General features: G+C 63.5%; 55 protein-coding genes (1 of these 55 only partly in view). 28 read left to right on the top strand and 27 right to left on the bottom strand.

Annotated features, from left to right (window positions below):
* The 4 genes in view from CQ040_RS16980 to CQ040_RS16965 are tightly spaced (each overlapping or abutting the next) and all read left to right on the top strand, a layout consistent with a single transcriptional unit that may run on beyond the window.
* Positions 1-160 carry the end of an iron ABC transporter permease gene (locus tag CQ040_RS16980; RefSeq protein ID WP_181157018.1) on the top strand. The gene continues 881 nt to the left of window position 1, outside the view, so 160 of the gene's 1,041 nt are visible here — the last part of the coding sequence; its start codon lies off the left edge, out of view; it ends in the stop codon at positions 158-160.
* On the top strand, positions 157-1,179 hold the full coding sequence (locus tag CQ040_RS16975) for an iron chelate uptake ABC transporter family permease subunit (RefSeq protein ID WP_105527978.1): 1,023 nt from the start codon (positions 157-159) through the stop codon (positions 1,177-1,179). Before CQ040_RS16980 ends, CQ040_RS16975 begins: the two co-directional genes overlap by 4 nt.
* Positions 1,179-2,000, top strand: coding sequence for a siderophore-interacting protein (locus CQ040_RS16970; protein WP_105527979.1), 822 nt, complete (start codon positions 1,179-1,181; stop codon positions 1,998-2,000). Before CQ040_RS16975 ends, CQ040_RS16970 begins: the two co-directional genes overlap by 1 nt.
* Entirely contained in the window at positions 1,997-2,785 is a 789-nt protein-coding gene (locus tag CQ040_RS16965) for an ABC transporter ATP-binding protein (protein ID WP_105527980.1), read from the top strand. Before CQ040_RS16970 ends, CQ040_RS16965 begins: the two co-directional genes overlap by 4 nt.
* A gap of 26 nt (positions 2,786-2,811) precedes the next feature.
* On the opposite strand, the gene CQ040_RS16960 is transcribed toward CQ040_RS16965, so the two are convergent.
* The 9 genes from CQ040_RS16960 to CQ040_RS16920 form a co-directional block, all read right to left on the bottom strand.
* On the bottom strand, positions 2,812-3,900 hold the full coding sequence (locus CQ040_RS16960; RefSeq protein WP_105527981.1) for an N-formylglutamate amidohydrolase: 1,089 nt from the start codon (positions 3,898-3,900) through the stop codon (positions 2,812-2,814).
* A gap of 31 nt (positions 3,901-3,931) precedes the next feature.
* Complete coding sequence (locus tag CQ040_RS16955; RefSeq protein ID WP_105527982.1) at positions 3,932-4,654, bottom strand: DUF6882 domain-containing protein; 723 nt, start codon at positions 4,652-4,654, stop codon at positions 3,932-3,934.
* A 38-nt stretch (positions 4,655-4,692) separates the two neighbouring features.
* Entirely contained in the window at positions 4,693-5,922 is a 1,230-nt protein-coding gene (locus CQ040_RS16950) for an MFS transporter (RefSeq protein ID WP_105527983.1), read from the bottom strand.
* Between the two features lie 114 nt (positions 5,923-6,036).
* Positions 6,037-6,837, bottom strand: coding sequence for an HpcH/HpaI aldolase/citrate lyase family protein (locus CQ040_RS16945; protein WP_105527984.1), 801 nt, complete (start codon positions 6,835-6,837; stop codon positions 6,037-6,039).
* Complete coding sequence (locus CQ040_RS16940; RefSeq protein WP_105527985.1) at positions 6,822-7,607, bottom strand: 2-keto-4-pentenoate hydratase; 786 nt, start codon at positions 7,605-7,607, stop codon at positions 6,822-6,824. The genes CQ040_RS16945 and CQ040_RS16940 overlap by 16 nt, the downstream gene beginning before the upstream one ends.
* Positions 7,608-7,633: 26 nt before the next feature.
* Positions 7,634-8,797 (bottom strand): 3,4-dihydroxyphenylacetate 2,3-dioxygenase, encoded by a 1,164-nt coding sequence (gene hpaD, locus CQ040_RS16935; protein ID WP_105527986.1) that lies wholly within the window; start codon positions 8,795-8,797, stop codon positions 7,634-7,636.
* A 93-nt stretch (positions 8,798-8,890) separates the two neighbouring features.
* Entirely contained in the window at positions 8,891-10,390 is a 1,500-nt protein-coding gene (gene hpaE / locus CQ040_RS16930; RefSeq protein ID WP_105527987.1) for a 5-carboxymethyl-2-hydroxymuconate semialdehyde dehydrogenase, read from the bottom strand.
* Positions 10,387-11,085: a GntR family transcriptional regulator gene (locus CQ040_RS16925; protein ID WP_105527988.1), complete on the bottom strand. Its 699-nt coding sequence runs from the start codon at positions 11,083-11,085 to the stop codon at positions 10,387-10,389. The genes hpaE and CQ040_RS16925 overlap by 4 nt, the downstream gene beginning before the upstream one ends.
* On the bottom strand, positions 11,082-12,551 hold the full coding sequence (locus CQ040_RS16920; RefSeq protein ID WP_105527989.1) for a fumarylacetoacetate hydrolase family protein: 1,470 nt from the start codon (positions 12,549-12,551) through the stop codon (positions 11,082-11,084). The genes CQ040_RS16925 and CQ040_RS16920 overlap by 4 nt, the downstream gene beginning before the upstream one ends.
* Positions 12,552-12,704: 153 nt before the next feature.
* On the opposite strand from CQ040_RS16920, the gene CQ040_RS16915 reads away from it, so the two are divergent.
* Positions 12,705-14,084: an MFS transporter gene (locus CQ040_RS16915; RefSeq protein WP_105527990.1), complete on the top strand. Its 1,380-nt coding sequence runs from the start codon at positions 12,705-12,707 to the stop codon at positions 14,082-14,084.
* Positions 14,085-14,190: 106 nt separating this feature from the next.
* Here the strand turns inward: CQ040_RS16915 and CQ040_RS16910 are convergent, their stop codons facing one another.
* On the bottom strand, positions 14,191-14,901 hold the full coding sequence (locus CQ040_RS16910) for an IclR family transcriptional regulator (RefSeq protein ID WP_105527991.1): 711 nt from the start codon (positions 14,899-14,901) through the stop codon (positions 14,191-14,193).
* A gap of 161 nt (positions 14,902-15,062) precedes the next feature.
* Between CQ040_RS16910 and CQ040_RS16905 the strand changes: the two genes are divergently transcribed.
* The 6 genes from CQ040_RS16905 (at position 15,063) to CQ040_RS16880 (ending at position 21,239) form a co-directional block, all read left to right on the top strand.
* Positions 15,063-16,934, top strand: coding sequence for an FAD-dependent monooxygenase (locus CQ040_RS16905; RefSeq protein ID WP_105527992.1), 1,872 nt, complete (start codon positions 15,063-15,065; stop codon positions 16,932-16,934).
* A 176-nt stretch (positions 16,935-17,110) separates the two neighbouring features.
* Positions 17,111-18,085 carry an ABC transporter ATP-binding protein gene (locus CQ040_RS16900; protein WP_028503980.1) on the top strand — a complete coding sequence of 325 codons (975 nt, stop codon included), beginning with the start codon at positions 17,111-17,113 and terminating at the stop codon, positions 18,083-18,085.
* A gap of 1 nt (position 18,086) precedes the next feature.
* The gene (locus tag CQ040_RS16895; protein ID WP_105527993.1) at positions 18,087-18,842 is read left to right on the top strand and encodes an ABC transporter permease; all 756 of its coding nucleotides are present in this window, start codon (positions 18,087-18,089) and stop codon (positions 18,840-18,842) included.
* Between the two features lie 44 nt (positions 18,843-18,886).
* Positions 18,887-20,089 carry a sensor histidine kinase gene (locus CQ040_RS16890; RefSeq protein ID WP_105527994.1) on the top strand — a complete coding sequence of 401 codons (1,203 nt, stop codon included), beginning with the start codon at positions 18,887-18,889 and terminating at the stop codon, positions 20,087-20,089.
* Positions 20,086-20,715: a response regulator transcription factor gene (locus CQ040_RS16885; protein ID WP_105527995.1), complete on the top strand. Its 630-nt coding sequence runs from the start codon at positions 20,086-20,088 to the stop codon at positions 20,713-20,715. The genes CQ040_RS16890 and CQ040_RS16885 overlap by 4 nt, the downstream gene beginning before the upstream one ends.
* Positions 20,716-20,864: 149 nt before the next feature.
* On the top strand, positions 20,865-21,239 hold the full coding sequence (locus CQ040_RS16880) for a VOC family protein (RefSeq protein WP_105527996.1): 375 nt from the start codon (positions 20,865-20,867) through the stop codon (positions 21,237-21,239).
* Here CQ040_RS16880 and CQ040_RS16875 read toward each other — a convergent pair.
* Positions 21,227-21,673, bottom strand: a complete 447-nt coding sequence (locus CQ040_RS16875; RefSeq protein WP_105527997.1) for a VOC family protein — start codon at positions 21,671-21,673, stop codon at positions 21,227-21,229. The two genes, CQ040_RS16880 and CQ040_RS16875, sit on opposite strands and share 13 nt — an antisense overlap.
* Positions 21,674-21,946: 273 nt before the next feature.
* On the opposite strand from CQ040_RS16875, the gene CQ040_RS16870 reads away from it, so the two are divergent.
* Positions 21,947-23,347 (top strand): recombinase family protein, encoded by a 1,401-nt coding sequence (locus CQ040_RS16870; protein WP_105527998.1) that lies wholly within the window; start codon positions 21,947-21,949, stop codon positions 23,345-23,347.
* Positions 23,348-23,362: 15 nt separating this feature from the next.
* On the opposite strand, the gene CQ040_RS20545 is transcribed toward CQ040_RS16870, so the two are convergent.
* The 5 genes from CQ040_RS20545 to CQ040_RS16835 form a co-directional block, all read right to left on the bottom strand.
* On the bottom strand, positions 23,363-24,862 hold the full coding sequence (locus CQ040_RS20545) for a hypothetical protein (RefSeq protein ID WP_146113939.1): 1,500 nt from the start codon (positions 24,860-24,862) through the stop codon (positions 23,363-23,365).
* Positions 24,863-24,931: 69 nt separating this feature from the next.
* The gene (locus CQ040_RS16850; RefSeq protein WP_105528002.1) at positions 24,932-25,120 is read right to left on the bottom strand and encodes a hypothetical protein; all 189 of its coding nucleotides are present in this window, start codon (positions 25,118-25,120) and stop codon (positions 24,932-24,934) included.
* Entirely contained in the window at positions 25,117-26,538 is a 1,422-nt protein-coding gene (locus CQ040_RS16845; RefSeq protein ID WP_105528003.1) for a replication initiator, read from the bottom strand. Before CQ040_RS16845 ends, CQ040_RS16850 begins: the two co-directional genes overlap by 4 nt.
* A gap of 35 nt (positions 26,539-26,573) precedes the next feature.
* A complete protein-coding gene (locus CQ040_RS16840) occupies positions 26,574-28,169 on the bottom strand; it encodes an FtsK/SpoIIIE domain-containing protein (RefSeq protein WP_219844744.1) in 1,596 nt (531 codons plus the stop codon).
* A complete protein-coding gene (locus CQ040_RS16835; protein WP_105528028.1) occupies positions 28,129-28,470 on the bottom strand; it encodes a hypothetical protein in 342 nt (113 codons plus the stop codon). The genes CQ040_RS16840 and CQ040_RS16835 overlap by 41 nt, the downstream gene beginning before the upstream one ends.
* Positions 28,471-28,758: 288 nt before the next feature.
* Between CQ040_RS16835 and CQ040_RS16830 the strand changes: the two genes are divergently transcribed.
* Complete coding sequence (locus CQ040_RS16830) at positions 28,759-29,826, top strand: hypothetical protein (protein WP_105720496.1); 1,068 nt, start codon at positions 28,759-28,761, stop codon at positions 29,824-29,826.
* Here CQ040_RS16830 and CQ040_RS16825 read toward each other — a convergent pair.
* Positions 29,773-30,384 (bottom strand): NUDIX hydrolase, encoded by a 612-nt coding sequence (locus tag CQ040_RS16825; protein ID WP_258131620.1) that lies wholly within the window; start codon positions 30,382-30,384, stop codon positions 29,773-29,775. The two genes, CQ040_RS16830 and CQ040_RS16825, sit on opposite strands and share 54 nt — an antisense overlap.
* A 258-nt stretch (positions 30,385-30,642) precedes the next feature.
* On the opposite strand from CQ040_RS16825, the gene CQ040_RS16820 reads away from it, so the two are divergent.
* Together CQ040_RS16820 and CQ040_RS16815 are read left to right on the top strand one after the other, a co-directional pair.
* The gene (locus CQ040_RS16820) at positions 30,643-31,128 is read left to right on the top strand and encodes a TIR domain-containing protein (RefSeq protein ID WP_105528006.1); all 486 of its coding nucleotides are present in this window, start codon (positions 30,643-30,645) and stop codon (positions 31,126-31,128) included.
* On the top strand, positions 31,125-31,610 hold the full coding sequence (locus tag CQ040_RS16815; RefSeq protein WP_105528007.1) for an HIT family protein: 486 nt from the start codon (positions 31,125-31,127) through the stop codon (positions 31,608-31,610). The genes CQ040_RS16820 and CQ040_RS16815 overlap by 4 nt, the downstream gene beginning before the upstream one ends.
* Here CQ040_RS16815 and CQ040_RS20540 read toward each other — a convergent pair.
* Positions 31,561-32,007: a hypothetical protein gene (locus CQ040_RS20540; RefSeq protein WP_146113940.1), complete on the bottom strand. Its 447-nt coding sequence runs from the start codon at positions 32,005-32,007 to the stop codon at positions 31,561-31,563. The genes CQ040_RS16815 and CQ040_RS20540 overlap by 50 nt on opposite strands.
* Positions 32,008-32,718: 711 nt before the next feature.
* Between CQ040_RS20540 and CQ040_RS16805 the strand changes: the two genes are divergently transcribed.
* From CQ040_RS16805 to CQ040_RS16795, 3 genes are read left to right on the top strand one after another with little or no spacing between them, the layout of a single operon-like run.
* Entirely contained in the window at positions 32,719-33,909 is a 1,191-nt protein-coding gene (locus CQ040_RS16805; protein ID WP_105528009.1) for an ABC-three component system protein, read from the top strand.
* Positions 33,906-34,427: a three component ABC system middle component gene (locus CQ040_RS16800; protein ID WP_105528010.1), complete on the top strand. Its 522-nt coding sequence runs from the start codon at positions 33,906-33,908 to the stop codon at positions 34,425-34,427. The genes CQ040_RS16805 and CQ040_RS16800 overlap by 4 nt, the downstream gene beginning before the upstream one ends.
* Before the next feature lie 55 nt (positions 34,428-34,482).
* A complete protein-coding gene (locus CQ040_RS16795) occupies positions 34,483-36,396 on the top strand; it encodes a DUF3732 domain-containing protein (protein ID WP_181157017.1) in 1,914 nt (637 codons plus the stop codon).
* A 286-nt stretch (positions 36,397-36,682) separates the two neighbouring features.
* Here the strand turns inward: CQ040_RS16795 and CQ040_RS20535 are convergent, their stop codons facing one another.
* Together CQ040_RS20535 and CQ040_RS16790 are read right to left on the bottom strand one after the other, a co-directional pair.
* Entirely contained in the window at positions 36,683-37,639 is a 957-nt protein-coding gene (locus CQ040_RS20535; RefSeq protein WP_146113941.1) for a hypothetical protein, read from the bottom strand.
* Positions 37,640-37,664: 25 nt separating this feature from the next.
* A complete protein-coding gene (locus CQ040_RS16790; protein WP_105528012.1) occupies positions 37,665-38,900 on the bottom strand; it encodes an MFS transporter in 1,236 nt (411 codons plus the stop codon).
* Positions 38,901-40,202: 1,302 nt separating this feature from the next.
* On the opposite strand from CQ040_RS16790, the gene CQ040_RS20530 reads away from it, so the two are divergent.
* From CQ040_RS20530 to CQ040_RS16780, 4 genes are all read left to right on the top strand, one after another.
* Positions 40,203-41,141: a hypothetical protein gene (locus CQ040_RS20530; RefSeq protein WP_146113942.1), complete on the top strand. Its 939-nt coding sequence runs from the start codon at positions 40,203-40,205 to the stop codon at positions 41,139-41,141.
* Positions 41,134-42,570 (top strand): AMP-binding protein, encoded by a 1,437-nt coding sequence (locus CQ040_RS16785; protein ID WP_181157016.1) that lies wholly within the window; start codon positions 41,134-41,136, stop codon positions 42,568-42,570. Before CQ040_RS20530 ends, CQ040_RS16785 begins: the two co-directional genes overlap by 8 nt.
* Positions 42,462-43,475 (top strand): fused MFS/spermidine synthase, encoded by a 1,014-nt coding sequence (locus CQ040_RS20525; RefSeq protein WP_308736994.1) that lies wholly within the window; start codon positions 42,462-42,464, stop codon positions 43,473-43,475. The genes CQ040_RS16785 and CQ040_RS20525 overlap by 109 nt, the downstream gene beginning before the upstream one ends.
* 295 nt (positions 43,476-43,770) lie before the next feature.
* Positions 43,771-44,430, top strand: coding sequence for an HAD family hydrolase (locus CQ040_RS16780; protein WP_181157217.1), 660 nt, complete (start codon positions 43,771-43,773; stop codon positions 44,428-44,430).
* Between the two features lie 347 nt (positions 44,431-44,777).
* Here the strand turns inward: CQ040_RS16780 and CQ040_RS21300 are convergent, their stop codons facing one another.
* From CQ040_RS21300 to CQ040_RS16755, 5 genes are read right to left on the bottom strand one after another with little or no spacing between them, the layout of a single operon-like run.
* On the bottom strand, positions 44,778-45,818 hold the full coding sequence (locus CQ040_RS21300; RefSeq protein WP_105528015.1) for a MupA/Atu3671 family FMN-dependent luciferase-like monooxygenase: 1,041 nt from the start codon (positions 45,816-45,818) through the stop codon (positions 44,778-44,780).
* A 15-nt stretch (positions 45,819-45,833) separates the two neighbouring features.
* The gene (locus CQ040_RS16770; RefSeq protein ID WP_105528016.1) at positions 45,834-46,061 is read right to left on the bottom strand and encodes a phosphopantetheine-binding protein; all 228 of its coding nucleotides are present in this window, start codon (positions 46,059-46,061) and stop codon (positions 45,834-45,836) included.
* 54 nt (positions 46,062-46,115) lie between these two features.
* Positions 46,116-46,769: a 4'-phosphopantetheinyl transferase superfamily protein gene (locus CQ040_RS16765; RefSeq protein WP_105528017.1), complete on the bottom strand. Its 654-nt coding sequence runs from the start codon at positions 46,767-46,769 to the stop codon at positions 46,116-46,118.
* A 51-nt stretch (positions 46,770-46,820) separates the two neighbouring features.
* Positions 46,821-47,501: a hypothetical protein gene (locus tag CQ040_RS20520; RefSeq protein WP_146113944.1), complete on the bottom strand. Its 681-nt coding sequence runs from the start codon at positions 47,499-47,501 to the stop codon at positions 46,821-46,823.
* Positions 47,498-48,727: an alpha/beta fold hydrolase gene (locus CQ040_RS16755; RefSeq protein ID WP_105528019.1), complete on the bottom strand. Its 1,230-nt coding sequence runs from the start codon at positions 48,725-48,727 to the stop codon at positions 47,498-47,500. The genes CQ040_RS20520 and CQ040_RS16755 overlap by 4 nt, the downstream gene beginning before the upstream one ends.
* A gap of 46 nt (positions 48,728-48,773) precedes the next feature.
* On the opposite strand from CQ040_RS16755, the gene CQ040_RS16750 reads away from it, so the two are divergent.
* Positions 48,774-49,238, top strand: coding sequence for an HIT family protein (locus CQ040_RS16750; RefSeq protein ID WP_105528020.1), 465 nt, complete (start codon positions 48,774-48,776; stop codon positions 49,236-49,238).
* On the top strand, positions 49,232-49,735 hold the full coding sequence (locus tag CQ040_RS16745; RefSeq protein ID WP_105528021.1) for a bifunctional adenosylcobinamide kinase/adenosylcobinamide-phosphate guanylyltransferase: 504 nt from the start codon (positions 49,232-49,234) through the stop codon (positions 49,733-49,735). Before CQ040_RS16750 ends, CQ040_RS16745 begins: the two co-directional genes overlap by 7 nt.
* On the opposite strand, the gene CQ040_RS16740 is transcribed toward CQ040_RS16745, so the two are convergent.
* Positions 49,698-50,279, bottom strand: a complete 582-nt coding sequence (locus CQ040_RS16740; RefSeq protein ID WP_105528022.1) for a hypothetical protein — start codon at positions 50,277-50,279, stop codon at positions 49,698-49,700. The genes CQ040_RS16745 and CQ040_RS16740 overlap by 38 nt on opposite strands.
* Before the next feature lie 276 nt (positions 50,280-50,555).
* On the opposite strand from CQ040_RS16740, the gene CQ040_RS16735 reads away from it, so the two are divergent.
* From CQ040_RS16735 to CQ040_RS16720, 4 genes are read left to right on the top strand one after another with little or no spacing between them, the layout of a single operon-like run.
* The gene (locus CQ040_RS16735; protein ID WP_105528023.1) at positions 50,556-51,485 is read left to right on the top strand and encodes a hypothetical protein; all 930 of its coding nucleotides are present in this window, start codon (positions 50,556-50,558) and stop codon (positions 51,483-51,485) included.
* A complete protein-coding gene (locus CQ040_RS16730) occupies positions 51,482-52,720 on the top strand; it encodes an iron-containing alcohol dehydrogenase (protein WP_105528024.1) in 1,239 nt (412 codons plus the stop codon). Before CQ040_RS16735 ends, CQ040_RS16730 begins: the two co-directional genes overlap by 4 nt.
* Positions 52,721-52,739: 19 nt before the next feature.
* Positions 52,740-53,282 (top strand): flavoprotein, encoded by a 543-nt coding sequence (locus CQ040_RS21295; protein ID WP_105528025.1) that lies wholly within the window; start codon positions 52,740-52,742, stop codon positions 53,280-53,282.
* Positions 53,279-54,598, top strand: a complete 1,320-nt coding sequence (locus CQ040_RS16720) for a condensation domain-containing protein (protein WP_105528026.1) — start codon at positions 53,279-53,281, stop codon at positions 54,596-54,598. Before CQ040_RS21295 ends, CQ040_RS16720 begins: the two co-directional genes overlap by 4 nt.
* 1,214 nt (positions 54,599-55,812) lie before the next feature.
* On the opposite strand, the gene CQ040_RS16710 is transcribed toward CQ040_RS16720, so the two are convergent.
* A partial coding sequence (locus CQ040_RS16710; RefSeq protein WP_146113945.1) for an HNH endonuclease signature motif containing protein occupies positions 55,813-56,952 on the bottom strand: 1,140 nt, incomplete at its 5' end.

Below are 56,952 nucleotides of genomic sequence, written 5' to 3'. Positions count from 1 at the left end.
CGCCGGTCCCATCCTGCTGCTGTTCGCCGATGTGCTCGGCGGGGTCCTGATCGCCCCGCGCTCGATCCCGGTGGGCGTGGTGACCGCGTTCCTCGGGGCGCCGGTGCTCGTCGCGCTCGTGCTGTCACGGCGTGTGCAGGCTGACGGAGCACCGTCGTGATCGCGGATTCGGTCGTCGCCGCACCCGCTGCCACGCGTCGGCGTCGCGTCGTGATCTGGGTCTGCTCCGCCGTCGTCCTCGTGGTCCTGGGCATTGCGGGTCTCACTCTCGGTGAAGCCGCGGTGTCGGTGCCCGACGTGGTCTCGGTACTGTTCGGTGGTGGCGAGAGCGGAACACGGCTGGTCGTCCTCGGCTGGCGACTTCCTCGGGTCGTGCTGGGGGCCGCCATCGGGGCGATGCTCGCGCTGTCCGGCGCCCTGTTCCAAGTCGTCACCCGCAACCCGCTGGGGAGCCCCGACATCCTGGGCTTCTCCGCCGGTGCGTACACCGGGGCCTTGATCGTGATCGTCGGCGGATCGGCGAGCACTCTCGCCCTCACCGCCGGTTCGATCGGCGGCGGCATCCTGTCGGCGGCTCTGGTGTTCGCGCTCGTGGCCTGGCGCGGTGCCACCGGAACCCGCCTCATCATCGTGGGCATCGCTCTCACGGCCATGCTGGGAGCCGCGAACACCATGATCGAGCTCGCCGCCGACGATGTGGTGTCGCGGAGCGCCGCGATCTGGGGTGCCGGCTCCCTCAACGGCATCGACGGCCGATGGATGCCGGTGATCCTCGTCGCGCTCGCGCTCGGCGCCCTCGCCATCGCCGCGCTGCGGCCCGCACTGACCCTGTACGAGCTGGGGGAGGACCGCGCCGCCTCCCTGGGGGTGCGGCCGGTGCGCCTGCGTCTGTCGGCCATGCTCGTCGGCGTCGTGCTCCTCGCCCTCACGATCGCGGCGGCCGGACCGATCGCGTTCGTCGCGCTCGCCGCGCCGCAGATCGCGCGACGGCTGTGGCGCAGCGGACCGATGCCGTTCGCGGCATCTGCCATGACGGGCGCCGTGCTCCTCGTGTTCAGCGATCTGCTCGCCATGCGGCTGTTCGCCCCCACCATGCTTCCCACCGGACTCGTCACGATCGGGATCGGCGGACTGTACCTCGCCTGGATGCTCTCCGGCGCGAACCGAAGGAGGCGCTGATGCGCACCGATGCCCCCGTCTACACCGCCGAAGTGGTGGCCCGCACGGTCGTCACCCCGAACATGCTGCGGATCACTCTCCGCGATGCCCACACGGACAGCGGCGGGCGGTTCGTGTCGAGCGGGCGGCCGGATGAGTTCTTCGGCCTGTGGCTCTCGACGGTCGACGGGGAAGAGGCGAAGCGCTACTACTCGGTGCGCGACTGGCGGCCCGAGTCCGACGAGCTCGACATCGACTTCGTCGTGCACGCGCACGGTCCGGCTACCCGCTGGGCGCGCGAGGCTCGCCACGGGGATCGCGTGGCGTTCGATGCTCCACGCGGACACTTCCATCCGCCTGAGGGGACGGATCGCGTGCTTCTCGTCGGCGATGCAACGGCCCTTCCTGCCATCGGGCGCATCCTCGATGAGCGCACCGTGACAGACCCGCCGGCGTGCGTGATCGTGTCGGTCGACGACGCCCGAGACCGTCAGGATCTGCCGATCCGGCAGGATGACACGCTGCGCTGGGTTCGCAGCGACGAGATGCTCGATCACGTCGTCGCCGAGACCGCGGTCGCCCCGGACACGACCTACCTCTGGTTCTCCGGTGAGGCGACGGTCATGCGCGACGTGCGCCGGCATGTGCGCCACACGCTCGGCTGGCCGACTGCGCGGTACATGACCATGGGCTACTGGCGGCGCGACGAGGAGCGCTGGGCCGCCGAGTTCACCCGCCGCCCTGAGCTCGAGGAGCGGATCACCGCGATCTGGGAGAACGGGGAAGACGACGAGACCCAGCGGGACCTGGTCGACGAGCTGCTGACGAGGAACGGACTGTGACCGAGGCGACGTTCGAGATCCGCGGTCTCTCCGCCGGATACCCGCACGGACGGCCGATCTCGGTCGACCTCGACCTGACGATCGAGCGGGGCTCCTTCGTCGCGATCATCGGGCCGAACGCCTGCGGGAAGTCGACGCTGCTGCGCACGATCGCGCGGCTGCTCCCGGCGCTGGCCGGGTCGGTGCTCCTCGACGGACACGACATCCGCACACGAGGTGCGAAGGAGCTGGCGCGGGAGCTCGGCCTGCTCGGCCAGTCGGCCGAGGCGCCGGACGGCATGCGGGTGGCGGATCTCATCGCCCGAGGCCGTTACCCGCACCGCCGCGCCTTCTCGGGCTGGAGCCCGTCCGACGAGCAGGCCGTGCGCCGCGCGATGGAGCGCACCGCCGTGCAGGACCTGGTGGATCGACCCGTGGACGAACTCTCCGGCGGACAGCGTCAGCGGGTCTGGCTGGCCATGGCGCTCGCGCAGGAGACGGATGTGCTGCTCCTGGACGAGCCGACGACCTTCCTCGACATCACGCACCAGTTGGACATGCTCGACCTGTTCCGGGCGATCAACCGTGAGCAGGGGACGACCGTCGTCGCCGTGCTGCACGACCTCAACCAGGCAGCTCGGTACGCGGATCGGATCGTCGCGATGCGCGATGGTGCGATCCTCAGCACGGGCGCTCCGGACGAGGTGCTCACGCCCGAGGTGATGGCTCGGGTGTTCGACCTCGACTGCACCGTCATCCCCGACCCGGAAACCGGGACGCCGATGGTCGTGCCCCGCCGACGCTGAGGGTCTGAGGCGGTCGACGACGTCGCTCAGAGCGCCCGGTACAGGTCCCACGCACGCTGACACGCCTCGGCGACATCGTGCACGTGGGCGGGGTCTTCTCGGATCCAGTCCGTCCCCGGCCGATGCAGCTCTTCGACAGCAGCCGGCCCGAGCAGATACTCGCGCAGGAACTCGGCCTGCACCGCGTCGAGTGTGAGCGCGGCCCCTGCGGCCTGCGGGGCGAGCTCTCGGAACCGGGCCCCTGCTGCACGGATCTCCTGGCTGCCGAGGTACGGAGTGTTCAGAGCCACGGCGTCCGGCCGATCGACGCGGAACCCGGCACGATGGGCATCGGCGAGCGCACGAAGACGCTCAGGATCCATCGTCGGCGGGTCTGCGGGGTCGCGCTCGTCGCCGCGGGTGTCGCCGCGGTTGGAGAGGGCGACGACAGCGGGGAGCCGGTCTTCCGGGGCCCTGGCGACGTTGACCGCACCGTCGCTCGTGGTCGTGGTGTTCATGGTGTCGTGGAAAGACAATCGCGTGAACCGCCCGCCCGTGCGGAGCTTCTCGGCCACGAACCGCTCGGTCAGGTCATCCCTCGTGCGCTCGTAGACGCCCAGCCCGCGCTCGCCGACCTCGACGAACGTGTGCACGAGGCGGTCGCGCTCTGCATCGTCGGTCGGCACCTCGAGGATCGGGAAGAACGAGAAGGTCACCGGGCGGATCGCATCCACTCCTGACAGGTCGACCTTCTGCCAGGGCCCGGCGGCGCGGGTGCGCTCGATGGCCGTCGTCAGGTCGGCGGCGATGTCGGCCGGACGGGCACGGTTGGGATCGCGCACCAGGCGTGGATGCGGGTTGATGACCGCGACGATGCGGCGGTCGTTCCGAGCCCACTCCCGCACGATCGCGTCGGTGGCGACGTCGGTGAAGTCGTACTGCATCCGTCTCGTCAGCGCAGGGGAGAGGAACGGCACGAGTTCTTCAGGGATGCGCGCGCCGGCGTGCGGACAGCTCACCAGGACATCGGCCTCGGCGATCGCCTCGTCGAGCGTGCGATGCTCGCTGTCGGCGAAGACCGTGATCTCCTGCGCGGTGAAGGTGTGCCCTGCGGGAATGAGGTCGAGGTCGCTCATGCGCTCATGCTAGCCGCGGCCCTCGACGGGGTCAGCCCTGTGGGTGCAGCGTGCTCTCGATGCCGCTGATGCGGGCCTGCTCGTCGAAGCGGAACGTCGCCGTGCCGCTGGCGTCAGACACCGTGGCGCCGGAGAAAGCCTCGTCCGTCCAGGTGAGGGTCCAGCCCGCGAGCCGCGCCAGATCCCAGACCGCGGTGCGCGCGTCGGGGAGGTTCGCGCCGGAGAGCACCCGGGGCAGCGCGATGACGGCATCCGCCACCGTGAGAGGGGCGAGCGGCGCGTCGAGCAGGAACACGGCGCGGGTTCCGTTGCCGACCGGAGCAGAGTAGTACGGGGAGCGTCCGGTGAGTTCGACCGCGACGCCGCCGACCGTGTGCGCGGCCTGGGCGATCCATTCGTCGTCGCCTGCGACCTCGGCGGGGAACGGGACCTCGGCTGTGGTCAGCTCGGAGATGCCGTGCTCGCTACCGTAGGCGTGCAGCTGCGCCGCGACGCCCTGAGGATCTCCGCTCGGGTGCGCCCACGCCCACAGGACCGAGCGTGGGCCCGGCGCGATCGTCGCGATCAGGTGTGCGCGGGCCACGAGCTGGCGCGTCGGATCGGCGTCGGCCGTGAAGGTGAGGGTGCCCGCGGCCAGGTCCGCATCCCAGTGGTGCTCGCCGAGGGTGTCGGCGGCGGCGGAGAGAGCGTCCTGACGGAGTGCGACGAAGAGGGCGGCACGGTCGGCGAGGGGCTGGAGCGCGGCGAAGGTCATGCCGACAGTCTCGCGGTCGATGCTATGAATCCGCTAGTTCAGGCGCGGATCGCCGCGGGCTCGGGGCGCCCCATCCGCCATACGCTCGGCACCAGCAGGGTGATCAACGCGATCACCGCGTAGATGGCGCCGGAGGTCACGAGCACGGTCGCGGGATCCGCATACGTGATCAGCCACCCGTAGATCAGGGTGCCGATCGGCATCACGACGAAGCTGCCGAGCATGTCGTAGCTGGACACCCTGGACAGCTTCTCGCCCGGGATGTTCTCCATCATCGCGAGGTTCCAGCCGGTGCTGAAGACCTCGGCGCCCGCACCAGCGATGAACGCGGCCATGGCGAGCAGGACGATGGCGGGATGGAGGCCGAGGATCGTCACCGGGATCGCGAACGCCGCCATGCCGATCATGCCGTAGCGCAGCGGTCGTCGCAGCGGGAACCACATGAGCAGCAGCGTCATCAGCAGCACGCCCGCGCCCTCGGCGCTGACGACCCACCCCCAGCCGGTGATGCCGAGCAGGTCGTTGTTCTTGGCGATGTAGGGACCCACGACGCCCCACGCGCCGACGTGGATGGCGTTCATGACCATGAAGGCCAGCACGATCGTCCAGAGCCACGGTCGACTCCAGAACTCCCGCCAGCCGATGCGGAGGTCGTGGAACATCGTGGTGCCGCCCGCGTGCGACGGGGGAGGGAGCTTCACGAGAGCCAGCACCGGGATAGCGATCACCCAGCCGACAGCCTGCACCACCATCGCCCACGCGGGACCGGCCGTCGCCACCAGGATGCCCGCGATGATCGGACCGCCGATCGTCACAGCAGAGCGCACGAACGACAGCATCGCGTTCGCCTGCTGCAGATGCTCTGGCGTCGTCAGCTGCGGGATGATGCCCTGCATCGCGGGCAGCACGAACGCGGTCGAGGCCCCGTTCACGATCGAGAGCACCACGAGCAGCGGGATCGTGGCGTTGCCGGTGAACAGGAGCGCCGCGATCGTGCCGATCGAGAGGATGTCGACCACGTAGCAGGCCTGGATGATCAGCGCCCGCGGCAGGCGGTCGGCGATCACCCCGCCGAACAGCACGAAGACGATGTTGCTCACGGTGAAGGCTGCCAGCACGAAGGACAGCGACCGGGCGTCGTTGTCGATCTCCAGTACCGCGAACGCGAGGGCGATCGACGACATCGAACCCGCGATCATCGTGATCGCACGGGCCAGGAAGAACCAGCGGAAGTTGCGGTCCTGCATCGCGGCGAGCCCGCGGCTCACCTCACGACCTCACTCCAGTGCATCCGGCCATCCTGCCACGGGGCATGACCCTTCGAATCGCGCAGATGGTCGCTTCGGGGCCGGAAATACGACCAGTTGCGCGATTCGAAAGGGTCAGTAGCTGGCGCGGGACGTTCCGTCGGCGGAGATGAACCGGGCGGCGAGGGCTTCGGATGCTCGGGCGAGCAGGGCGACATCCGCGCCGACCGCCACGAAGTCGGCACCCGCTGCGAGGTAGGCGTCGGCTGCGGTCGGGTCGAACGCATTCACACCGACGGCCTTGCCCGCGGCCTTGACCGCGGCGAAGACCTTCTCGACCGCGGCAGTGACGTCGGGATGGGTCTGCTGACCGAGCAGACCCATCGACGCGGACAGGTCGGAGGGGCCGACGAACACCGCGTCGATGCCGTCGACCGCGGCGATGTCAGCTGCGGCTTCGACGCCGGCGGCCGTCTCGATCTGCACGGTGAGGGAGATGTGCTGCGCGGACTCCTGCAGGTAGCGATCGACGCGGTTCCAGCGGGCGCTGCGCGCCAGAGCGCTGCCCACTCCGCGCACGCCCTCCGGCGGGTAGCGGGTGGCGGCGACGGCGGCACGGGCCTCGTCGGCCGACGACACCATCGGCACGATCAGGTTCTGCGCCCCGAGGTCGAGGATCTGCTTGATCGCGACGGTGTCATTCGACGGCACCCGCACGAGCGGAGCGATCGGGTACGCGGCGACCGCCTGAAGCTGCACGAGCACGGATTCGAGCGTGTTGGCTGAATGCTCCATGTCGATCAGGAGCCAATCCAGGCCCGACCCCGCGGCGACCTCGGCGAGCAGCGGGCTGCCGGTGCACGCCCACATGCCGACGAACGGACGATCGGAGTCCGCGAGCTGCTCGCGGAACGAGGGGGCTAGACGAAGCGGCATGCAATTGTTCCCATCGGTCCGTAATCGCACAGCACTTCATCGCCGCGCGACACCCACATAGGGCGCGTGAACGATCCTGCCAGGATGATCTCCCCGGCCTCGAGACGCGCGCCGTGCTGGTGGAACTTGTTCGCGAGCCACGCGACCCCGGTGGCCGGATGACCGAGTACGCCGGCCGCGACACCGGTCTCCTCGATCTCGCCGTTGCGGGAGAGGACCCCCGGAACCCAGCGCAGATCGATCTCGTCCGGGCGCTTGTGCACCGAGCCGAGCACCATCGCCCCGTAGGCGGCGTTGTCGCTGATCGTGTCGACGATGGTGCGCCCCTCGAGCTCGATGTGCGAGTTCAGCACTTCGAGTGCCGGCACCGCGTAGTCGATCGCCGCGAGAGCATCCTCGAGGGTGCAGTCCGGGCCCTCCAGCGGGCTCTTCAACACGAACGCCAGTTCGACCTCGATGCGCACGTTCGAGAAGTGGTCGACGGGGATCGCGGCACCGGACTCGTAGACGGTGTCGTCGAACATCACGCCGTAGTCGGGCTCGGAGATGCCGGTCGCCTGCTGCATAGCCTTCGACGTCAGACCGATCTTGCGCCCGACGAGCCGGCGCCCTGCGGCGGTCTGCGAGTCTCGCCAGACGCCCTGGATCGCGTACGAGTCCTCGACCGTCGCCTCCGGATATCGTGCCGTGATGCGCGGGATCACCGCATGCGTGCGGTCGGCCTCCGCGAGCTCCGCCGCGATCTGCGTGATCGTCTCTGCTGACAGCATCCGTTCCTCCTATGTTTCACTACGACCTAGAGCTGGTGGCCGAGCTTGTACTCGCCCTGCTTGTACTCGGGCATGTCCTTGTCGTCGTCGGAACGCGTGTACGAGAAGCCGTCGGCGCCGATGGTCACCGCCATCTCGCTGGAATCGGTGCGGGCGACGACCGGCTGCGGGTTGCCGTCGAGGTCGAGCACCAGCGAGGCATCCGTGTACCAGGAGGGGACCACGGGGTTTCCCCACCAGTCACGGCGCTGGTTGTCGTGCACGTCCCACGTGATGACCGGGTTGTCGGGGTCGCCGGTGTAGTAGTCCTGCGTGTACACCTCGACGCGGTGTCCGTCGGGGTCGCGCAGGTAGAGGTAGAACGCGTTCGAGACGCCGTGACGGCCGGGCCCGCGCTCGATCGAGTCGGAGCGGCGGAGAGCACCGAGCTTGTCGCAGATCGCGAGGATGTTGTGCTTCTCGTGCGTCGCGAAGCACACGTGGTGCATGCGGGGGCCGTCGCCGCCGGTCATGGCGGTGTCGTGCACGGTGGGCTTGCGGCGCATCCAGGCGGCATAGACCGTGCCCTCCTCGTCCTGGATGTCTTCCGTGACGCGGAAGCCGAGATCCTGCATGAAACCCACGGCGCGGGGTACATCGGGGGTGACCTGGTTGAAGTGGTCGAGGCGCACCAGCTCGCCGGGGATGTGCAGGTCGTAGCGCCACGACATCCGCTCGACGTGCTCGGTCGCGTAGAAGAACTCGTAGGGGAAGCCGAGCGGGTCGACCACGCGCACCGAGTCGCCGATGCCCTTGACGAAGCCGTTCTCGTTACGACGCACGTCGCAGCCCAGCTCGGTGTAGAACTCCACGGCGCGGTCGAGGTCTTCCGGGGTGCGGACCCGGTAGGAGAAGGCGGCGACAGCGGCGATCGGCCCCTTGCGCAGCACGAGGTTGTGGTGGATGAACTCCTCGGTCGAACGCAGGTAGATCGCCTCGTCGTCCTCCGTGGTCACGTACAGGCCGAGGACATCGACATAGAACTGGCGGGAAGCCGCGAGGTCGGTGACCACGAGCTCCATGTACGCGCAGCGGAGGATGTCCGGGGGCGAGCTCTGCGGCGTCGCGACCGGGTTGTCCGAACGGATCGGTGCTTCCTGGGATACGTAGAAGCCCGAGGATGTCAGGGTCATGTCTTCGCGGTGTGTCATGTCAGCGTCCTTGCGTGAGGGTTCCGGTCGCACTTGCTGTCGTTTCTGCGCCGGCAGAGCGACAGCAAATGCGACCGGAATGAGACAGCGGGGTCAGTTCTTGCCGAAGGTCGGGTTGTGGGAGTGGGCCGCGAGCGTGATGTGCACGCTCTGCTGGTCGGTGTAGAAGTCGATCGAACGGTAGCCGCCCTCATGACCGAGGCCCGAAGCCTTCACTCCGCCGAAGGGGGTACGGAGGTCGCGCACGTTGTTGCTGTTCAGCCACACCATGCCCGCCTCGACCGACTGCGCGAAGTTGTGCGCGCGCTTGAGGTCGTTCGTCCAGATGTAGGCGGCGAGGCCGTACTTGGTGTTGTTCGCGAGCGACAGGGCCTCTTCATCGGAGTCGAACGGCGTGATCGCGACGACCGGGCCGAAGATCTCCTCCTGGAAGATGCGGGCGTCGGGGGAGACGTCGGCGAACACGGTCGGTTCGACGAAGTTGCCCTCCTCGAAGCCGTCGGGGCGACCGCCGCCGGCGACCAGGCGACCCTCGGTCTTGCCGATCTCGACGTAGCTCATGACCTTGGCGTAGTGCTCGGGGTGCACGAGCGCTCCGACCTCGGTGGCGGGGTCGTGCGGGTAGCCGACCTTGACCCGCTTCGCCTGGGCGGCATAGCGCTCGACGAACTCCTCGTAGATCGAGCGCTCGACCAGGATGCGGGAACCGGCGGTGCAGCGCTCGCCGTTGAGGGAGAAGACGCCGAAGATCGTGGCGTCGACGGCTGCTTCGAGGTCGGCGTCGGCGAACACCACGGCCGGGGACTTGCCGCCGAGCTCCATGGACAGGCCCTTGAGGAAGGGGGCGGCGTTGCCGAAGATCAGCTGCCCGGTCGAGCTCTCGCCCGTGAAGGAGATGAGCGGCACGTCGGGGTGCTTCACGAGAGCATCGCCCGCATCCTCGCCGAGGCCGTTCACGAGGTTGAAGACGCCCTGGGGGAGCCCTGCTTCTTCGAAGATGCCGGCCCAGAGCGAGGCCGACAGCGGCGTGAACTCGGCGGGCTTGAGCACGACCGTGTTGCCGGTGGCGAGCGCGGGACCGAGCTTCCAGGACTCGAGCATGAAGGGCGTGTTCCACGGCGTGATGAGGCCGGCGACGCCGATCGGCTTGCGGTTGACGTAGTTCATCTGGCGGCCGGGCACCTTGAAGGCGTCGTCGGACTGGGCCACGATCAGGTCGGCGAAGAAACGGAAGTTCTCGGCGGCGCGGCGGGCCTGGCCCAGCGCCTGGGTGATCGGGAGACCGGAGTCGTACGACTCGAGCTCGGCCAGACGCGCGTCGCGGGACTCGACGATGTCGGCGATCTTGTGCAGCACGCGCGAGCGCTCGCGAGGGAGCATCCGCGGCCAGGGGCCCTCGTCGAACGCGCGCTTGGCGGCTGCGACGGCGAGCTCGATGTCGGCCTTCTTGCCGGCGGCGGCGGTCGTGTAGGTCTGGTTCGTCACCGGGTCGAGCACATCGAAGGTGTCGCCGTCGACGGAATCGACGAAGGCGCCGTCGATGTAGTGCTGGATGTGGTCGGGGAGGTCGGCGGGGATGCGCGAATCGGTCATGAGAGGTCTCCGGTCGTCTGTGCGGAAGTCGTCTGGGCAGAACGGGTGTGCAGCGCGTCGAGGAACGCGTCCATCGTGCGCCAGCGGTGGTTGCGGGCGGCGAGTTCGATCTCGAGCGGGTCTGCGCCCGCGCGGATGAGTTCGAGGATCTCGGTGTGCTCTTCGACCGAGTGCTGGGCGCGTCCGGGGATCGAGGCGAACGTCGTGTCGCGGATTCCCGAGAGCCTCGACCAGCCGCGGTGCACGAGGTCGAGCAGATGAGGGTTGGGGCACGGCTCGAACAGCACCGAATGGAACTGGCGGTTGAGCTCGGTGAAGGCGTGGGCGTCGAGATGGTCGAGCATCTGCGCCATCCGCTCGTTGATGCGGGCGGCCTCGTCGAGGGCGTCATCGTCGAGCAGGGGAGCGGAGAGCGCGGTGGCGCAGCCTTCGACGAGGCCGAGCGTCTGCATGGTGTGCGCGTATTCACTCTCGTCGACGAGGGTCACCCGCGCTCCGACATTGCGCTCGAACGTCACGAGGCCTTCGGCTTCGAGGCGGCGGATCGCCTCACGCACAGGGACGACGCTCATCTTCAGGTCTTCCGCGATCGATCCCAGTACCAGCCGGTAGCCGGGACTGAACATGTGCCCGGTGATGCGCGAGCGGATCCACTCATACGCGACCTCGGACTTGCTGGCCGCAGTCGTGGTCATCGAGCGCTCCGGTCGGCAGTCGCTTCCTCGTAGCGGGCGCGCCACTCCGCGTTCAGGGGGAACACGCCGTCGACCGGATGGCCGGCGGCGACCTGCTCGGCGATCCAGGCGTCTTCGATCTCCTGTGCGACGGCATCAGCTGCCACCTCTTCCGCGAGGGCGGGAGGGATGACGATCACGCCATCGCTGTCGCCGACGATGATGTCGCCCGGCTGCACGGTCGCGCCGCCGCAGGAGATCGTGACGTCCACGTCCCACGGCACGTGCTTGCGGCCGAGCACCGAGGGGTGCGCGCCCTGCGAGAACACGGGCAGACCGATCTCGGCGACCGCGTCGAAGTCGCGGACCCCGCCGTCGGTGACGACGCCGGCCGCTCCGCGAACCTTCGCGCGCAGGGCGAGGATGTCGCCGAGGGTGCCGGTCGTGGCGTCGCCCCTGGCTTCGATGACGATGATCTCGCCGTCTTCCACCGCGTCGAATGCGCGCTTCTGCGCGTTGTACCCGCCGCCGTGGGTCTTGAAGAGGTCTTCGCGGAACGGCACGAAGCGCAGCGTCTTCGCAGTGCCGACGATCTTGCTGCCGGGGATGTTCACCGAAACTCCGTCGATGAAGCAGGAGTGGTGTCCGCGCTTGCGGAGCTGGGCCGAGAGCCCGGCCGTCGGAGCTTCGAGGAGCTTGGCGCGCAGTTCGGGGGAGAGGGCAGGAGTCTTCTCGACGGGAGGCAGGCCCGCTTCCTCGCGGGAGCCCCAGGCTTCGGTGCGCTGCAAGTCGTCGACGGCCGGCAGCGAACCGAGGTCGCCGTCGAAGGGGGCTTCGCCCTGGGTCACCGTGGTGACGAGACGACCTGAGGTCGGGGCGCCGGGAGCATCAGGAGCATCGACCTCGACCTCGACGACGTCGCCGGGGACGATGACCGATGAGCCTGCGGGGGTGCCGGTGAGGATCACGTCGCCGGGATCGAGCGTGAAGTGCTGGGAGAGGTCGGCCACGAGCTGCGCGAGCGGGAAGATGAGCCCGGCGGTGGTGTCATCCTGTCGGAGCTCTCCGTTGACCCAGGTGCGCACGCGAAGGGCTGCGGGGTCGACGGTGCGAGCATCGATCAGCTCGGGGCCGAGCGGCGTGTAGCCGTCGCCACCTTTCGAGCGGACGTTCGAGCCCTTGTCGTTCGCGCGCAGGTCGTACAGGCCGAGATCGTTCGAGGCGGTGACCCCACCCACGTGTGCCCATGCCTCGTCGAGCGAGACGCGACGCGCGGCGGTGCCGATCACGAGGGCGATCTCACCCTCGAAGGCGAGAAGCTCGGTGCCGGCTGGGCGTTCCACGGTACCGCCGGAGACGCCGACGGAGCTGGCCGGCTTGAAGAAGTAGGACGGGCTGGCGGGGCGTCTGCCGCGCTGGTCGGCACGGGAGGCATAGCTCAGGTGGATCGCGATGATCTTGCCGGGGCGGTTGATGGGGGCCGTCACGGGGCGCCTCCTTGCGCTCGTCTGCGATGTCGTTCCGGACGCCTTGTGCGTCGTATTCGAAATCATATATCATCGATTCACCCCTCGGCAAGCACTTCGGATCCGCTCCGCTGCACGCCGTGACAATGCGGTCACAACCAAAGGAGACACCCCATGAGCGGGCAGTCACAGGATGGGTTCACACCCACCGGAACCATCGCGACGACGGCCGATCGGCGCCGTGTCGTGTTCGCCACCGTCGTCGGCACCACCGTCGAGTGGTACGACTTCTTCATCTACGCGACGGCCGTCGGGCTCGTGTTCGGACAGCTGTTCTTCGAGCCGCTCGGGGCCAACAGCGCCCTGATCGCCTTCGCCACCGTCGGGGTGAGCTTCCTCTTCCGGCCACTGGGCGCATTCCTCGCCGGCCACTACGGCGACAAGCTCGGACGCAAGACCGTGCTGATGTGGACGCTGATCCTGATGGGTGCGGCCACAGCGCTCATCGGCCTCCTGCCCACGTACGAGACGATCGGCATCACGGCGCCGATCCTGCTGGTGCTCCTGCGCATCATCCAGGGCATCTCGGCCGGCGGCGAGTGGGGCGGGGCGGTGCTGATGGCCGTCGAGCACGCCCCGCGTAAGAAGCGCGGCATCTTCGGCGCCTCGCCGCAGATCGGCGTGCCGCTCGGGCTCCTGCTCGCCTCCGGAGTGATGGCGCTGATGACGGTGATCGCTCCCGGCGATCAGTTCGCGGCCTGGGGCTGGCGAGTGCCGTTCCTGCTCAGCGTCGTGCTGATCCTCGTCGGGTACTACGTGCGCCGCAAGGTCGAGGAGAGCCCCGTCTTCACCGAGCTCGCCGCGCGCAAGGAGAAGGCGCGGATGCCGATCGCGCAGCTGTTCCGCAAGCACCTGCTGCTCGTGATCATCGCCGCGTTCGTGTTCGCCGGCAACAACGCGGTCGGCTACATGACCACCGGTGGCTACATCCAGGGCTACGCCACGAACCCCGAGGGCCCGATCGGCCTCGAGCGCGGTCCGGTGCTCTGGGCCGTCGCCGGCTCTGCGGTCACCTGGTTGCTCACGACGCTGCTCGCCGGCTGGCTGTCCGACCGCATCGGCCGCCGCACGACGTACATCATCGGCTGGGCTCTGCAGCTGGTCGGTGTGTTCACGCTGTTCCCGCTGGTCAACACCGGCGAGATCGGCCTGCTGTTCGCCGGGCTCGCGATCCTCACGATCGGCCTCGGCTTCACGTACGGGCCGCAGGCCGCGCTGTACGCCGAGCTGTTCCCCGCGAGCATCCGCTTCTCCGGCGTCTCGATCTCGTACGCGATCGGTGCCATCGCCGGTGGGGCCTTCGCTCCGACCATCGCCACCGCCATCGTCAGCGCGACCGGGTCGACGCAGGCCGTCACCTGGTACCTCGCGGGCATGACCGTGCTCGGCCTCATCGCGACGCTGCTGCTGCGCGACCGCTCCGGCATCCCGCTCGGACCCGACCACGAGGAGGAGCAGTCCGTCAGCCCGATCTACGGACTCGCGAAGGCCTGATCACCTCCGCGTCGTGACCTGCTCCCGTCGCGCTTCCTGTCCGCTGCATCCCCGCGGTGCGACAGAAAGCGCGACGGGAGCTTTCGTGCGGGGTCCTGCGGAGCCGTCAGCCGTCGAGGGATTCGCGGATGACGGCCGCGGAGCGCTGGAGTCTTGCCGCGATGTCGGCGTCGTCGAGGTCGGTTGCCACGTGCACCACGGCGATCGCGGCCGGCCGCTGCCCGCGGAGCGCGAGCGGAACCGCCACGGACTGCACGGTGGGGATGACTTCGTCGTGGCTCGTCGCGTAGCCACGGTTCCGCGTCGCCTCGACGTCGGCCGGGAGCGAGGCGGGGGCATCGCCGGGCCAGTCGGCCTCGGACAGCTGGGCCAGGATCGCCTTGCCCGGTGCGCCGACGGTGACCGGATGCCGGGCTCCTGGGCGCTGGGCGACGCTCGCGATCGCGTGACGCGGTTCGACGCTCGCCAGCGTGATGCATTCGGTGCCGTCGAGCACGGCGAGGAAGCAGGTCATGCCGAGTTCGTTCGCGATCGCGGTGAGCTCGGGGAGGGCCTCGGCCTGCAGGTCATGGGCGACCCCGGCGGCGAGTGCCGCCATCCGAGCGCCGAGGTTCACGGCTCCTGAAGCATCGCGCGTCACGAGCCCGTGGTCTTCGAGTGTGCGGAGCAGGCGGTAGGCGATCGAGCGGTGCACGCCGAGGCGAGAGGCGATCTCGTCGATCGTGAGGGGCCCGCGCGCATCGGCAAGTACCTCGAGGATGCGGATGCCGCGGCTGAGGGTCTGCGAAGCGGGTGAGGGGGTCGAGCTGTCGGGCATGCGGGCGCTCCCTTGCGATCGAAGACGGCGCGGCTTAGGCTGTGTTCAATAGTAGAACTCCGTGTTCGAATATAGAATACTCGGGCTTCGAATGCAAGACCCGATGATCAACACCCGACACCGCAACACCCGACGAAGAAGTCCGGAAGGAATCGACGACGATGCAGTTCCACCACCACGGCTACGTCTCCGCTGACCCGCGCGTGCAGGACGCCGCCGGCGTCGGGGCGGCGCGGTCAGCCGACCTCCCCGACGAGATCGACGTGCTCATCGTCGGCTCGGGGCCCGCAGGAATGCTGCTCGCCGCCCAGATGTCGCAGTACCCCGGCATCTCCACCCGCATCATCGAGAAGCGCGATGGACGTCTTCCGCTCGGGCAGGCCGACGGCATCCAGCCGCGCAGCGTCGAGACGTTCCAGGCGTTCGGGTTCGCCGAGCGGATCATCGCCGAGGCCTACAACATCGGCTGGATGAACTTCTGGGGCCCGAACCCCGACAAGCGCGACGAGATCGTCCGCACCTCCCGAACCTCCGACTACGCGTACGACATCTGCGAGTTCCCGCATCTGATCGTGAACCAGGCGCGCGTGCTGGACTACTTCGCCGAAGCCGCGGCGAACGGACCGGGGCGCATCGTCCCCGACTACGGGGTCGAGTTCGCAGGCCTCACTGTGCACGACGAGGGGGAGTACCCCGTCGAGGTACGGCTCCGCTACGTCGCAGGGGAGCGCGCAGGCGAGGAGCGCACGATCCACGCCAAGTTCGTCGCCGGCTGTGACGGCGCGCGCAGCGGTGTGCGCCAGGCGATCGGCCGCACGCACGTCGGTGCCTCAGCCGCACACGCCTGGGGCGTCATGGACGTGCTCGTCAACACCGACTTCCCGGACTGGCGCACCAAGTGCGCCATCAACTCCGAGGCGGGGAACATCCTGCACATCCCACGCGAGGGTGGCTACCTCTCGCGGATGTACATCGACCTCGGCGAAGTCGCCGACGATGACGATCACCGCGTGCGGCAGACGCCCATCGAGGAGATCATCCGCCGCGCCAACGAGATCCTGCACCCGTACACGCTCGACGTGCGCGAGGTCGCCTGGCACAGTGTGTACGAGGTCGGCCACCGTGTCACCGACGGCTTCGACGACGTGATCGACGGCTCCGGACGCACGCCGCGCGTGTTCCTCACGGGCGATGCCTGCCACACGCACAGCGCCAAGGCGGGCCAGGGCATGAACGTGTCCATGCAGGACGGCTTCAACCTCGGCTGGAAGCTCGGCTCGGTGCTCACCGGCCGTGCTCCCGAAGCATTGCTTGCCACGTACGGGGCCGAGCGGCGCCCCGTCGCCCAGCAGCTCATCGACTTCGACCGCGAGTGGTCGACCCTGATGGCCCGCAAGCCCGAGGAGATCTCCGACCCCAACGAGCTGGCGACCTACTACCTCGCCACGGCCGAGTTCCCGTCCGGGTTCATGACGCAGTACACCTCTTCGATGATCACGGGGACCGACGCGCACCAGGCGCTCGCCGCGGGCTACCCGCTGGGGAAGCGGTTCAAGTCGGCGGAGGTCATGCGCGTAGGTGACGGCAACGTCGTGCATCTCGGACACCACGCGAAGGCCGATGGACGCTGGCGGGTCTACGCCTTCGGCGACCGCACCGGTGAGGCGCTCGCCGCGTGGGCTGCGAAGGCCGAACCGCTGTTCGCGCGCTTCACTCCGGCAGACGCCGATGTCGACGCGGTCTTCGATGTGAAGGCCGTGTACCAGCAGCCGTTCGAAGAGGTCGAGGTCACCTCCGCGCCCGCGTTGTTCCAGCCGAAGACCGGCCCGCTCGGACTCACCGACTGGGAGAAGGTCTATGCGGCGGGCCCCAGCAAGTGGACCGAGACCGACATCTTCGCGGCGCGCGAGCTCTCGCGTGACGGTGTGGTGGTCGTGGTGCGCCCCGACCAGTACGTGGCGGCCATCCTGCCGCTCGACGACACGGCCGAGCTGGCCGAGTTCCTCGAGGGGGCGTTGCTGCCGGCGCGCTGAGGCTCGGCTCGGCTCGGGAGGACTTCTCCCCGACGGGCGGAGCTTCGGGGCAGAATCTTCCTCCCGAAGTGGAGTTCTCCTCCTGAGGCGGTGACTTCCTCGGCATGACACGTGTCATGCCGAGGAGATGACATCGCCCTCCGGTCTCGCCGTCGCCGGGCGACGAGGCTGGAAGCATGAACAACTCCTCCGTTGACGGGTCGGCGACGCGGGTCACCGCGCGACCGGCATCAGGTGCCTCGACCGACGATCCGGTGGTGCTCGAGCTGAGCGGCGTCACGCGTCACTACGGCGCGGGCGAGCGCCGCGTGCAGGCGGTCGACGGGGTGGACCTGTCGATTCGGCGTGGCGAGGTCGTCGCGCTGCTGGGGCCGAACGGCGCCGGCAAGACGACCACGCTCGACATGCTGCTCGGACTCACAGAACCCAGCAGCGGCACGGTGCGGGTGCTCGGTGTCACGCCGGAGCAGGCCACCTCGAGCGGGGCGATCGGTGCGGTGCTGCAGACCGGTGGGTTGCTCGGTGATCTGACCGTGGGAGAGACCGTGCGCCTCATCGCCTCCCTGTATGGCGCACAAGCGCTCGGCAGGGTGGGCGAAGTCATGGCCCGCGCGGACCTGGACCACCTCGCCCGCCGGCGTGTGTCGAAGTGCTCCGGAGGCGAACAGCAGCGCGTGAAGTTCGCGCTCGCGATGGTCTCCGACCCCGACATCCTGGTGCTCGACGAACCGACAGCCGGCATGGATGTCACGGCACGGCGCCACTTCTGGGATGTCATGCGGGCGGATGCGGATGCCGGACGCACGATCATCTTCGCCACCCACTACCTGGAGGAGGCGGAGCAGTTCGCCCGGCGGACCGTCGTGATGCATCGCGGCACGGTGGTCGCAGATGCCCCCACCGCGTTGCTGCGCGCAAGCCTCGGCGAGCGGACCGTCTCGGCGACGGTCGACGAGGACTCTGCCGCGCTCGTGACGAGGTTGAGCGCGACCGATGGCGTCATCGCGGTGCGGGTCGACGGAGATCGCCTGAGCCTGCGCGCCACTGATTCCGATGCCGCCGCCCGCATCCTGCTCGACAACGGCGCTCACGACCTCGAGATCGCCGCACCCACCCTCGAAACCGCCTTCACGGCCCTGACGGAGAACTGACATGCTCGTCTCACCCACCATGCTGCGCATCGAAGGCGTCCGCCAGCTGCGCAACCCGTACACGCTCGCGTTCACCCTGGCGATGCCGGTCGCGATGTATCTGCTGTTCGGTGCCGGTATGGGCTACGGCTCCCTCTCCGCCGGCCACGGCAACGTCTCGTTCTACGTCATGACGTCGATGGCCGCGTACGGCACGGCCGTCGCCATGAGTTCGCTGACCTCGCTCGCCGCGACCGAGGCGAAACAGGGGTGGGGTCGCCAGCTCGCCATGACGCCGTTGACGACGGTCGGATACGCGCTGACCAAGCTGCTCACCGCCGTCGCCTTCGCGGCGCTGGCGCTGGTGGCGGTGTTCACAGCCGGGATGATGACCGGCGCGCAGGCCGAAGACGCCTGGCGCTGGGTCGCGACGGCGGGCATCATCCTCGGGATCGGATTGATGTACGGGCTCTTCGGTCTCGGCGTGGGGCTGTTCTTCAGCTCCGACTCGGCTGCCGCTCTCGCCTCGATCTCGATGACGTTCTTCGCGTTCTTCGGCAACGTGTTCATGCCGCTCGACGGCGTGATGCTCGACATCGCCCGGTTCACCCCGCTCTACGGCTTCGTCGCGCTGAGCCGGTGGCCGCTGACCGACGGTGTGCTGACCACCGGGCAGAGCGATCCGCTGTGGGCGCTGTTCCTCAACGTCGTCGTCTGGCTCGCGCTCTTCGCGCTGCTGGTCATGATGGGGATGAAGCGCTCCAGGGCGCGCCAGTAGTGGCATCCGGTAGCAGTGGCGGGCGACGACAGTAGGTTGGACGAATGACGCAGCACTCGATCCCCGAGGATCCGGGGACGAAGGGGCCCGCCGGCGAAGCCGCGCAGTTCGCAGCCGCGGGTGCGGCCCCGGCGGCGTGGGCGGCCCCCGGGGCACGCCGCACTACAGGGAAGGATCCCTGGGCCCGCTTCGGGTGGCTGATGGCCGTGATCTGGCTGGTCTTCCTCATCTATCCGGTGATCGCGCTGCTGCGCTCCACGGCACCGCTCGAGTGGGTGGTCGTCGGCTGGGTCGCTCTGGTCGCCTTCGTCGTGCTCTACGTCACCGGCTTCATGCACGGCATGCGCGGAGGGGGCGGACTGGGACGGCCGCCGTCGACGCGGCAGTGGCTCACGTTCGTCGCACTCATCGCATGCGCACTCATCTCCATCCCGGCCGAGGGCGGATCAGCACTCAGCTTTCTGCCGTTCGTCATGTCGTTCGCCTCGTACGGCCTCACTCGTGTGTGGCACTGGATCACGACGATCGCTGCAGTCACGGTCACGGCGCTGTGCGTGTTCCTGCTCCCCGGCGGGCTCAGCTACCTCTCGGTATTGGCGATCGTGGCGCTGCTCGGTGTGGTCAACACCGTGTCGACGTGGCTCATCCTCCGCTCCGGTGAGGCGGAGCGGCTGGGGCTCGAACTGGCCACGAGCGAGGGGCGCGAAGCCGTCGCCCGCGACGTGCACGATTTGATCGGCCACTCCTTGACGGTCGTCGGCCTCAAGGCGCAGCTGGCCCGTAGGCTCATGGACACCGACCCGGAGCGGGCGAAGGCCGAACTCGCCGACATCGAGCAGCTCACAGCCGAGGCGATCGCCGGGGTGCGATCGACGGTGGCGGGGGCGCGGGTGACGACGCTCGTCGAACAGCTCGCGTCGTCGAGGGATTCGCTCCGCGCGGCCGACATCGAGTTGCAGGTCGAGGGGGAGCCCAGCGCCCTGTCGCCGGTGCAGGCGATCACTGCGAGCTGGATCCTGCGTGAGACGACGACCAACACCCTCCGGCATTCGCAGGCCCGCACTGTGCGGGTGCTCCTGGCCCCGGGCCGCCTGGTGATCGAAGACGACGGGGTGGGTGCAGGCGTGGCTGACGGCAACGGGATCCGGGGTATGCGCGAGCGGGCGGCGGGTGCGGGCGCGGCATTCGTGCTCGGAGCGACGGACGATGCAAGTGGCCGCGGCACGCGTGTGGAGGTGACCTGGTGAGCGGCTCGAGTGCGGGCGCCGCGATCCGCCTGCTGATCGCCGACGACCAGGCGCTCGTGCGCGGCGCACTCGGTGCGTTGCTCGATCTGGAGCCCGACCTCGCGGTGATCGGGATGGCCTCGGAGGGTGCCGAGGCCGTGCGGCTCGCGGAGGAGCTGCGTCCCGATGTGTGCCTCATGGACATCCAGATGCCGGGCATGGACGGTGTGGAGGCGACGCGCAGGATCCGTGAGGTGAGCGAGGGGACACGGGTGCTCGTCGTGACGACCTTCGCTCGCCCGGGATATCTGCGCTCCGCACTGGATGCCGGCGCCAGCGGCTTCATCGTCAAGGACACCCCTGCCGAACAGTTGGCCGAGGCCGTGCGCCAGGTTCATGCCGGGCTGCGGGTGCTGGATCCGGCGCTCGCCGCGGACAGCCTGTTCGACGGTGCGAACCCTCTGAGCGATCGGGAGCGGCAGGTGCTGCGCCTCGCAGCGGATGGGCGTTCAGCGGCAGCGATCGCCGCCGAGGTGTTCCTGTCGGCAGGGACCGTGCGCAACCACCTCTCGGCAGCCATCGGCAAGACGGGCGCAGCGAACCGGGCGCAGGCGGTGCGGATCGCGCTCGACAAGGGCTGGATCTGACGAGCGAGTCGGCCCACAGCGCCCGGTCACCGGGTTTCGAAGGGTTCTCAGGTTTCGGACGTTCTTCGGATCCGGCCCTGGCGGGAGGTCGGTGGCCGCGCGTACGGTGGACGCCGACGGGCGACGACGCCCGACAGGAGGAGTGCGTGATGGACTGGAAGATCGAACTCATCTTCGTGCCGGTCACTGATGTGGACCGCTCGAAGGCGTTCTACGAGAAGATCGGCTTCAACGCCGACTGGGATCAGACGCCTGTCGATGGTCTGCGTTTCGTGCAGATGACGCCTCCGGGCTCAGCCTGCTCGATCGCATTCGGCACCGGGTTGGGCATCGACCTCGAGCCGGGGAAGCAGAACACGATCCAGGTCGTGGTGCCGGATGCCGACGAGGCGCTCGCGCACCTGGAAGGTCTCGGAGTGGAGGCCCGTGGTGTTCAAGAATTGGCTTGGGGGCGCTTCGTATCGTTCGACGATCCCGATGGGAACTCGTGGACGCTGCAGGAGCTTCCTGACTACGGGGCGTAGCGCTCGGTTTCCGGGTTCGGCTCGGGCTCGGTCACCGGCTCGGGCTCCGGGTCGGCGACGATCTCGATCTTGAATCCTGCGGCGTTCTCCAGCCACCCGGCGTAGTGCTGCTCGCCTCCGGCATGCGGGTAGCGATCTGCGTAGAGCGGGCTCCAGCCGTGGGAGGACGCTTCAGACATGATCGCGTCGACGGTGGCGCGTTCGCCGCCGTGGAAGGCGAGATGGTTGAGTCCGGGGCGACGGCGATCGTGCACGACATCCGACAGGTTCGGTGAGGTCGTGAAGGTGAGATAAGTGCCGCCCGCCGTCCACGACGCCCCGCCGGACCACTCGCTGTCGAGCGTGTAACCCAGGCGGTTGAGCACCCAGCTCCACTCCGCTCGCACCGCATCGAGGTCGGCGATCCAGAGTTCGACGTGATGGAGACCTGGCATCGTCCGAGTCTGTCAGGTGCAGGGTGCGAGGTGCAGGTGCAGGTGCCCGGACGTTCGAGCATGGCTCACCTCTGTCGCGCTGCCGCACGTGCGCGGCGGGTGGTGGTGGTGGGGTGTGGTGTGCGCCATTGTCGGGTGGGGTCCCACCAGGCGGGGCCGCGGACGTGGGGGACGCCTTTGCGCATGCGGATTTGCCATCCGCTGGTGGTGAGGGTGCGGTGGTGGTGCCAGCAGAGGGCGACGCCGTTGCGGACTATTCGTTAGTCTGACCTTATGGATGTGGTGCGTGCGGCGGCAGTTTACGCGAGGGTGTCTTCGGATCAGACGGGGCAGCAGTTGGCGGTGACACGGCAGTTGGAGGACTGCCGAAAGCTCGCGGCTGAGCGTGGTTGGGTGGTCGCGGAGGAATACGTCGACAACGATATCTCCGCGTTCCGGGGGAAACACCGTCCCGCGTATGAGCGGATGCTGGCCGATATCGCGGCGGGGGTGCGGGACGGCGTGTTGGTATACAACACGGACCGGTTGACGCGTCGACCGATCGAGTTGGAAGAGTTCACGCTTGTGTGCGAAGCGGCACGGGTACGGAGTTTCGCGACGGTCACCGCCGACATCGATCTGGGCAACGACGACGGCATGTTCATGGCACGAGTGCTGGCCGCGGTCGCAGCGAAGGAATCAGGCCGGAAGTCGGAACGGCTCCGGCGCAAGGCCCAGCAGAACGCGGAGGCCGGAAGGCCGAATGGCGGGCATTTGCGCCCGTTCGGGTACGAGGCAGACCGGGTGACGGTCAATGAGGCGGAGGCGTTGCTGATTCGGGAAGTGGTGAACCGGTTCCTCGCGGGCGAGTCGTTGCATGCGCTAGCCGTCTGGCTCGAATCCACGGGGGTCCCGACCACGGGCGGTCGGCCGTGGCATACGACGACGCTGCGGCAGATGCTGATCTCGGCACGGATCGCCGGATTGCGCTCCCACAAGGGCGTCGTCGTCGGTGACGCGGTGTGGGAGCCGATCATCACGCCCGCGCAGCGTGAGCAGGTTCTGGCGGCGGTGGAACGCAAACGGGTGTCGGGGCGGCGGGTGCCGCGCCGGTATTTACTGTCCGGATTGCTGCGCTGCGGCAAATGCGGTAGCCGCCTGTACTCCGCACGCCGTGAAACGACACGGCGATATGTGTGCTCGTCAGGTCCAGATCACCAGGGGTGCGGCAAGCTGACCGTCGTCGCGGAGCCGGTGGAAGAGTGGCTGGCGGCAGCGGCACTGTACCGGCTGGACACACCGGAGATGACGGACCGGGTCACCGGGCGCATCAGCGCCGATGAGCGGCTGAGCACCCTGACCGCACAATTGCAGGTCGCGCAGGCGAAACGGGAGGAACTCGCGTCGATGTGGGCGGCGGATGAGATCTCCCGCACCGAATGGAGCGCGGCGAGGGTGCCGATCGAAGCACGGATCGAGCAGGCTGAGAAGGAGTTGTCCCGGCTGCGGAGCACCGATTCGTTGGCGACGCTCGTGGGCCGGGGTAAAGAGCTGGAGGCCGAATGGGAGGCGTTGACGTTGGCGCGTCAGGTCGCGATCATCCAGGCCGTGTTGGACTGCGCGACGATCCTGCCTGGCACACCCGGCACCCGCGCTGTCGACCCCGACCGGATCGTCCCCGAATGGCGGACGTAACTCCCTGCACTTCGTCTACGAGAAGTTCAGGACGATCCAGGCGACGAGGGCGGCCGACTCAACGATGCAGAGCAACAGCCACGCATCGAAGAAGTTTAGTGAGTGCTCTCGCTGTCCGCAGCGGTGCAGGAATCCATTGGCCCGGCGATGGCCGCGAAGCTTGGAATGGTTGTCCAATGCCCAGCACCACCGCCCGTTCAACCACAAGGCCACTGCTGCGGGCAATAGACCCACGCAAACGAGCGCGACCATGCTCCACAGGTCACCAGCCGTTAAGAACGTGTCGGCGCTCGCCAAATAGACGACGCTGACGAGTGGCAGGATCGCGGTCATGACCGCGAGCGCCCACGGGCTTGAAGCTCTAAGAAGTCGTCGCAAATTGCTCGCCGAGCCAGAATCGATTGCTTCTGCTGGCTGTGGGTAGACGAACTCGGGGTGGCGGCGAAGGCCGAGTCGGCTCACGATGCTTGTGTCTCGCAGGTTTTCGACACCGGCTCCCCAGGTTGTGGCGGCGATCCGATGCGCTTTCTCACCGTCTCGTTCGTCTTTCGCTACAGCCACGCGCTCCCGCTCAAGCACCGTCTCGTTCTCTGCGAGTGCGGCACGACTCTCAGCGGCCACTGCCTCGAGTTCCAACGCGCGGAGCCTTTCCTGATGGACGCGCTTTGCTTCCACCAGTTCCTGCTCCAACTGCGTTTGCTGTTGTTCGGCAGCCTCTCGCGTACGCACGAGGTGACGAATGTTTTGGTCCCACGCATTGGTGCCAGCCCATCCTCTTCTTTCTCCGGCGATGGGGTGATTCTGGACTCCTCCCTCCAAGAATCTCTCTAGAAAATAGCCCAGGCCGAAGGGTTTAGCCGGTGTGAGGCCGCGTGTGCCGAACGTGAAGACGCCTGCGTCTACGACGGGAAAAACACCGCCTACATCAATGACGCCACGCGACGGCGGCTCCTCCAGGAAACGTATTCCTACGGCTTTAGCCACATCCACCCAGCTGCAACCGAACGTGACCCACAGCACCTCGGTGTCCTTCTGCTGCAACTGAAGTTGTCGCCGGGCAGCTTTGAAGTCATCGACCTTGAGCTTGTCGAGCTCTACTCTGATGGCAATCCGTCGGCTACCGGCGTGGGTGAGCAGGTCTATCCGCTCCCCGTCCGTCGCAGGGTCTACTTCGGCTTCGTACCCGAGTTGGTGGAGATACTCAGCGATCAGATTCTTGAGGAGCTTCTTCCACCCGGCACCGCGTTGCGTTGATTTCACTGACTCGCACTTGTCCTCGGCGTTTGCGCCATCCGGTCTCGGCGAGTGAACGAGGATCGGGCGGGCAGCGGTGATCTTCTTGGGCAGCATCCGCGGATTGACCGCCCCCAGGCAGTCCAGGCAAGATAGACCATCTCGTGGAAGCCCCTGAAATCCGTGCCAGCGTTCGTATTCGCCAGGCGTGCGTATGTCGATCACACGATCGCCCGGACCCAGGCCGCAGACCATGTTGGCGGGTGTGGGCCAGAAATCCATGTAGCACCTCCAGTTGGGGCGATATCGACCGCAGCGTCCATCTAACCGGAGATCTCCGACACTCCGAACTTAGGGAATAGCTGGCACCTCCTCTAACGGCCTAGTGGCGGTCAATCCGCTGCCGCTGCCGCTGATCAAGAGCGTGGCAATGTTCGCGATGACGACCGGGTTGGTGATCTTCACCGAGACCCCTTGTCGGGCACAGGATTCGTGCACCCAGGTGGTCAGGGCGGCGCGGTCGATGTTCTCGAAACTCATCTTCCACCACCGACGTCAGTATCGCCGTGGGTAAATTGGACCAGCGGGCTGGAAGTGTCGCCGAGCTGGCGCGCGGCCCACAATCCTTCGCGGTGCTTCAGCGCGGCGGTGACGGCGAGGTATCGTTCTCCGGCGCTCTTGTGTCCGGCCCGGGTGAACGCCCATTCCGTATCGGCAGCATCACCAGATTCTGTTTCAGCGTCGCCACGGATACTTCGGTGTCGGGCTGCGGCGGCTTGTTCGTATGCGGCACGGACGGCGCGGAGCGCTCCCATGGTTGTGGAGTAGCGGCGGGATTTGGTGGTGATGTGTCCGCGGTAGCCGAGGGTATGCAGCCAGGTCACCATCGCCGCGTACTCGGGGATCTCTTCAGACAGGTTCACGATCGTGTGCAGGAGGGTCCGGACGTGGTCGGAAACCGCGAGGTGGTCGATGGCAGCGGGATTGATCCGATGCGGGGCCAGCCCGGCGTCGGCGACGGACTTGGTGACGTATTTGGCCAGGTACCCTGCGACCTTCCGCCCCAGCACGGCACTATCCGTAGCGCCAGTGGTGTCGGCCAGGATCTGGGTGTCGATCTGGTTGCCGAATCGGAGCGTGCGCACTTCTCCGCCAGGCGCGAGCACGTCCAGGTGGACGCTGGCGGCCGCGCGCTGAACCAACACTGACAACTGCTCACCGCTGATCGCTTTGGCTGGCGGTGTCGGCGTTCCTGTCCGGGTAGCGGCATCGAGGCGGATCACCGAGTGAATGTGGGGGATGATGCGGGTTTGCATCTCGACAACTTTCACGAACGAGACCCGAATCCCGGCGCCGTGTTCGGCACGAAGGAGTCGGCGTAGCGTGCGGGTGAATCGGTCCCACAGAGCGGGGGTATGCCAGATGGTCAAGACATGCCCGGTGTAGTCGTAACAGTCGGCACACAACGGCTGCCCGAGGCGTTCATCATCGTCACGGTGCACGAGCGCACAGCTTGCCGCACGTCGGTGTCGGCACGTCCTGGCGGGTCCGAGATGACACGGCCGGGATGCGCCGGTTTCGTCGGCACGAGTGGAGTGCACAGCACCGAAGCCGGGAGCGGTGAGGGTGGCGAACACGGCAGGGTGGTCTGCGACGGTGGCGGGGACGGTGTCGCTACCGCCGAGTCCGGCGTGGACGAGATGCCAGGTGTCTCCGGCGTAGAGGTCGGAGCAGGACGGACACACCGCCGTGCGACGGTTCTTGCACCGGGCGTAGATCAGGCTCGTCCCGGCGGTGTCTTGACGGGTCAGGTGGATTGGGTGGGCGCAGTACCCCGAGGCTGTTACTCGCGCCCACCATGCCGGGTAGGTAGAAGAGGAAGCGCGGGTCAGAACCTGCCCGATCATTTCCGGGCCCATGCCACCGAACGCGGAGCTGGTGCGTGCCGTGTGGCTCATTGTCGCCTCCTTTCTCTTCTCTTGGCCGGGCTCAGTCAGAACCCAGGACCGGCGGTGCCGTACGGCTCAACAGAGGTTGTGACGTTGTCCTCATCTGTGGGCGCAGGCCGGTGGTAGCTCGCGGCGAGGGCATCGATGTCGGCGTCGGTGACGTGGAACGCGCGGGCGCGGATCGCGGCCGTTGTGCCGTCTTCGCAGATGTAGCCGACGCCGGGCAGAGTGTCGCTGATCTGATCGCACAGCGCTCCTGCTTCGCGTGCACCGGCGCCGAGGACCATGCCGACCTGTGTGGATTCGGCCAATCGCAGTCCGATCCGGGTGGGGAAGAGTTGCCGCATCGCCACGATTTCTTTCGCGGGGTCCTGGACGCACCCGATCACATTGACGCCGACCGCACGGCCCTGAGACAGGATCAAGCCGAGGAGTTGGGTGATTTCGGAAGCGACCTTCCGGTCTGTCTGATAGGCAGTGAGTGAGGCGAGTTCATCGATCACGAGCAGGATCAGCGGCTCCGAGATGGTAGGAACATGTTGCCGGGTCACCCCGCGGAGCCGTTCGGCACGCTCGGTGAGAATCGTCGCCGCGTCGCGCAACAGGGTCAGTGTTTGTTCGGTGGTGTCGTACGCGAAGCGGGCGAACAGTGCGGTTCCGCGCCCGAATTCCATCCCTCCTTTCGGATCGATCACCCACGCCTGCACGACACCGTCCCTGATCAACGGGGCAAGGCCGGTCAGGAGCGACCAGACGACGCTGCCTTTCCCGGAACCGGTGGCCCCGGCGATCAGCAAATGCCGCCCGAGAACACGGACCAGCCAGGGCATGCCGGATTCGGTGACACCCACCGGGACCGCTTCGAGGTCCACGAGTTCGCTCGGCGTGAGGACGCGGATCGGTTCGGCGAGGCTGTCGGTGTGACGAACGGTAATGAGCACTCGGCCAGGGCCCGCCGCTGTCACGTTGACGGTGTTCGCGCCGAAGGAATGGGCGAACGCATCCGATTGGCCTGCCCAGCCCGCGACCGTCTGGCCCGGGATCAGTTGCACCAGCAACTCGTCGGCGGCGTACCCGATGCGGATCTTGCGGAGCCGGGGTATTACGGGCTGCCCATCCAGTGGTGTTGTCAGTCCATGCAGGGCGCACACGGCGGCCCACGGCTGACGGTAGACGCGGTGCCTGCGGCGTCTCGCCCAGATGCGAAACGACACCAGACGGCGGAACGAGCCCGGCCACACGAGCCGCCACACGATCAAGCAGACGATAGAGACGGCGACGACGACCAGCGCGGGGACCCAGCCGTGCACGATGAGGACATACACAGCGGCCAGTATGGGAAGGCTCAGCATCGGGAAGAGGATCGCCCACCATCCCAGGAGCAGGATGCGGCGGGTGAGGAACCATGCCAGTCGGAAGACGGCGACGATGACGGTCTCCGCGATCGAATCGTCGTTGCTGTTGTTGACGGGTTCGCGGGCGGTGGATTGAACCATGAAAATTACAAGCTCCAAGAGAGTCGGCGGTGAATGAAGAGGGGGGCTGCCGGTCAGGCAAGCCAGGCAGAGCACCTGGATGGGCCTGACCGGCAGCAGGGGGTTACTCGCCGGTCTTGACCGGACGGGCCGCCGCGGGCGCATTGACGGCGCGGATGGAGGCTGCCCGGTAGGCGACACCGGAACGGTCGCCCTGAGACCACGGGATCGCCACCAGCCGTTCGATGGCGACCGGTGATCCAGTGGTCAGGTTTCCGGGTTCTCCGGCAACGGTCACGGCGAGGACTTCACCGCCAGAGGCGTCGAGGGCGGCGACCTGCACCTGCCACAGCGGAAGGCCCGTTTCCCTGTCCATTCGCACCGCACCAGTGTCACGATCGGTGCGCTGCTCGGCGATACGGGTGCACAGGAATGACACCCCGTCAGTGTTGATCATCAGCTTCATGTTCATGCTCCTTCTGGTCTGCCCGTCGATCCCGGATGGGATCTCTTTGGGCTGCCTCCAGCACATCGCGAGACCCCATTCGCGGATAAGTGGCACCGTGTAGCAGGCCGGTGCTACAGGCCGCTACGCTCCGCCCTTCGCCGCGCGTACTCGGCAATCACGCGGGATATGGGCGAGGATGGGTCCACCATGATTGGGACCCGCCGTGCACCGCCGCTCCCTAGGAGCGCGCTGGCCCGGGCGCGGGAAGACCGAGGGTGGAGTCAGGTAGCTGCGGCCAGGGAATATGTGCGCGCGGCCGCGGAGCTGAACATTCCCGCCGCAGAACTGGACTCGTTGCGGATCTCGATTTCTCGTTGGGAACGTGGCGAACACACTCCCGACGAGCAAACCCGTCGGGTGCTCCGCCGACTTTTCAACCTCACCGACACGGAACTCGGCTTCACCACCCGGTCGCCCTTGATCGTCGTCGACGAGACGGTAGAATTGGCCGCGCGCCTAGCGAGTACCGCGAGGGTCGACGTCGCTCTGATTGGCACATTCGACCAGCAGACCCACGCGTTGCGGCTGCAAGACCGCACATTCGGGGCTGCGACGATGCTGGATCAAATGTCGGCGCACATCCGTCGGATTCAAGGGCACCTCGATCATTCGATGACCCCTGCGATCCGGGTGGGACTCGCCCGTGTCCTTGCCGACGCTGGAGCGTTGGCCGGGTGGCAGGCGCTTGATGCTGGAGCGGCCGGGCGGGCGTGGGAACATTTCAACCGTGCCCAGGACGCCGCACGGGAAGCCGAAGAACCCGTCTTGTTGGCTCACGCGATCGGCGAGCAGGCATACGCGCTCCTCGAAGTCGGCGACCCGGACGGTGCGCTTGAAGCGATCAAATACGCAGCAAAACTAGGATCGCACCCGCCACTGTTGACCGCCTGGTTGGCCGCTGCAGAGGGAGAATTCGCCGCCGCCAGCGGGAACACGACTGAGGCCCTCCGCGCGTTCGATCGGGCCCAGCAGTTTCTACCCGCGGGTGCCACCGACGAATCGTTGCCGTTCCTCAGCCTGAACGATGCACATCTCACCCGGTGGCGCGGCAGTGCCTTGGCCCGGTTGGGCAACCCTGAAGCCATTGATGATCTGACACAGGCGCTCGTTACGATCGACCAGGGCTCGTTCGTTCGTGCGCTTACCGGCCTTCACACTGATCTTGCTACCGCGCACGCCGTTGCTGGTGACCGGGACCAGGCCCGAACCCACATCAGGCTCGCACGATCCTTGGCAGCACAGATCGGCTCGCAACGACTCTTACGACGGCTCGACCGGATTCTGCTTCCGGGTATCACTGGCCAGAACCTGTAGCAGCCCGACCAGGGACCCCGCCCCCATCACCAGACCCTTCGCTATCAGCTGCGGGATCACCGCCAGCGGCACCCATCGCACGACAGCCGCTTCCTCCGCGTCCGAGGGGTCGCCGACGTGTTCCGCGCCACGGCCCGTATAGATCTCATGCGGGGTGTCCACCATGCCCGGCATGGGCTGGAACTCCGCCAGACGAGACAACCGCCCCGGACGCCAGCCGGTCTCTTCCAAAGTTTCACGCTCTGCGGTCACGCGGGGGTCTTCGTCACCATCGACGATTCCGCCCGGCAGTTCCCACCCCCACGCCTTGGGCACGAACCGGTACCGCCACAACATCAGCACCCGGTCCTGATCATCCAGCACGAGTGCCAACGAGACGCGTTGCAGTCGCACCACATGATGCTCAAACCGTCGCCCGTCCGGCGGGGTGATATCGACCTTCGTCAGATGCACCCACGGGTTCTCATACAGTGACCGTTCCCCGTGCTGGACCGTCGCCAAACCCTCCGGCGTGCCCATCGCCGAAACGTCGAACTGCTCAACTCTGCCCGAACTCACTACGCCAGCTTAACCATCCACGCAGGACGCGAGGCTGTCTTCGTCGGCTTAGCCGCGCTGAGGCGCCGCGGGTGCGACCGCGAGCACGCACGGGCAAGGTCGGAGCAAAGGCGTGACGAACTTGGAGCACCATCACGCGCTGGTGTCGGTTGGAGATCCGCCGAGTGGGCGTCCGCCGTTTTGCGCGACTTCCTTAGCTGTGTCGGATGATGCCGGTAGCCTGGCACTGCGCCAATGAGGTCGCATAGAGAGGACGAAATGGCAAAGACAGTGTTCTACAGCTTCCATTACGACAACGATGCGTGGCGGGTACAGCAGATCATCAACATGGGCGCTGTGGAGGGGCAGCCACTGCTGAATTCCCAGGAGTGGGAGGAAGTGAAGAGAAAAGGAAAGGCCGCGATCGAGAAGTGGATCGACGATCAGATGGCCTACAAGAAGGCCGTGGTGGTCTTGATCGGGTCCGAGACGGCCGGCCGGCCGTGGGTGGACTACGAGATCCGCAAGGCGTGGAACGCGAAGAAACCGATCATCGGTATCCGTATCCACGGCCTCGCTGATTCCTCCGGTAACTCCGACTCCTCCGGGGCTAACCCGTTCGTCAATATCTCCTTGAAGGACGGGACAAAAATCTCGGACTATGTGACGGTGATCACTCCCAGCGGCTCGAACAGCAAAGACGTTCACGCAGACATCAAGGCGAACATCGCAGGTTGGGTCGACCAGGCGTACGCACGCTCATGAGCTCGGTCGGTGGGGAAGCGGATTGTCCGTTCTGCGAAATCGTCGACCGCGACGATCCTGACGCACGCGAGGTGTATCGGGATGAGCATACGGTCGCCTTCTTCCCCACCGAACCTGCAGTGCTGGGGCATACGATGGTCATTCCCCGCGCCCACGTCCCCGACATCTGGCACCTCTCCGATGACCAGGCCCGGCAACTCAGCGTGACCATCCTGCGGATCGCGAACGCGATTCGAGACAGCCTGCACCCGGACGGGTTGAACGTCATCCAGTCCAACGGGGAGGCGGCCAGTCAGAGCGTGATGCACGTGCACGCGCACCTCGTGCCACGCACGGTGGGCGATCGCGTCGGACGGATCTGGCCTCCAGAGAGCAATTACAGCGAGGCGCAGAAGGACGACGCCTGGGAGACGCTTCGTGCCGCCTGTCGTGCTATCGGCACTGCAGCCACACCAGCAGGGCCACTCCCACCAGCAGTGTGATGCCGTAGAAGTCGCGCACTGACCACGACCACACGACCTTGCCCCACCCGATGGACTCGCACTGGGCACGAGAGAGCGTCCCGCAGTATCGGGTCGCGTTCATCTCGTAGACGTCGACTGCCCCGTCTCGCGCGGCATCGAACAGAAGCCGGTACTTGCGTTCTTCACGAAAGTAGCGAGCATCGACGGCGGCGAACAAGAGCACCGCGAACATGCCAAGCAGCGCCACCACCATCGACGGCTTTGTGCCGGCGTACCCATATGCGGCCGTCGCTATCGTCAGCGCCCAGCCCTTGGCAACGGCCGAAGCGGAAGACATCCGCCCAATCGCCGTTTGAATGAAGTCCAGGTGTTGACGGCGAGCATCGGAGAACCGCGCTGACGCCTGCTCCGTCACTCTGCCCCCTCACGTGGTCGTGCGACCAGCTTACCGGCGTGGCGCGTACGAGAACGGACCCCGCACAGACACGACAGCGACCAGGTCCGGGCCACATCAGTGGCACCCTTTCCAGAGCCGCGGAGTCGATCGCGACAGAAGCTATCGTTACCGCGGCTGGCCTAACAGGCTTTTGCTCGAGCCGATGACAAGGCGCAATTTGGGCCGGCACCAAGTTCGAGCGGGTCCAGGCATGTCCCCCCTCTGCCGTCGCCGCAGTCAGACTTGCCGAAGCATCTTCGACGCCGGGATGCAACAACAGTCGAGAGGTCGAACGGTCTGCTCCCACCCGGCCAGCAGGCCTGACCAGCGCGGACGAAGCAGGATCACCTGAGCGCATCGAGGCACCGGACGAGGAACAAAGAAGAGTCATCGTCCAGGCGACTCGAAGGCGGCGCGGTCCGCTCCGCACCCCGCACCGCACCGCACCGCACCGCACCGCCAAAGAGGCTAAACACGACACCATCCACGCAGCACTGCTCAGCACGCTTGTCGAAACTTTCTATACTCCGTCAAGGCCGGCCTCCGGCCGGCTGCGTCACCTGCGGTGCGTCCGGTCCTCGCTTCGCTGCGGTCCGGGCGCTCCTCGGTGACGCAGCAGCCAAAATTCGACTTGTGCAACGATGTCTGAAGCCACGACGATGATGTCAAACCAATCGGGAAGGAGGCCAGGTGGTTTCGCACGACGCATCGGCCAGTGCAATTGGCTACCTCTACCAGGTCCGGTGGGCGCTGCTAGAACTGCTTCGCGGCGCACGTAGCCGACCCGACATGAGCTTGACGCTCGAGAGGCTGGACGACGTTGCATGGGAGGACTCGGTAGGCGACCCATTGTCAGCGCTGCAGCTGAAGCATCATGCGGTCGGCCAGGGATCGCTGTCGGACAAAAGCGCAGACCTTTGGCGGACTCTGAAAGTCTGGATTGATGATGTCAGACTCCGCCAGATCGACGGCCCCGAGCTATCGATCGTCACCACCGCAACGGCTCCACTCGACTCCGCGGCTTGGTTCTTGCGGACGGAATCTCGCGACGCTGCAATAGCGCTTACCCGGCTTGATTCCGCGGCGGGGAGCTCCACAGATCAAACGACAAGAGATGCGCGGCTGGCATGGCAGGCGCTGCCAGAACCTGAGCGGATCGGTATCGTGCAGCGGATAACTGTGCTCGACGCAGACGTCCGCATCGAAGGGCTCGATGAGGCTATCGACAGAGAGTTGTGGATGATCGCACCTCGCGATCGTGAGACCGACTTTCGGGCGGAGCTTGATGCTTGGTGGCTCGCCGTCGCTATCGACCTCCTACGCAAGGCCCGCGGATCAATCAGCGTCCGCGAGATGAAGGCAAAACTCGATGACATTCGAGATCGGTTCCTGCCAGACAATCTCCTGACGATAGATGTCTCCGTCACGCCCGAGGAAGCGCTAGCCCAGTACCAGCACAGAAACTTCGTGCGCCAACTCGAGTTCATCAGCGCAACGCCAGTGATGCTTCGCACTGCTGTGACAGATTTCCACCGTGCGGTGACCCAAACCACTGAATGGCTTGATCGAAATCTGATCGAGATGACCGAGTTTGACCGGTTCAAGGAGCGCCTCACCGATGAGTGGGAGATCGCGTTCGACGACATGATCGATGACCTGCCCGAGGACGCCCCAGCAGATGATCGGGCCAAGGCTGGCAAGCTGCTGTATCGCCGTCTCCGCGACTCTGTCGCCGTCCAAGTTCGTCCGCGCTACACGGAGGCGTTCTACGCTCGCGGTATCAGACACGAGATCGCAGATGGCGGTTCGTGCGGTTGGCATCCGGACTTCGAGTCGCTGATCGAGGCTCTCACGGTTGGAACAGTCGAGGCGATCGAATGAAGGATACGCAAGGCGTGTCAATCTCCATGGCGTTGCCCAACTGGGACAATCGCTCGTGGGTTACCGGCAGCATGCTGAACCCAGCCTTGATCGCTGCCACACTCGTCGCCACCGCGCACATGTACGAGGAGCAGTCTGGTGATCCGATGCCGTGGGAACTCTCGTTCCTGTCCGTCCCCATGGTGCTGCATCGCGACACGCGTGAAGCACTGCCCACGCGCATCAACTCTCACACTACAAAGTGGGTCGCTGAGAATGCAGCCCTCCAGGCGTCTTTCGCGAACCGCGCGCGGAGTATGGTTCCGTACACGCGGGAAGGAATGCGATTCGGGCTACGCACGGGCTCGCTCAGGATCATCGACGGCGAGGGGTTGCTCGGAACGCCCAGCTGGAAGCTAAACCGAGATCGCGACAAGGAACTCGCGCTCATCATTGGCAAAGCGGCGTTCCTGGGACGATGGTTCGCGCATACGGGACCGCCTGCGACCCTCTATGCGTTGTTCGGTGTGGCACCATGATGCTGTGCAGCTAATCAGTGTCGCGGTATACAACCTTGATGGGCGAGTACGCCCTGTGGACTTCCGTACGGGCCGGTTAAATATCGTCACAGGGGCTTCACGGACGGGAAAGAGCGCTCTCCTCGATATCGTCGACTTCTGCCTAGGCCGCGACGAAGCACCGATCCCGCAAACCAAGGTGTTTCACTCGGTTACCTGGTACGGGTGTCTCTGGCAGTTCGACGATGGGTCACGGGCGTTCACTGGACGGCCGATGTTTAAGTCGGGCAAGTCATCCACGAGTCGCGCGATGCTTCAGCTCGGGGGAAAGGACCTCGCGCTCCCCAAATACGAAGAGCTGGCTGAGAACACTGACTCCGCGACCCTTCGCGACCAACTCGGCGCGCGGATAGGGCTAGGGGACTCGCGTTTGAGCCCGCCCGAGGGATCGACGCGAAGCCCGTACAAGGTGGGTCTTGGGCAGGCTGCAATCTTCTTGTTCCAAGCTCAGAGCGAGATCGCCAATAAGTCCCTTCTGTTCCATCGCCAGGGGGAGGACGGCATGGCGGCTTCCATTCGCGACTCGCTACCGTTCTTCCTCGGTGCGGTCAGCGGCGACCACGCGGAACGACACGATCAGCTTCGACGTGCGAAGCGTGACCTTCGGCGGGCGGAGATCGCACTCGACGCTGCTGTCGCCGAGGCAGCAGACCACGATACTCAGATTCAAGCCCTCGTGGCCGAGGCATACGCGTCCGGTCTCGCCGACGTTGACCGGGCTCCGACCACAGAGATTGCTTTGGAAATTCTCGAACGTGTGCTCGCTCGCCCTGTCGATCCAGCCACCGACGACCTATCGATCGATACTCGTTCACAGGATCGAGTTGCTCAGCTACGGCTCGAGAAGCACCAGGTGACAACCGAGCTCGGATACCTACTCGATCAACGGGATGCTCTGCTTGAGGTGTCGAGTACCGAAAGCGGCTACGACGCTGCAATTGCCAAGCAAGCGCAGAGACTGCGCAGCATCGAACTCGTTCCTGCTCCGGAAACAGCGGATTCTGGTATCTGCCCCGTATGTTCGCAGAGGCTTCACGACGAGGACCCGACTGCGGCGCAGATGACAGCGCGCCTCAACCGGCTGTCCCAAGAGCTCGAGGCGCTAGCACTTGCTCAACCGGGCAGACAGAAGGCGCTCACGGCCGTAACCGAACAGATCCACAGCGCGCGCGAGAGGTTGGTCAGCGTGGAGGTCGCTATAGATGCCTACGACTCCACATCGAAGGAGGAAGGTGCGATCCTTGATCGCAGTCGCTCGCAGTTTGTACGTGGACGTATTGATGCCACGATCGGTCGACTCGCTAGACGCAACGAGATCGACCTTTCGCGCCTCACAGCGGCGGTGGAGTCAGCGGGACGGCGTGTCGAGTCGTTGGAGAGGGAACTTGATGATGACGTTGCCCGCGAGCGCCTAACGTCGGCGTTGATCACGCTTGGTAGGGAGATGACTGACCTTGCGCAGGCGCTAGAGCTAGAGAACTCAGAGCTTGGCGTCCGGCTGGATATCGCAAAACTTACAGTCGTGACGGACACAGCCACGGGGCCCGTACCGCTGTCGGGTCTGGGCTCGGGAGCAAACTGGCTTGGGTACCACCTGGCGACTCACCTTGCGCTACACAAATTGTTCGTGCAATCGTCGTTGCCGGTGCCCAGGATTCTCATGTTGGATCAGCCCACTCAGGCCTTCTATGAGTCACGATCGCTGGAGAGTCTTGAGCGCCTTAGCGACTCGGGGTTGCCGGAGCAAGATGATCATGTTGCGGTGACCCGCATGTTTGAGCTTCTCGATCGATTCGCGAAGGCGCTCGCACCTCATTTTCAGATCATCGTCAGTGATCACGCCCACCTTGCTGAGGATTGGTTCGAGGAAGCAGTCCAACATAACTGGCGGGGAGAGGCGCTGATTCCCAAGGATTGGATCAGCGACTAGCCGTGCCGGTTCTGTACTGCTCTTCGGCTGACAGCTAGCTCGACTGACACCACCCTTAGCCAGCCTCGCCCTACCATCGCGACCTCCGCGGAACAACGAGGCAACGGCGATCAACGAGAAGCGCTTACCCATCGAATCCAATCGAAGATCGAAAGGTCGCGGGCCCCACACCGGCCTGAGCCATGGAACACCCTCGTCTGGCTACCAGTGATTTCCGGAGGCCAAATGAAGGAGCGGAAGAAGGGCGCGATGCTCCCGGCGGCGAATTCCTAATACATGTGCGGATTCAGATCGGATAGAAGCGTACCCACGCCCGGGCGACCGGCACACAACCTCTAACGAGCTTTGGGTGCGCATGGCCCACACCAAAATGAATAGCCGTAACCCCTCGTAAAAGAGCGATGTCCAGAACTGCATCAAACATATGCTGATACACCTCTCTTCGCTCCCCGAGACGAGACGACATACCGAAGGAATGCACGTCTAGGATAGTGCCTGCAAGACGAGCCGCAACGTAAGCGACAACATCATGTTCTCTAGTGATGCGGATCAACATGTGGTCTCCCGGACGTCGCAAATATGAGGCCAGACGCCATTCGGCGATCGCCGGAAGAGTCTCTTCGCCGTTCCGTGTTCCTGTGTCAGCGAGTGAAGATGACGCTTCGAAACAGCCGGCCGCTGTCAGCGGGGAGACGTGTGAAGACAATCGCAGACGTTCACTCGCTCTGCGATCTCGTGACCAAACTTTTCGCGCGTTTCGAGGGAGGTTTGATATGAACTCTGCTTTGCTCTCAGCTGCAGTGATAAACATGAAGAAATGATCGTCAGCGTGTCTTGTTTCGACTTCGACTCCGTCAAACTCTTTGAAGGCTACGAGGTCTTCCGTCCAGACCGAGGGGCTAATGACCTGTCTCCCACGTGCGAGTTCGTCGACCACGAGCGGCTGTAGCAGATTGATAAATGCTGAACGGCGGAGAGATGGGTCTGTCGAGGTTGAAACTGCTGCAGACCAGAACTGTGCCAGCCCTCCGCCAACGACTGTCACGGGCGAGGTCGTGTCATCAACGCCGATCCAGTGGCGGTACGTCGTGCCAAGCGCCTGATTCTGGGCGCGGATCAAGGGCACCCGAAGGTGATGATCTTCGAGCACCTGGACATCGAGTCGCCCGTCCAACGCCCCAACCGCCACTTCATCCTGCAGCGCGAACAGATCAAAATCAGCCAGTGACTGTGGAGAGGGCATCATCGCTGCGTTCCCATTTATCTGCTCATGCGGTCGCTGGGTCAGGAGCGGACTCTTCAATCCGCCCCATTTTCCATACACTAGGAATCAGCATCGTACCGAGCGCTACCACGGCATAGATTGCTGCCGAAACTACGAGAAGCGCAGAAACATCCACGGCCGCAATCAGCCAACCAAATGCGAGTGTGCCAAGCGGAATTGCTACAAAACTCGCCAGCATGTCATAACTCGCGACTCGCGAAAGCTTGTCGCCGGGGATCTGTTCCATCTCAGTGACGTTCCATCCGGTGTTGAAAAGCTCGATTCCGGCACCAGCGATGAAAGCCGCTACGGCAATGGCAATTGCGTACGGAAAAAGACCGAGCACGGTAAGCGGCAGCGCGACCGCGCTAATCGCAAGCATTCCCCAGCGAAGCGGGCGCTTCAGCGGGATCCACATCATGAGGAGCGTCATCACAAGGATGCCTGCACCCTCCGCGCTGAGTACCCAGCCCCACCCAGTGATTCCGAGTCGCTCGTCGTTGTTTGCGATGTAGGGGCCCGCAACACTCCATGCGCCGATATGGATCGCATTCAGCAGCATGAACGAAAGACTTACGCTCCACATCCAAGTGCGCGACCAGAACTCATACCACCCGGTCCGCAAGTCTCGAATGAAACTCGAGTCAGATTTGGCGGGTGGTGGCAGTCTGATCATAGCCAGTAGTGCGATCGCGACAAGCCATCCAGCTACCTGCACAAGCATGACCCAGGCGGGCCCCGCGGTCGCGACGACCAGGCCGGCGATGATGGGACCGCCGATCGTGGTAGCCGATCGAACGAAAGCGAGCATGGCGTTGGCTTGCTGAAGATGCGACGTTGTGGTCAGCTGAGGAATAATGCCTTGCATCGCAGGCATCACGAACGCGGACGCGGCGCCATTGATCGACGAAAGGAGTGCGAGCATTGGCACCGTCGCTCCTCCAGTGAACACAAGGTAAGCCATTGTGCCAACCGAAAGAATGTCGATGACGTAGCAGGTTTGGATAACTAGGGCTCGCGGGAGTCGGTCCGCAACCACACCACCGATGATCAGGAATGCGACGTTCGACAGCGTGAACATGGTCAGCACGATCGCGAGTGCACCAGGAGCGTTGTCGACTTGCAGTACGGCGAATGCGAGCGCGATCGACGACATCGATCCCGCGACGAGGGTAATCGACCTGGCTAAGAAGAACCAGCGGAAACTACGGTCTTGCATGGCAGCGAGGCCACGAATCATTGCTTGTCCTCTCCTCGCGTCGTCGAAGGATCTTGATCACTGAGCACGGTGCTGAGCCTAGCGGAGGTGGATAGAAGAGCCGGGTAGGGCCTCGAGTACCGACGACAGAGCGGACGTCCGGTCGGCCTCATGTATATACCCCGGACGGGTTGAGTGGTGCGAGGTACGGCAGCGAGCTGTCAGGAATACTTCACAGCTCCCGCAGTTCCGCCGGGTATCTAATGCCGTTTCGTGGGAACGCGTGGTGGCCTTCGGCGACCTGGTCGATGCGGTCTTCTTTTTTGGGCGTACGCAGCAGTTGCCGGTAGTGATCAATCTGCCGGATGACTTGGACGCGTCGCCGATTCCCTCGCGGAAGCGACCACCGAGCTAGGCACGGGGCGGACGAGGCGGACGAGGCGATGTATCAAGAGGAGTGCCCGGAGTGGGCGACGTCATCCGCAACGATTGCACAAGCCGTCAGTAGTTCGTCGGGGGAGTCATGGTTGCATCATCGCCGATCGACGGAGGCTCGATCGCACTTTCCACGACAGGGAGGCGGAGTACGGCGAAGGCAACCTACTCTTCGGCGTCGGACGTCCTTGTCGTTGGTCGCCTATCGGCCTGTGCGATCTGACGCTACGTTCCACCAGCACGTATGGCAGGGGCAAGAAGACTGCCGGCCCCGTTCCCGGACGCTCGGGTCCTCCCCGTGATCGAGACTGTAGCCCCCGATGCCGATATGAAGTCGCTCCCCGCGCTCCTGAACAGTAGCGCGAGTAGTCGTGTATCAAAGATCTCCGTGCAATATGCCTAGACGATGCGCGAATCGTGGTTAGCCTGGGATCGCGCAGAGAAGGGTGGGATGTCGAGCGGTACCGCGCTGTGATTCGCGGTCTGAATGATCGGATCGACCTCGTCAACCCACACGCTGTCGTGGCAGACGCCCGCGTGTGTTTAGGAGGCAAGACTGGTGATTAATCGTGAGGCTTCGGAGAAGCCAACTTGGGGCTGCACGTCTCCAAGCGACCCACGCGCGACCAGGTACGTCCCAGAGGTCCTCGGCTACGAGCTCAGCGTTCCACCGGTGACGGGCCCTGCTGCTGGCGCCCACGGCGTCGTTCCCGTCCGGACCATATCCGTATGAATCGACTGAGCGGTGAGGGTTCGGAGCGTGGTTGGACATCGCCGGCTGAACGACCATTCCAGGGACTTGTCACTGACGAGGTTCCGGATCTGCCGCGCGAACTCAGGTACGGAAGTCTAGAAGGACTGCGAGAGTCGGTAGTCGGATGGAAGACCTGGCATCAGTCTGTGTGCGTCGTGCGAGACGGCAATCGCGTCGAAGGAGCGCTTCTAGTCACCGTCGCGCCACGGGAGGTGCTGGCCGGCCACGCCGTGCTCGGAGACGACGTTCGCAAGCTAGCGGATGACATGTCTTCGACCGATCTCATTGCCTGCGTCGGTTCGTTCGCTCGCTATTACGGCGGCGGAGTCGTCGCGAGGCATATGGATCTTGCGCGGAGCGAGGAGGTGCTGGAGGAACTTGTCAAGCAGGCCATCGTCGTGGCTGAAGCACAAACAACGCGGATGATCGCTCCGAACGTTCCGCATGAACAGGTGCCAGCATTCACTCGCGCCGGGTTCGAACACCCGAAAGAGGCGTTACGACGAGTTTGGCATGAAGTAATCCTTGGTGGCGCACGTGACGAGAAAGAATTTCTAGACGGGCTACGGGCAAATTGCAGACGCACGTGGAGGCAGGACCTTACATTGACCTCCGCGAACGGAATTCTAGTCGATATTGAAAAAGTGACGCCTGAGGCGATACCAGCCTTCTCTCGCCTTATCTCCGATGTTCGATTCCGACATGGCGAATCATCGCACCCCATCCTTGTCGAGTACGAAGTAGGACGTCGCTCTTCGGCGTCGAACAATGATCTTATTGCGTTCCTCGCCAAAGACCGCCGCGGAAGTCTGCTGGGTGTCCTGCTCGGGGCAACAGTCGACGACGCGCTTGAGCTCTACGATGTAGGTCTCGTCGAACATACCTCGCGATCTGAGGTGTATCGAGCAATCGTATTTGCTGAGCCCCTGCGCTACGCCCTACGCAATCGCCTCAGCCGAATCGTTCTGGGGTCGGGGCACGATCGTTCGAAGGCCCTCCGTGGGTCGCAGGGCGCCATCATGTATGGACTCGCTCGATCCAAGGCGTCGCGCGGCAATACCCTTAGGAGCGGAGATAATAGACGAGATGTTTGAGACGCTCGCGGAGCGGTGGAACCGGTTTGGCGCTAAAGCGGCATTGCAGCAAGGCAACGAAAGTCTAACGTACAGCGATCTGGCCCGAGTCTCGGCTGAATATTCGGCTCTATTTCAACAATCCACGAGCGGCCGCGTCGCCATAATGGATCGGCAGGATATAGCCAGCCGCGCTCGATATCTCGCTGCAATCCAGAATGGCATGACGGTTGTTCCGGTGTCAGCATCATGGCCAGCATCGAGGGTTGACTTCGTCCTCAACAGGGCTAACGTCGATACACTAATCGATACCCAGCCACAGCCGCTACTCACAGGGTGGCGGTGGACTGCAGACCGTGTGCTACCTGGAAGCATCAATCGGAGAGATCCCACAAGCCAACTTGGCGATAGTCACCGCGACGCTGCATACATTCTTTTCACGTCCGGAAGCACTGGGAATCCGAAAGGAGTTCCCATTCCGAAGCGGGCCATGCAAGCGTACTGCCAGTCGGTCATTGACCAGTCGCTTGTGAGTCGAGCAGACCGAGTTTCAGGGACATTTGCATTGACTTTTGACGTATCAGTCTTCGACCTGATGATCCCCGCCATTGTCGGCGCGACGTCGATTGTCCCGAACTCTCGAGCCGAACTGCTCGAGGTGAAGGAATATATTCAAAAGAACAATCTGTCTATCTGGTTCTCGGTTCCTAGCGTGATCGACGTCGCGGACAAGTTGGGTTCGCTTGTGGAGGGCAGCTTCACCTCCCTAAGACGCAGTATGTTCATCGGTGAGCAACTATCAATGCGGCAGGCGCTCGCCTGGAGCCGGGCTGCTCCGTTATCCGAGATACAAAACGTGTATGGTCCTACCGAGGCAACAGTTGCCTGCGCGTCGTACGAGATAACCCCAGGTGACCTGACGAATCAAGCTTCGGGGCCGGTTCCGATAGGCAGGCCCTTCGGGTCAACAAAGTTCACCATCGGCTCTACTCGACACGACAGGGAGCTCCTCATATCGGGCCCGCAGGTCTTCAATGGTTACCTTGATAGTTTCGACGACACTCATGCATTCGAAGAATCGGACGGGGTCCGGTGGTACCGAAGCGGAGATATCGTCCGACAAACGGACCGGGGATTAGAGTTTGAATCTCGAATCGACAGGCAAATTCAGCGGTTCGGGTATCGAGTCGAACTCGGCGAGGTTGAAGACGCGTTCCTGAGGGCGGGGGCATCGACTGCGCACGCCCTGATTGTCGACGGAGATCTTGTCGTGGCAATCGCGGGGCACGATGTCGGTGGCGAGACCACAAAGGTTGCTCACGCCCGCCTCCCGCAGTACATGTGGCCGACGTCCGTTCGCATCATGGACCAGCTACCAACCAACCAAAACGGAAAGGTGGATGTGAAATTGCTTGCGTCGCACTTCAACGATGTTCGGCGTCGACTGTGAGTCTTTCAGTGAGCCGCGTTGGTTCGGTGCTCTCGCTCTACGCGCAGGGGGCGTTGCAGTCTCGTGTTGACTTAGCGAGACCAGGTAGTCTCCAGGCGCCGTACTTGCGCTGGATGGCTGCTGCAATTCACGGATATTCTACATTTCGGAAAAGTCCTAACGCGATACACATCGGGGGTGGTCTGGCAGCCTTGCCGTTATATCTGTCGGGGACAAATACTCGCCTACGCCAGCATGTATTTGAGATCGATTCGGACGTGATTTCGGCCATACCGCGCGAACTATTTGCCACCGAGAAAATTAGGTTGACGCACGGTGACGGCAGGGAAGGCATCAACGCCAAACAGCCCTCAACATGCGACTTGATCATCACCGATGCAATTGACATGTTTGGGGGAAGCATAGCACTCGTGAGTAGTGAGTTCTTCGCTGACTGTGCTCGTTCGCTAGCACCGGGCGGCCTTTTGTTGACGAATGTTGCATCTCTTCCTACCGAACATGTCGAGCGGGTTGCTAGGGGAATCCGCCATCACTTTCGGTACGTCGGGTCGATCATGGATCCCAGGCGGAAGTCTCCGACCGGCATCGAGAACGTCGTCCTTTTCGCTACGAACTTGAGTTCGGTTTTGGAGGCGGTGGCATCCGGCCTATGGGACAAGGTGCCGGAGGTTGTTGTCTCGTCATCAATTGCAGAAGCTGCCGATTACTCCGAATCGAGGGGCGATCGTGTCAGTAGTAAAGTAGATTGTGGCTGGCTCAATCAACGGCTACGAGAACTGCGAGTGATGATTGCGGTCTCGAAGCCTGAGGATTCGTACCAAAGCGATTTTCATATTGTGTATTCCCAGCTCCAAGAGGTTCAAGAACAGTACTGCAAGGGCGAGGCGGCCGGCATGCTTCATTGAGCGACTGTTGCTCGTTCCCGACGTCGATCATGGTGTCGAGCAATTGGCGATGTCCCGGTGCGTTATTGGGGCATTAGGCTCCCACGTCCCGCGCGGGACCGGCTGTCGCACTCCCCAACTCAACGGCATCTCGCCCTGAGCCGGCCCAACGACTGGCGCCATGACGTGAGTACGGCGACGCAGCACGGATCTACGTAGCAGCCCCACCGCGGTACCGGCTCTGCTACGGTTGTCGATCTGCATCAGTAACGAACCTCGTGACATGCCTGTCGATCCATGAAGATGAGGAGTCATCGTGACCGAACCCTTAGTAATTTTTGATCTCGACGACACGCTTATCGACTACGCACAGGCCGCAGATAGAGCACTGGCATCATTCGCCCACCAACGCGGTCTCGGCGAAAGCGGCGTTCAATTCCTTCGCGACGTGAATGCCGGAACCCTCACAGTCCACGAGGCTTGGCAGCTCATCGGCGAGCACTTCCTGTTACCTGAGTCTGCCGATGAACTCGCGAGAAGTGTAGCTGCAACGCTCCCTGACCACGCAGTGGCTTTCGAGGGCGCTGTAGAGGGATTGAATAGTCTCCGGGAGGCTGGATGGCGGACGGCGCTTCTCAGCAACGGGAGCCCGTCCGTGCAGTTGACAAAGGTACGAGCGACGGGGATGGAGGAGCTATTCGATGCCGTACTTATCTGCGACCCGGGCGGCACCCGCAAACCCGATCCGACTGTATTTGAGGATATTGCCGTCCGGGCGGGAGGGGGGCTTCGGAATTCGTGGATGGTCGGCGATTCGCTGACCTCGGACATCGGTGGTGGCCAGGCTGCGGGCCTAACTACTCTGTGGATATCACACGGGAGAATCCTGCCGGACCACGGACCACAGCCAGACCATGTCGTGTCCAACATCTCAGCGGCATTTCAGATCCTGCTTAAGGAAGGCCCGACGTCATGAACGGGTCGGCGAGGTGATCGGCGCCCGAGAGGCTCAGAACAACGCGTGGCACGGTCGCGACGGATGCACCCTACGCGAGCGGCAACGATGCCTTGACGGGCATCCCTGAGATTGCTGTAGATTAAAGGCCTTCGAATCAGGTGGCAGATGGCCGCGGCGAGAATGCAGAAACCACACGTTCCTGAGCCGAAGCCCCGATTTCTTCGAGCCTGGATGGCGTCTAAAGACCACGCGTAACCGGCGCGTACGACTTGTTGATTCAGGATGCGCAAGCAAGGAGACCACTGGAGCGCGTCTTCGACCGCGGGCGCGATACGTATTCTGGCCGAAGGATCACGACCCATCGATCACTGGAGATCGCCTAGTCGAGTCAGCCCCTCCAAGACCAAATCTTCGTCTACACCGAAATCTACCAAACAAGCGATCTCGTCTACGCCAATTCCAGCGAACTTCGTTACGCGGCTTCGCGTGCTCTCCAAGGTACCGATAAGCCCATCCTCTGCGACGAACCGATCCACTGCCCTTGACAGTAAAAAGTCTCGATCCGAATGACTGATCCGGGGCGTCGAAGCGCTCAACATGCTGGACTGCTCCAGATCGAGCGCCGTAGCCAAATAAGAAGACAAGGGCTTCCGAACTGCTTCAGTTGCTTCGTGAACTGAGTGCGAAAGGTAGGTGTGCATCATAAGAGTGACGTGTCCAGGACTGCCAGGGTGATGGATCTCGAGGGCCTGTCTGTACACCGCGATGTTTCCTGCCAATTGCTCGCGAGACTGTCCCAGGAGGTGGGTCAAGACGTTCGCTCCAAGGCGACCCGCGAGTTCAAACGTGTCTCTGCTGCCCGCGCTGGTAATCCACGTGGGTAGATCGATCTGCAATGGACGTGGGACTACCTGAATGTCGACCAGCTCACCCGTGCCCGATTCCCTCCTCACGGTCTCTCCTCGCCAGAGTGACCTTACAAGCTCGATCATGGGTTCGAGATCCTGCTTGCGGGAGTCGTATCGATTTTGCCGGTGGGCCAAGGCAAAGTCGCGGGGATGCCAACCACTGGCGAAGGATATCCCGACTCGACCTCCGGACAGGTTATCGATCATGGCCCATTGCTCGACCAATCGCACGGGGTCGTGCAGAGGCATGACGACGCTACCTGCTCGGATCGCTACACGAGTAGTGATCATCGAGATTGCCGAACTCGTAACGGCAGGGTCTGCGTAGGATGCCCCAAATGCGTGAAAGTGTCGCTCTGGGGTCCATATCGCAGAGAGACCGATCTTGTCGGCCAATCGCGAGCCCTCGATCAGTAGGCGGTAGGAGGTAGGTTCAGGAGTAGCTTGATCGTTGCCCCCGGACGTCTGGCCACCGAAGTAGAATAGGCTGATATCCATATTCTTCTCGCCGCGCTAGGCGTGCTCGTCAAAGCTTGCTTGCTCGATTACCGCGCTGAGCCGACCATCTTCAAATATTGTCGCAAGGGACACATTGATGCCCTTATCCCGCAGGTCGGCGACGAACATCGCCGCCTGCAATGATGAACCTCCGAGTTCGAAGAAGTGCTCTCCATCATCTCCGAGTGATAGCTCCAAGGCGTTTGCCCACGCGTCACGGACAATACTAGCAATCTCTGTCATCAGATACCTCTCATATCGGGAATTCGGATACTTTCGTGGCGAAGGGGTGTTTTCTCATACGTCGACCGGTCGCAAGCGCGAGCTAGGCTGCGCGCTCGCAACCGCCAAGGTGTAATCGGCTGCTTTCCGAACATCGACGAAGAAACCAAGGACTTGTTCTCGGACCTGACCAGAGCCGTTGAGGACCTTAGTCTCTCTAAAGCGCCCTACGTCAAGCGCGCCGGCTTTTACCAATGCTTCTTTCGTTGTCCACGCCATCATGAACAGTCGACTGGGGTCCTCGGATGAGCGGATCTCCTCCTCTTCGCCATCTGTCATAACGCTGGAAATGAGACGATCCATCGACGGCGACCGCCCCCAATTCTCGTCGTTGACCTCGACATCGACGCCGACCGCGTACGTCGAGACGCTCGCGGCGACCCATCCGCGGGAGTGGCTCCACGAGAGATGGTGGCCGCTACGGGTGGTCGCGGGAGCCCCATGGCATCCGCCGCACGTAGCGCACAACTGCACGAGGTCGGCGCCTGAGACAACGTTCCCTTCCACCAACGCAAGAAGCTTCAGCGTAAGTGTTCGTGCAGCCATCATGTCTCCCCGGACCCTCGGGTCGCGAATGCGCTCGATCCGCTGGCGCACGCAATGGGCCAAATCGGGCACCCCTTGACGAAGCTCCTGAGCGTCTGAATGAGCGACCGCGAAGATGGTCACCTCCAGACGCCCCGGTCTTCGAGTGGCGGTGACCCCGCGAGGCGGCCCATTTCACGCGGGTCTCAGTCGAATGGTCACAATAATCCGCTCCGGGTCGGCTTCGGGGTTCGTTCTCAGGACAGGTGGGACCTCGTGAATAATGCCAGGCCCGAGTATGCGAAGGCTACCGGAGCGATCATAAAAATCTTCGAACCATTCACCCGTCATAGCCCGAAAAACACCTACCGTGTTGAAGGGAACTGGAAGTTGCACGAGTACTCGACCATTCTTCTGACTATCACCATGGGGGGCGATATAGTCGCGCTCACGGTATCTGAGGAGAAAGCATCGATCGAGCGCAAGGCGAGTACCCACAATCTCGTTCAAACTCTCCGAGGTAGAATCCCACAATTCGCCGACCAGGCGGTTGAGCCCACTGTCTTCGAACGCCTGACGTACAAATGTATCTTCCTCGCGAGCGAAAGAGCTCTGGGGAACGCCTGGGTCGATTCGTTCATAGCGATAGCCGCCATTGAACGCGTGACCAGATCCCTCAGGCGGCCGTAGGGATTGCTCCGCATACCTGCGAACGATGGGAAGCAGGCGAGATAATGCACCCCTGATCTGCGAGCCGTCGATCGCTCGATCCATCTGCGCGAACCGGCGCGCCTGATACTGTTCGCGAGCTTCAGGTACCAGGGCCGCGAAGGCTTCTCGCACGAAGCTCTGTGAGGGTCGTGTCATCTGGATCATCCAATCGTCGAGATCTCAGGGAAAAGGTGTTGAACCGCTTCGTTAGAGGCTAACGTGTCGTGGCCACCGTCGCTTAATAGGACCTCGTTCGGGCCCCGGAGCCTAGCAAGCGCCGCCAACTGGTGAGAAGCTGGTACATAAGGGTCGTTGCCCGAAATGACTGCGCGGACGACGAAGCTTTGAGAGCGAATGTTGCGTTCGTCCACTCGGGGCAGCCAATCCGAAGCCGTCTGTGCTACCGCCGCCCGGCGTCGGTACGGTCGCAAGTTCGAGTACTCTTCGAACATCCAGGGGTACGCGAGTTCTCCGGTGAACAGTAGATTCTCGGCCGAAGAACGCAGAGAGGGGCTCGTGTCCAGTGCCCTCGACGCTGGCCAGTTGAGCGTCTCGCCGGGAGCCGCATAGATCGTATCGATAAGCACTGCGTGTGCTGGATGTTTCCACCGAGGCAGAAGCTCGGAGACTGCTGCTAGGAAGTTCGACTGGTGCGCGCTTCCGGGCCTCCACTGGTCAAGCACTCGGGCAATCTCGGAGAACCCGTAGGACATTCCGATATCTGTACCGATCTTCTGGAATCGGGCTCGCGACAAGACGTCGCCGTTTTTCAGGCGCGGTGCGGTGCGATCTATCCAAGACGCGATCTCAGGAATCCGGCCAGCCAGCCTGGGGAACAGGCAACTAAATCTGTTGTTTTCGATCACGAGAGCCGCGGTAAGCCCGGCGTGTACGGCATCCGACGCGAGATGTATTGGCGGAATCCCAGACGCGAAGCGCAGACTCAGCACACTCTTCGGAAAGAACGTGGCGTACCCCAATGCGACAAAGCCGCCGTAGCTATAACCTAGGACGTGCCAAGGTTGATCAGCGAACAGCGCATTTCGGAGTCGCTCCAGGTCGAGCGAGATCGAGTGCACTCCGGCTAGATGTGGATGCGCCAGAAACGCCGCAGCATTCTGGTCTTGTCCTGCGCCTCGGTAGTCGATCCCAACGATCGTAAATTGGTCGAGCACCGCCTTCATCCAGGCGGGTAAACTCTTGGGCTCTGGTGGGTACGAAGGAATCCCAGGTCCGCCACCAAGGTACAGCAGGGGTCGAACTCCTGGGCGGTGAGCGGCAGAGGACAGCTGCCAATAATGAAGCAGGGCCGAGCCGCCAACCGGGGAACTATCGGGAACCGCGACAGGCAGAGTTCCCGTGAGGATCGATGCCGTGTCCGACGCGCGCATGGTTCGAACCTATACCGATCGCAGGCTTCTAGGGCAGACTTGAGCGATGCGAGTAGATGTTCAGCCGGGATGCTTCATATGCAGGATCGCTCTCGACCCCGATGAGAGCGTGGTGGTCAAGAACGACGCCGCGATTGTGTACATGAGCCGCGACCAGCGGCCCGCCAACAGAGGTCACGTGGGTGTAGCTCCCGTTCAACACCACCAGTCGGGGGTCGAGCTTCCAGAAGCTGTCGTGACGTCGCTCGCGATGATGACGCGGGCTCTCATGGTCGCTGTTCAGTCAGCGTTCGAAGCCGATGGGGTGACTGTTCACCAGCATGTAGGCACAAAAATTGGACAACATGTCGATCACGAACACTGGCACGTAGTTCCGCGATATCAGGACGATGACTATTGGGCTTCGGTTGGTGCAAGAGAACACGAGTTTCTTCACGTGCCCCCGTTCGAACTACTTAAACAGGCAGGAACGCTGCGTGAGGTGCTAGCGCGGCGGGAGCACCAGTGCTGACTGTTCTGATCGGAGCAAGCGGTTCCGGAAAATCCGCGATTGCGCAGAGCGCGATTTCCGGTCAAGCCCAAGTGACTTATCTGGCGACGGGCCTACTGGGGAGTAGCGTAGACGAATTTCGACTCGCAAAGCACCGGTCGTCCAGACCATCGCATTGGTCAGTGATTGAAGAGCCGAAAGCACTACAGAACGCTCTTCAATCCATCCACGATGTGCCGATCTTGCTCGACGATGTCAACAGTTGGCTCGTCAACTCTCGACCTGAGCTCGATGAAATTGAGGCGGTTATTTTCGCCTTAGCAGTTCGGAAGTCGTCAACTGTCGTGGTCTCATGTGACCCTGATTCCGCATTTGCAGGAAGCTCAGAAGAAGTAGTCAATCTTCTGCGATTTGCGAATAACTGCCTGTCCGCTGCCGCCAAGAATTGCTTTTGGGTTGCTGCGGGCCGCGTTGTCGAACTCAGGAAAGCCGATCCATTCGTCTTCCAAGAGTTGTGACGATCGTAGCCACATTGTTCGAAGTTTCGGCGTCGCCGGGCAAGACTATGTGAGAGCGGTCACGCCACGGAAGGGTGTGTACGATGAATGCTTGCCTTCGCAGATTCACGTAGTTCCAAAGAAGAGCCTCGATAGGTAGGTCGCCGTCTATTACCTTGCTCTGAATCCGCCGCACAAGGCGCAGATCGTCTTCCAAGTCGATGTACACGTCCAAGCGCTGGATGCTGGCCGAGAGGTTTAGGGAGATTGAAGCCGCAAAGAGACCGTCGACAACCACCAAGGATCGTTCGGCCATGGCGCTCGATACGGCTATAGTCGCGGACTCCCAATCGATGGCTCGCGGGTCGCCGACGTCAACTCGCTCGACACCGTTCTCATCGTGGTATGTCGGGGCTTTCTCAAGGTCGGTGAGGTAGTAGTCGTCGAGGTAGACCACCGGAGCGTTCAGAGCCACGGACAACGCAGCGGCGATAGTCGTCTTGCCTGCTCCAGCCCCGCCTGTAATCGTCACCAACGTGCACTCCGGCCCCGTCTCAACTGTCATCGATGGTCTTCCTCCCGACGTACGCCTCGCACCTCTGCGAATCTCTGCGGGGGCACGCGACGTAGGTTACCATGCGGGTGGCGGACATCCGTCGCCAGCAATCAACGCGGAAGGAGTCATTGTGAGCATCATCAAGAAGCGTCCGGTTCAGAAGCCGGTCCAGCAGGCGAAGCCCTGTTGATCAGCGAGATAGTGTTGGTGGCGCTGAGAGCGATCTTGGCGCCACCGCCCTACTCATGCCGCGCAATATTTGAACCTGTCACCCAATGAGGAACTATGTTGATATCGGATGTTATTGATCATTTGACCCTGAACCCGCATGTCACGGGTGTCGCTTACTGCGCCTCGGTGCGTCGAAAGTACGACGATGAATATTCCGATATCGACCTCTGGGTGTTTTGCGCACCCGACACAGAGCTCAGCCAAGCATTCGTCTGGAACGAAGTGCTACCTGAAGGTCTTGAAGAGTCAAACCTCGAGGAGGGGCGAAACGACTCGTGGGCGGACTATGTAGTACTCAACGTGCTGGTGGAGTCCAGGATACTGAACCTCAAGATCCTAAGAATCGAACTCCTTAGCGACTTTTGTGCGACAACGCCGTCGCTCGATCAGGACTACATGGAGAACCTCGAGAACTACTGGACGATGGACGTCCAAGTTGACAAGCAGGGGCTTATTGCGGCCCACAAAGTCATGCTCGAATCCTTCCAGATACGCAAAGTTGGAGAGGACTTAGCCTCCGCTCTGATCACTCGATATGCTATTCACTACTGGCGGTCAGTTTACCAGGGTTTTCTCCGCTCGGAAGTTCTCGCTTGGACAAGCCAGATCTTCTATTTGGCTGAGCTGCTGGCATCGATCGCCTACCTTAACCGTGGCCAGTTGCCGCCAGATAAGAAGTGGATTCTTAGCGGTCCTTCACTCGAATCTTTGGGTCAAACTGGAGAATCACTGCGAGAGGCCCTCAACATCGCGAGGTCTGCTGACATTTCGGACAAACGCGAGGTGTTGGGGGTTTATCGCGCCCTAGCGGACCCGGAAGACTCGGAGATTCCGCTTGACGTCGTGGGATGGGATGTTACGTGGTGGCGTCGCGTTCTGGATGAGCGTCTCATGACGCACGGCGTAGACGATTCCGTGCTTCAAATGGTCCGCGACGTGATGGGAGACCGCGTCCAGCTTGAGTTGCGCGGTGCTGTCCGATGACGCTGGCTGAGCAAGCGGTCTCCACGACAGTCATTCCCTACTCGGTCAGCGGCGGTCTTACCCACGATGGCACGACGGGAGCCATCCGAGTTGTCTGTGAGCTTCGCATCGAGACTGAGACCCGAGTGACCGTCGCCCTGTTCAACCCTGACAACCCCGCGCTCGCGTCCGCATACGAGGGTGCGCAGCGTGTAGTCGTCGTCGTTGCGGAGGACCTCAGGAAGACACTGGGCCCGCGAATCGAGTCATACTTCACCACCCGCGCTATTCCGGTCTTATTCATTGAGTGCCCCAGCAGCGAATCGGAGAAGACGATGGCTTCCGTCATGGGTCTCTTGCGTGCCCTGGGAGCAGACGGAGCACGCGTTAGTCGGGATGAGCGGGTCCTGGTCGTAGGAGGGGGAGTAGTCGCGGATGTCGCGGGGTTGGCGTGCGCTCTACTTCACCGGCGTACGCCGTACGTGATGGTCGGAACGTCGGTCGTCTCCGCGATTGACGCCGGTCCCTCGCCGCGAACTTGTGTGAACGCAGACCAGTTCAAAAATTCCGCAGGTGTCTACCATCCTCCCGTTGTGGCCTTCGCGGACCCCACCTTGCTTGAGACTCTCGCATCAAAGCATGTTCGCCACGGCGTTGCAGAAATCGTGAAAATGGCGCTTGTCGATGATATCGACCTTCTTGAAAAGATCGAAGAGCACGGGACTGCGCTCATCGAAACCAAGTTTCAAATGCCGCACGCACCGAGAGATCTTGCTTCCGCTATCCTTCACGCCGCCCTGGTTTCATATCTGCGTCATGAGGGGCCTAATTACTTCGAGGTCCACCAGTCGCGCCCACACGCTTTCGGACACACGTGGAGTCCTGGTTTCGAAAGGCCGCTCGGTTTGATGCACGGACACGCAGTGAGCATTGATATGGCACTCACGAGCGCCATATCAGTGGAAAAAGGACTTCTTGCGCAGTCAGATTTGGTTCGGCAGATTCGCCTGTTCCAGGCTTTGGGTCTGTCAGTGCTCCACCCGGGTCTGCACGATGGAGCGCTCCTCATCTCGGCACAAGCAGCAATTCAAGAGAAGAGAGGCGGGGTCTCATTGATGGCTCCGGCTCCGGCTCTCGGCCTAGGGCGATGCCAGTATCTTGACGAGGTGTCAGAGCCCGAGCTATTCGCAGCAATGGAGCGTATAGGGTCGCTTCTCGGCTCGTCCGATGGCGTGGGCCTAGAAGCATTTCTCTAGTGAACGCGATAGCTCATAGATGAAAATCGTTCTCGGAATCTCAGGATCTAGCTACGCCCCCACGAGCGGTGAGGTGTTCAACGCGCTCCAGCAGGAAGGGCACAAGCTCAGGGTCATTGTTACCGATAGTGCCAGACAGTTCTTGCCGCGACGACTAGTCAAGCAAGCACTTACGGACCGCGGATGGCGTACAGCGTCCCATATTGAGTGCGCATCTTGGGGTGACGCCTTTCTGGTGGCGCCCGCTACTGCAAACAGTCTTTCAGCCGCAGCGAATGGGAGCGCCAGTAATCTGCTGCAGGCGACCATTGTCGCGTGGGCGGGTACAGTGCATTTCTTTCCCGCAATGAATCGATCGATGTGGACCTCGGAAGCGACCGTAGACAACGTCGCGGCGCTACGCGGTCGAGGTCATGAGGTATTCGAGCCCAGTGTACGATGGAGTTCAGAGTCTGGAGAGGTCTTTGAGCCGATCGGCTATAATCCGATAGCCGTAATTCAGAAGGTTGAAGATCTCGTTGCCGCAATCGAAGGACGCGGCATGGATTCAGTGAACGGGTGATCGGTTTGAGTGATCAGAGACACGAGGAGATTCAGGCTGGAGCGACACGTCCTCTTTCATATCAGCAAGATCTAAGGCTACGTCGCGATTCGCTATTGCGCCTCGACGGCGTGCCTCTGCCGGCGAATAACTTGTCCGCAGTATATGAGATCTCTGGGCCCCTTGACGCATCGAGGCTGGAGCGTGCGTTTCGCAGGTTGTTTGAAAGGCATGAGGCGCTTCGTTTTACTTACGATGATCGAGCCGAAGTTCCCAGAAATGCCGGTGTGAGTGACGTACCCTTCGTTCTCAATCGAAGCACCGGATCTCCGACCCCCGAGGAACTAACTCGCTATCAAATGCGCCGATTCAAGGGTGACGATCTGAAGCTTGCAGCCTATCTTTGGTCTGAAGGAGCGGGGCGATTTGTCTTGTGTTTAGTAGCAGACCATCTAGCTGTTGACCGGTTGTCCTGGGAAATTGTCGAGAAGGACCTGTCGTTCTTATATTCATCGCCCGAGAAAGCTGGTCCGGAAAGCGTCCCATCCTACTTCTCGTTCGCCGCCGATCAGCAGCGATCCTCCCGTGGTCAAGAAGGGGAGCGTCGGTTGGATTATTGGCGTCGAAGGCTCGATCCCTTAGCTCCCTTGGGTGAAGAGGTGATGCCCGGTGCGCATGCCCCGCAAGGCTCCGGGCGAACGACCAGCTGGGTTCGGTGGCATTACGCTCGTGACCTTTCCGCGTTGTCTCGCAGATTCAGAGTTACGCCCTTTGCGCTGATTCTTGCCACTCACATTTTGTCCCGAGCCCGCTCCGGAGTGAGTGTTCGAACTACTCACGTTCCGGTAGGATTGCGTCCGCCGGAGTATTCTCGGTCAGTTGGCTGGTTTAGCAGCAGCATCGTTCACAGGCATAGAGTGGACCCGGGTGAATCGTTCAGGAGTCTATGTGCGGGCGTTATGGCGTCGGTGTTTGAAGGCGTTAGCAATCACCTTCCGATCCCTTATCTGCAGGAGCGTCTCCAACCTGCTCGTCTAGCATTCAAGGGGTGGCGCCCCGGGTGCTTTATCGATGTGCAGGATCTTCGCGTCGCGGTATCGATGCGTCTTGATGGGTGCCAGGTGAATGCCCGTCCTCCGCTTGAAGCCGGTGTGGCGCGCGACGGTTCCGCTTCTTTCTTTTTGATCAGCGATTCTGGTGTGGATTTGATGCTCAGATACCAAGCCGAAGCCTGGAGTCGCAGCGGTGCGGAATCGTTCGCCAGGAGCCTCGGTGAGTATTGGGATGCAGTCGATGCGAATCCAGATATCTCGGTCGGTACGCTACTTCGTCAGTGACGTCCTATCGGCGACGGCGATGGATTTGCTTGGTGTATTGTGCGTGACCATTACGGCGACATCGTCCGCCTGAATTCTTCGTAAATCTTGCCGTAGGCATCGTTCGAATTGGTGGTTGCAAATGGCGCGTCATCAAGACGCTCAGGTTCATGGCTCGTGGAGGGACGGGCGGTCGGGCGTACGGGACTCTGTAGCATTGAACTCCGGTAGACGGAGCGTCGAGCCAGTGTTCAGGCAGGGAGAAGCCGCATGAGGTCCTTCACGGCTACGGAGCGTGAGAGCTTCGATTCGTTTCTGCTCCGCGACGAGCGGGTCTGGTGCGGACAAGACACGCGCGTCAGTTTTAGCGCCTTTGGTTCGCGCGATGCAAGCGTTCCACTCGTCTATGTCGAAGAAGCAGCGACTCTGGGCGCCGAGCTGGGCAGCTTCGTTGGACGTTCGGAGGCAGGGGGCAGCTTGATGCTAGTAGGGGGTGGATTCGCGCAACACACCTCCGTGGTCTGGAGTGACCACCGAGACTTCGAACTCCGTCGCTCCAGCCTCGCGCCCCACGTCCGTGCTGCTGTCCGGCATTCTCTGCGCGAGGCGGATCACGTCATGAGTCCTTCGGTGCGGCCGGATGACCTTGCGATGCTGCTGGACGTTCCCGACGTGCGGGTAGGCGTGATCCCTGCTGCTCCGCACTACATCCTCGAGGTCGGCCGTGCACGTTCCTTCCCTCAGTTTCTTGACTCGCTGAGCGGCAAGCACAGGAGAACGTGGGCTACGGACTTTGAGCTTGCCGCAAGCGAGAATCTCACGCACACCACGTCTGTACTCACGTCTGACGTTTGTCGAGAGGCAGCACACGACGTCGTAGCCACCTCTAAGCGCAACGGCGTCTCGGAGCATCCGTTGCTTGCGGAGTGGCGTTTGCAACGATATCTGGGTAGGCCCGGGGAGCATTATGCGGCGGAGCTGTTGAAAGGACCAATGCACCTCGGGTACGTCGCGTGGACAAAGCACGACCGTACGCTCATAGCCCACACGGTGGCTATTTCGAGCGATGTCGAGTTTCGATCTCTTGCGTATCATTACGCCTTCACGTGCGTTTTATCCTTCGCGCTGCAAAATGGAATCACTTCGATTGCGTTCGGCCGAGAACATGGGACACCTAAGCAGGCTAGAGGTTGCCGTAGTGAGCCCCGGTGGCAGATCACTTATGACACTCCCTTCTAGGCAGGCCTGTATCGTGCGCTAGCCACGTTGGATGACTCTCCGTCGCGCGCCGGACTACATCGCAGAGCACTATGCGGCATCACTGAATGGTATGACTTACGAGTTGCGCCGTTGTCGGTGTGGGTGGGGCCGCCGTCGGCATGTTCGTGGACGTGGTGGATTTCGCACCAGGTCGCAGGGACGTGGCAGCCGGGGATGAGGCATTCTTTGTCGCGGAGGGTGATCGCGCGGCGTTGGTGGGTGGTGAAGATCCGGTCGGTGGTACTGATCCCGATGATGCGCCCGTGTGGGTCGAACAGCACTCGTTGCACGCCGCCCGCGCAGGCGGTGTGTGCGGCGACGCGGGTGGGGACGGGGGTGTCGATGCCGTCGACATGCGCCCATCCATGCCCGGTCGCATAGTCGTCGGCGGTGACCGACACGATCAGGGTCGGTGCGGCACAACCGAGGCGGGGCATGTCGTCGTGGCGAGCGGCGATGCCGAGGGCCGCGGCGAGGGTGTCGTGCTGTTTCTGCGCCCGGGTGCGGGCGTCGACCATTCGTCCCGGGTCTCCGGAGGGCAGGACGGCGTCGTCCATCCCGCCGGTCGCAGCTGTGATCGCATCAGTGGCCGTCGTCGCGTCGGCCTCGTCTGAGGGTCGGAACATGACTCCGGGGAGGGGTGGGCCGTCGACTTTCGGGTTCAGGTAGGCGTCGAAGATGCGTTGCAGTTGTCCGGCGACTTCCGGGAGCAGCCCGCCCCGGATCGGGATCACCCCGTCTTTCGCCCGGCCGAGGATGATCCCGCGCGCCCGCATCGCGATGTCGTCCGCGGGCTCGGCACCATCGGGGTCGAGGTACTGAACGATCACCTGCGCGAGGATCCGGAGGTCTTCCGGCGTCGCCGCCGGCGCGACGCCACACTCCACGCCCGCATCCGACCCATCATCCGCGCCCGACCCGGCATCCGTATCCGGGCCTGCGGTCGTGCCGGCGGCCGGGATCCCGCGCGCATACGCCGCGAGCTCCGCATCCGCGAGCAACCGGTCCGCCGTCCCGACCCGACTCCCGGCCTGTTCCACCGGTCCGGTCGCGGCCAACACTCCGGCGACCCCGACCGTCCCGGCCAGCAGTGCCGCCCGCAGTTCGGGCCACCG

It is taken from the genome of Microbacterium sp. MYb54 (genome assembly GCF_002979515.1).
In the GTDB taxonomy this organism is placed as follows: Bacteria; Actinomycetota; Actinomycetes; order Actinomycetales; family Microbacteriaceae; genus Microbacterium.
This window is presented reverse-complemented; position numbering and strand designations above follow the sequence as displayed.

Excerpts from the sequence above, each read along its gene's own strand:
- CQ040_RS16850 (WP_105528002.1), bottom strand. The coding sequence starts at position 25,120 with ATGAGTTTCGAGAACATCGACCGCGCCGCCCTGACCACCTGGGTGCAC.
- CQ040_RS21300 (WP_105528015.1), bottom strand. The coding sequence starts at position 45,818 with ATGGATATCAGCCTATTCTACTTCGGTGGCCAGACGTCCGGGGGCAAC.
- CQ040_RS16820 (WP_105528006.1), top strand. The coding sequence starts at position 30,643 with ATGGCAAAGACAGTGTTCTACAGCTTCCATTACGACAACGATGCGTGG.
- CQ040_RS16925 (WP_105527988.1), bottom strand. The coding sequence starts at position 11,085 with ATGACCACGACTGCGGCCAGCAAGTCCGAGGTCGCGTATGAGTGGATC.
- CQ040_RS16740 (WP_105528022.1), bottom strand. The coding sequence starts at position 50,279 with ATGACAGTTGAGACGGGGCCGGAGTGCACGTTGGTGACGATTACAGGC.
- CQ040_RS16915 (WP_105527990.1), top strand. The coding sequence starts at position 12,705 with ATGAGCGGGCAGTCACAGGATGGGTTCACACCCACCGGAACCATCGCG.
- hpaE (WP_105527987.1), bottom strand. The coding sequence starts at position 10,390 with ATGACCGATTCGCGCATCCCCGCCGACCTCCCCGACCACATCCAGCAC.
- CQ040_RS16905 (WP_105527992.1), top strand. The coding sequence starts at position 15,063 with ATGCAGTTCCACCACCACGGCTACGTCTCCGCTGACCCGCGCGTGCAG.
- CQ040_RS16785 (WP_181157016.1), top strand. The coding sequence starts at position 41,134 with ATGTTTGAGACGCTCGCGGAGCGGTGGAACCGGTTTGGCGCTAAAGCG.
- CQ040_RS16945 (WP_105527984.1), bottom strand. The coding sequence starts at position 6,837 with ATGCCGCTTCGTCTAGCCCCCTCGTTCCGCGAGCAGCTCGCGGACTCC.
- CQ040_RS16970 (WP_105527979.1), top strand. The coding sequence starts at position 1,179 with ATGCGCACCGATGCCCCCGTCTACACCGCCGAAGTGGTGGCCCGCACG.
- CQ040_RS20535 (WP_146113941.1), bottom strand. The coding sequence starts at position 37,639 with ATGCCCTCTCCACAGTCACTGGCTGATTTTGATCTGTTCGCGCTGCAG.
- CQ040_RS16750 (WP_105528020.1), top strand. The coding sequence starts at position 48,774 with ATGCGAGTAGATGTTCAGCCGGGATGCTTCATATGCAGGATCGCTCTC.
- CQ040_RS16880 (WP_105527996.1), top strand. The coding sequence starts at position 20,865 with ATGGACTGGAAGATCGAACTCATCTTCGTGCCGGTCACTGATGTGGAC.
- CQ040_RS16870 (WP_105527998.1), top strand. The coding sequence starts at position 21,947 with ATGGATGTGGTGCGTGCGGCGGCAGTTTACGCGAGGGTGTCTTCGGAT.
- CQ040_RS16890 (WP_105527994.1), top strand. The coding sequence starts at position 18,887 with ATGACGCAGCACTCGATCCCCGAGGATCCGGGGACGAAGGGGCCCGCC.
- CQ040_RS16910 (WP_105527991.1), bottom strand. The coding sequence starts at position 14,901 with ATGCCCGACAGCTCGACCCCCTCACCCGCTTCGCAGACCCTCAGCCGC.
- CQ040_RS16790 (WP_105528012.1), bottom strand. The coding sequence starts at position 38,900 with ATGATTCGTGGCCTCGCTGCCATGCAAGACCGTAGTTTCCGCTGGTTC.
- CQ040_RS16800 (WP_105528010.1), top strand. The coding sequence starts at position 33,906 with ATGAAGGATACGCAAGGCGTGTCAATCTCCATGGCGTTGCCCAACTGG.
- CQ040_RS16735 (WP_105528023.1), top strand. The coding sequence starts at position 50,556 with ATGTTGATATCGGATGTTATTGATCATTTGACCCTGAACCCGCATGTC.
- CQ040_RS16960 (WP_105527981.1), bottom strand. The coding sequence starts at position 3,900 with ATGAGCGACCTCGACCTCATTCCCGCAGGGCACACCTTCACCGCGCAG.
- hpaD (WP_105527986.1), bottom strand. The coding sequence starts at position 8,797 with ATGACACACCGCGAAGACATGACCCTGACATCCTCGGGCTTCTACGTA.
- CQ040_RS16875 (WP_105527997.1), bottom strand. The coding sequence starts at position 21,673 with ATGCCAGGTCTCCATCACGTCGAACTCTGGATCGCCGACCTCGATGCG.
- CQ040_RS16845 (WP_105528003.1), bottom strand. The coding sequence starts at position 26,538 with ATGAGCCACACGGCACGCACCAGCTCCGCGTTCGGTGGCATGGGCCCG.
- CQ040_RS16955 (WP_105527982.1), bottom strand. The coding sequence starts at position 4,654 with ATGACCTTCGCCGCGCTCCAGCCCCTCGCCGACCGTGCCGCCCTCTTC.
- CQ040_RS16755 (WP_105528019.1), bottom strand. The coding sequence starts at position 48,727 with ATGCGCGCGTCGGACACGGCATCGATCCTCACGGGAACTCTGCCTGTC.
- CQ040_RS16900 (WP_028503980.1), top strand. The coding sequence starts at position 17,111 with ATGAACAACTCCTCCGTTGACGGGTCGGCGACGCGGGTCACCGCGCGA.
- CQ040_RS20545 (WP_146113939.1), bottom strand. The coding sequence starts at position 24,862 with ATGGATTTCTGGCCCACACCCGCCAACATGGTCTGCGGCCTGGGTCCG.
- CQ040_RS16815 (WP_105528007.1), top strand. The coding sequence starts at position 31,125 with ATGAGCTCGGTCGGTGGGGAAGCGGATTGTCCGTTCTGCGAAATCGTC.
- CQ040_RS16940 (WP_105527985.1), bottom strand. The coding sequence starts at position 7,607 with ATGCTGTCAGCAGAGACGATCACGCAGATCGCGGCGGAGCTCGCGGAG.
- CQ040_RS20520 (WP_146113944.1), bottom strand. The coding sequence starts at position 47,501 with ATGATCCAGATGACACGACCCTCACAGAGCTTCGTGCGAGAAGCCTTC.
- CQ040_RS16730 (WP_105528024.1), top strand. The coding sequence starts at position 51,482 with ATGACGCTGGCTGAGCAAGCGGTCTCCACGACAGTCATTCCCTACTCG.
- CQ040_RS16835 (WP_105528028.1), bottom strand. The coding sequence starts at position 28,470 with ATGAAGCTGATGATCAACACTGACGGGGTGTCATTCCTGTGCACCCGT.
- CQ040_RS16770 (WP_105528016.1), bottom strand. The coding sequence starts at position 46,061 with ATGACAGAGATTGCTAGTATTGTCCGTGACGCGTGGGCAAACGCCTTG.
- CQ040_RS21295 (WP_105528025.1), top strand. The coding sequence starts at position 52,740 with ATGAAAATCGTTCTCGGAATCTCAGGATCTAGCTACGCCCCCACGAGC.
- CQ040_RS16895 (WP_105527993.1), top strand. The coding sequence starts at position 18,087 with ATGCTCGTCTCACCCACCATGCTGCGCATCGAAGGCGTCCGCCAGCTG.
- CQ040_RS16840 (WP_219844744.1), bottom strand. The coding sequence starts at position 28,169 with ATGCGCCCGCGGCGGCCCGTCCGGTCAAGACCGGCGAGTAACCCCCTG.